This is a genomic window from Nocardia sp. bgisy134 (genome assembly GCF_965341865.1).
In the GTDB taxonomy this organism is placed as follows: domain Bacteria; phylum Actinomycetota; class Actinomycetes; order Mycobacteriales; family Mycobacteriaceae; genus Nocardia.
Window position 1 is genome coordinate 1 of sequence record NZ_CBDQZP010000002.1, and the last position, 57,007, is coordinate 57,007.

49 protein-coding genes, 1 tRNA gene and 1 pseudogene (1 of these 51 cut by a window edge) are annotated in these 57,007 nt (G+C 69.0%); 31 read left to right on the forward strand and 20 right to left on the reverse strand.

What is annotated here, in order from left to right:
• Positions 1 to 254: 254 nt before the first annotated feature.
• Both ACRWNM_RS04015 and ACRWNM_RS04020 read right to left on the reverse strand, forming a co-directional pair.
• A complete protein-coding gene (locus ACRWNM_RS04015) occupies positions 255 to 1,760 on the reverse strand; it encodes an alpha,alpha-trehalose-phosphate synthase (UDP-forming) (protein ID WP_431964505.1) in 1,506 nt (501 codons plus the stop codon).
• A gap of 251 nt (positions 1,761 to 2,011) precedes the next feature.
• Positions 2,012 to 2,203 (reverse strand): hypothetical protein, encoded by a 192-nt coding sequence (locus tag ACRWNM_RS04020; protein ID WP_431964552.1) that lies wholly within the window; start codon positions 2,201 to 2,203, stop codon positions 2,012 to 2,014.
• 183 nt (positions 2,204 to 2,386) lie between these two features.
• Here ACRWNM_RS04020 and ACRWNM_RS04025 point away from each other — a divergent pair, with 183 nt between their 5' ends.
• The 3 genes from ACRWNM_RS04025 to ACRWNM_RS04035 all read left to right on the forward strand — a co-directional run bounded on the left by ACRWNM_RS04025 (position 2,387) and on the right by ACRWNM_RS04035 (position 3,795).
• The gene (locus ACRWNM_RS04025; protein WP_431963621.1) at positions 2,387 to 3,220 is read left to right on the forward strand and encodes an alpha/beta fold hydrolase; all 834 of its coding nucleotides are present in this window, start codon (positions 2,387 to 2,389) and stop codon (positions 3,218 to 3,220) included.
• A gap of 150 nt (positions 3,221 to 3,370) precedes the next feature.
• On the forward strand, positions 3,371 to 3,613 hold the full coding sequence (locus ACRWNM_RS04030) for an MbtH family protein (RefSeq protein ID WP_011207082.1): 243 nt from the start codon (positions 3,371 to 3,373) through the stop codon (positions 3,611 to 3,613).
• 110 nt (positions 3,614 to 3,723) lie between these two features.
• Positions 3,724 to 3,795, forward strand: a tRNA-Thr gene (locus ACRWNM_RS04035).
• Between the two features lie 145 nt (positions 3,796 to 3,940).
• Here ACRWNM_RS04035 and ACRWNM_RS04040 read toward each other — a convergent pair.
• The 3 genes from ACRWNM_RS04040 to ACRWNM_RS04050 form a co-directional block, all read right to left on the reverse strand.
• Complete coding sequence (locus tag ACRWNM_RS04040) at positions 3,941 to 5,692, reverse strand: glycoside hydrolase domain-containing protein (RefSeq protein WP_431963623.1); 1,752 nt, start codon at positions 5,690 to 5,692, stop codon at positions 3,941 to 3,943.
• A gap of 639 nt (positions 5,693 to 6,331) precedes the next feature.
• Positions 6,332 to 6,757 (reverse strand): HIT family protein, encoded by a 426-nt coding sequence (locus tag ACRWNM_RS04045; protein WP_431963625.1) that lies wholly within the window; start codon positions 6,755 to 6,757, stop codon positions 6,332 to 6,334.
• A 31-nt stretch (positions 6,758 to 6,788) separates the two neighbouring features.
• Positions 6,789 to 7,166 (reverse strand): PH domain-containing protein, encoded by a 378-nt coding sequence (locus ACRWNM_RS04050; protein ID WP_068055805.1) that lies wholly within the window; start codon positions 7,164 to 7,166, stop codon positions 6,789 to 6,791.
• Positions 7,167 to 7,390: 224 nt separating this feature from the next.
• Here ACRWNM_RS04050 and purD point away from each other — a divergent pair, with 224 nt between their 5' ends.
• A complete protein-coding gene (gene purD / locus ACRWNM_RS04055; protein ID WP_431963628.1) occupies positions 7,391 to 8,668 on the forward strand; it encodes a phosphoribosylamine--glycine ligase in 1,278 nt (425 codons plus the stop codon).
• Positions 8,669 to 8,720: 52 nt separating this feature from the next.
• On the opposite strand, the gene ACRWNM_RS04060 is transcribed toward purD, so the two are convergent.
• Positions 8,721 to 9,674, reverse strand: coding sequence for a M23 family metallopeptidase (locus ACRWNM_RS04060; protein WP_431963630.1), 954 nt, complete (start codon positions 9,672 to 9,674; stop codon positions 8,721 to 8,723).
• A 128-nt stretch (positions 9,675 to 9,802) separates the two neighbouring features.
• Between ACRWNM_RS04060 and ACRWNM_RS04065 the strand changes: the two genes are divergently transcribed.
• The 5 genes from ACRWNM_RS04065 to ACRWNM_RS04085 all read left to right on the forward strand — a co-directional run bounded on the left by ACRWNM_RS04065 (position 9,803) and on the right by ACRWNM_RS04085 (position 14,771).
• Entirely contained in the window at positions 9,803 to 10,972 is a 1,170-nt protein-coding gene (locus ACRWNM_RS04065; protein ID WP_431963632.1) for a pyridoxal phosphate-dependent aminotransferase, read from the forward strand.
• Positions 10,973 to 11,101: 129 nt separating this feature from the next.
• The gene (locus ACRWNM_RS04070) at positions 11,102 to 11,740 is read left to right on the forward strand and encodes a TetR/AcrR family transcriptional regulator (RefSeq protein ID WP_431963634.1); all 639 of its coding nucleotides are present in this window, start codon (positions 11,102 to 11,104) and stop codon (positions 11,738 to 11,740) included.
• Between the two features lie 6 nt (positions 11,741 to 11,746).
• Positions 11,747 to 13,168, forward strand: a complete 1,422-nt coding sequence (gene purB, locus ACRWNM_RS04075; protein WP_431963636.1) for an adenylosuccinate lyase — start codon at positions 11,747 to 11,749, stop codon at positions 13,166 to 13,168.
• Positions 13,169 to 13,231: 63 nt separating this feature from the next.
• Positions 13,232 to 13,675 carry an HIT family protein gene (locus tag ACRWNM_RS04080; RefSeq protein WP_431963638.1) on the forward strand — a complete coding sequence of 148 codons (444 nt, stop codon included), beginning with the start codon at positions 13,232 to 13,234 and terminating at the stop codon, positions 13,673 to 13,675.
• A gap of 136 nt (positions 13,676 to 13,811) precedes the next feature.
• Positions 13,812 to 14,771 (forward strand): alpha/beta hydrolase, encoded by a 960-nt coding sequence (locus tag ACRWNM_RS04085; RefSeq protein ID WP_431963640.1) that lies wholly within the window; start codon positions 13,812 to 13,814, stop codon positions 14,769 to 14,771.
• Between the two features lie 47 nt (positions 14,772 to 14,818).
• Here ACRWNM_RS04085 and ACRWNM_RS04090 read toward each other — a convergent pair whose 3' ends face one another.
• On the reverse strand, positions 14,819 to 15,907 hold the full coding sequence (locus ACRWNM_RS04090; protein WP_431963642.1) for an alkene reductase: 1,089 nt from the start codon (positions 15,905 to 15,907) through the stop codon (positions 14,819 to 14,821).
• A 63-nt stretch (positions 15,908 to 15,970) separates the two neighbouring features.
• Here ACRWNM_RS04090 and ACRWNM_RS04095 point away from each other — a divergent pair, with 63 nt between their 5' ends.
• From ACRWNM_RS04095 to ACRWNM_RS04105, 3 genes are all read left to right on the forward strand, one after another.
• The gene (locus ACRWNM_RS04095; protein WP_431963644.1) at positions 15,971 to 16,378 is read left to right on the forward strand and encodes a MerR family transcriptional regulator; all 408 of its coding nucleotides are present in this window, start codon (positions 15,971 to 15,973) and stop codon (positions 16,376 to 16,378) included.
• A 10-nt stretch (positions 16,379 to 16,388) separates the two neighbouring features.
• Positions 16,389 to 18,533: a S9 family peptidase gene (locus ACRWNM_RS04100; protein ID WP_431963646.1), complete on the forward strand. Its 2,145-nt coding sequence runs from the start codon at positions 16,389 to 16,391 to the stop codon at positions 18,531 to 18,533.
• Positions 18,534 to 18,650: 117 nt separating this feature from the next.
• Positions 18,651 to 19,352, forward strand: coding sequence for a DUF2334 domain-containing protein (locus ACRWNM_RS04105; RefSeq protein WP_431963648.1), 702 nt, complete (start codon positions 18,651 to 18,653; stop codon positions 19,350 to 19,352).
• A 73-nt stretch (positions 19,353 to 19,425) separates the two neighbouring features.
• Here ACRWNM_RS04105 and ACRWNM_RS04110 read toward each other — a convergent pair whose 3' ends face one another.
• Positions 19,426 to 20,847, reverse strand: a complete 1,422-nt coding sequence (locus ACRWNM_RS04110) for a glutamate decarboxylase (RefSeq protein WP_431963650.1) — start codon at positions 20,845 to 20,847, stop codon at positions 19,426 to 19,428.
• Between the two features lie 565 nt (positions 20,848 to 21,412).
• Here ACRWNM_RS04110 and ACRWNM_RS04115 point away from each other — a divergent pair.
• Positions 21,413 to 22,771: a dipeptidase gene (locus tag ACRWNM_RS04115; protein ID WP_431963652.1), complete on the forward strand. Its 1,359-nt coding sequence runs from the start codon at positions 21,413 to 21,415 to the stop codon at positions 22,769 to 22,771.
• A gap of 14 nt (positions 22,772 to 22,785) precedes the next feature.
• On the opposite strand, the gene ACRWNM_RS04120 is transcribed toward ACRWNM_RS04115, so the two are convergent.
• Entirely contained in the window at positions 22,786 to 23,430 is a 645-nt protein-coding gene (locus ACRWNM_RS04120) for an MBL fold metallo-hydrolase (protein ID WP_431963654.1), read from the reverse strand.
• A gap of 114 nt (positions 23,431 to 23,544) precedes the next feature.
• On the opposite strand from ACRWNM_RS04120, the gene purS reads away from it, so the two are divergent.
• Complete coding sequence (purS, locus tag ACRWNM_RS04125; RefSeq protein ID WP_067841963.1) at positions 23,545 to 23,781, forward strand: phosphoribosylformylglycinamidine synthase subunit PurS; 237 nt, start codon at positions 23,545 to 23,547, stop codon at positions 23,779 to 23,781.
• Positions 23,778 to 24,455, forward strand: a complete 678-nt coding sequence (gene purQ / locus ACRWNM_RS04130) for a phosphoribosylformylglycinamidine synthase subunit PurQ (protein ID WP_431963656.1) — start codon at positions 23,778 to 23,780, stop codon at positions 24,453 to 24,455. Before purS ends, purQ begins: the two co-directional genes overlap by 4 nt.
• A gap of 60 nt (positions 24,456 to 24,515) precedes the next feature.
• On the opposite strand, the gene ACRWNM_RS04135 is transcribed toward purQ, so the two are convergent.
• Positions 24,516 to 25,535 carry a substrate-binding domain-containing protein gene (locus ACRWNM_RS04135; protein ID WP_431963658.1) on the reverse strand — a complete coding sequence of 340 codons (1,020 nt, stop codon included), beginning with the start codon at positions 25,533 to 25,535 and terminating at the stop codon, positions 24,516 to 24,518.
• Between ACRWNM_RS04135 and ACRWNM_RS04140 the strand changes: the two genes are divergently transcribed.
• Complete coding sequence (locus ACRWNM_RS04140; protein WP_431963659.1) at positions 25,534 to 26,070, forward strand: MarR family winged helix-turn-helix transcriptional regulator; 537 nt, start codon at positions 25,534 to 25,536, stop codon at positions 26,068 to 26,070. The two genes, ACRWNM_RS04135 and ACRWNM_RS04140, sit on opposite strands and share 2 nt — an antisense overlap.
• Here ACRWNM_RS04140 and ACRWNM_RS04145 read toward each other — a convergent pair.
• Entirely contained in the window at positions 26,067 to 27,140 is a 1,074-nt protein-coding gene (locus tag ACRWNM_RS04145; protein ID WP_431963661.1) for an ABC transporter substrate-binding protein, read from the reverse strand. The two genes, ACRWNM_RS04140 and ACRWNM_RS04145, sit on opposite strands and share 4 nt — an antisense overlap.
• Positions 27,141 to 27,390: 250 nt before the next feature.
• Between ACRWNM_RS04145 and ACRWNM_RS04150 the strand changes: the two genes are divergently transcribed.
• Positions 27,391 to 28,677 (forward strand): M18 family aminopeptidase, encoded by a 1,287-nt coding sequence (locus ACRWNM_RS04150; RefSeq protein ID WP_431963663.1) that lies wholly within the window; start codon positions 27,391 to 27,393, stop codon positions 28,675 to 28,677.
• A gap of 172 nt (positions 28,678 to 28,849) precedes the next feature.
• Here ACRWNM_RS04150 and ACRWNM_RS04155 read toward each other — a convergent pair whose 3' ends face one another.
• Together ACRWNM_RS04155 and ACRWNM_RS04160 are read right to left on the reverse strand one after the other, a co-directional pair.
• A complete protein-coding gene (locus tag ACRWNM_RS04155) occupies positions 28,850 to 31,516 on the reverse strand; it encodes a toll/interleukin-1 receptor domain-containing protein (RefSeq protein ID WP_431963665.1) in 2,667 nt (888 codons plus the stop codon).
• 424 nt (positions 31,517 to 31,940) lie between these two features.
• On the reverse strand, positions 31,941 to 33,272 hold the full coding sequence (locus ACRWNM_RS04160) for a glycosyltransferase 87 family protein (RefSeq protein ID WP_431963667.1): 1,332 nt from the start codon (positions 33,270 to 33,272) through the stop codon (positions 31,941 to 31,943).
• Between the two features lie 387 nt (positions 33,273 to 33,659).
• Between ACRWNM_RS04160 and purL the strand changes: the two genes are divergently transcribed.
• Both purL and ACRWNM_RS04170 read left to right on the forward strand, forming a co-directional pair.
• Complete coding sequence (purL, locus tag ACRWNM_RS04165; protein ID WP_431963669.1) at positions 33,660 to 35,954, forward strand: phosphoribosylformylglycinamidine synthase subunit PurL; 2,295 nt, start codon at positions 33,660 to 33,662, stop codon at positions 35,952 to 35,954.
• A 27-nt stretch (positions 35,955 to 35,981) separates the two neighbouring features.
• Positions 35,982 to 36,230 (forward strand): alpha/beta-hydrolase family protein, encoded by a 249-nt coding sequence (locus tag ACRWNM_RS04170; RefSeq protein WP_431964507.1) that lies wholly within the window; start codon positions 35,982 to 35,984, stop codon positions 36,228 to 36,230.
• Between the two features lie 73 nt (positions 36,231 to 36,303).
• Here the strand turns inward: ACRWNM_RS04170 and ACRWNM_RS04175 are convergent, their stop codons facing one another.
• Entirely contained in the window at positions 36,304 to 36,591 is a 288-nt protein-coding gene (locus ACRWNM_RS04175) for a YiaA/YiaB family inner membrane protein (RefSeq protein ID WP_431963671.1), read from the reverse strand.
• A 127-nt stretch (positions 36,592 to 36,718) separates the two neighbouring features.
• On the opposite strand from ACRWNM_RS04175, the gene ACRWNM_RS04180 reads away from it, so the two are divergent.
• From ACRWNM_RS04180 to ACRWNM_RS04195, 4 genes are all read left to right on the forward strand, one after another.
• Positions 36,719 to 38,452: an alpha/beta hydrolase gene (locus ACRWNM_RS04180; protein WP_431963673.1), complete on the forward strand. Its 1,734-nt coding sequence runs from the start codon at positions 36,719 to 36,721 to the stop codon at positions 38,450 to 38,452.
• Between the two features lie 11 nt (positions 38,453 to 38,463).
• Positions 38,464 to 39,084 carry a CPBP family intramembrane glutamic endopeptidase gene (locus tag ACRWNM_RS04185; RefSeq protein WP_431963675.1) on the forward strand — a complete coding sequence of 207 codons (621 nt, stop codon included), beginning with the start codon at positions 38,464 to 38,466 and terminating at the stop codon, positions 39,082 to 39,084.
• Positions 39,085 to 39,156: 72 nt separating this feature from the next.
• Positions 39,157 to 39,573 carry a PPOX class F420-dependent oxidoreductase gene (locus ACRWNM_RS04190; protein ID WP_431963677.1) on the forward strand — a complete coding sequence of 139 codons (417 nt, stop codon included), beginning with the start codon at positions 39,157 to 39,159 and terminating at the stop codon, positions 39,571 to 39,573.
• A 132-nt stretch (positions 39,574 to 39,705) separates the two neighbouring features.
• Positions 39,706 to 40,098, forward strand: coding sequence for a sterol carrier family protein (locus ACRWNM_RS04195; protein WP_431963679.1), 393 nt, complete (start codon positions 39,706 to 39,708; stop codon positions 40,096 to 40,098).
• Positions 40,099 to 40,175: 77 nt separating this feature from the next.
• Here the strand turns inward: ACRWNM_RS04195 and ACRWNM_RS04200 are convergent, their stop codons facing one another.
• Positions 40,176 to 41,447 carry a YhgE/Pip domain-containing protein gene (locus tag ACRWNM_RS04200; RefSeq protein ID WP_431963681.1) on the reverse strand — a complete coding sequence of 424 codons (1,272 nt, stop codon included), beginning with the start codon at positions 41,445 to 41,447 and terminating at the stop codon, positions 40,176 to 40,178.
• A gap of 214 nt (positions 41,448 to 41,661) precedes the next feature.
• Here ACRWNM_RS04200 and purF point away from each other — a divergent pair, with 214 nt between their 5' ends.
• Complete coding sequence (purF, locus tag ACRWNM_RS04205; protein WP_431963683.1) at positions 41,662 to 43,242, forward strand: amidophosphoribosyltransferase; 1,581 nt, start codon at positions 41,662 to 41,664, stop codon at positions 43,240 to 43,242.
• A gap of 7 nt (positions 43,243 to 43,249) precedes the next feature.
• Here purF and ACRWNM_RS04210 read toward each other — a convergent pair whose 3' ends face one another.
• Entirely contained in the window at positions 43,250 to 43,648 is a 399-nt protein-coding gene (locus ACRWNM_RS04210; protein ID WP_431963685.1) for a hypothetical protein, read from the reverse strand.
• Between the two features lie 340 nt (positions 43,649 to 43,988).
• On the opposite strand from ACRWNM_RS04210, the gene ACRWNM_RS04215 reads away from it, so the two are divergent.
• The 5 genes and pseudogenes from ACRWNM_RS04215 (at position 43,989) to purM (ending at position 51,139) form a co-directional block, all read left to right on the forward strand.
• Positions 43,989 to 45,605 carry an ABC transporter substrate-binding protein gene (locus ACRWNM_RS04215; protein ID WP_431964509.1) on the forward strand — a complete coding sequence of 539 codons (1,617 nt, stop codon included), beginning with the start codon at positions 43,989 to 43,991 and terminating at the stop codon, positions 45,603 to 45,605.
• Between the two features lie 95 nt (positions 45,606 to 45,700).
• Positions 45,701 to 46,711 (forward strand): ABC transporter permease, encoded by a 1,011-nt coding sequence (locus tag ACRWNM_RS04220; RefSeq protein ID WP_431964511.1) that lies wholly within the window; start codon positions 45,701 to 45,703, stop codon positions 46,709 to 46,711.
• A pseudogene (locus ACRWNM_RS04225) lies at positions 46,711 to 47,655 on the forward strand (ABC transporter permease); the annotation flags it as partial. The gene ACRWNM_RS04220 and the pseudogene ACRWNM_RS04225, both read left to right, overlap by 1 nt.
• Positions 47,656 to 47,893: 238 nt before the next feature.
• Positions 47,894 to 49,651 carry an ABC transporter ATP-binding protein gene (locus ACRWNM_RS04230; RefSeq protein ID WP_431963687.1) on the forward strand — a complete coding sequence of 586 codons (1,758 nt, stop codon included), beginning with the start codon at positions 47,894 to 47,896 and terminating at the stop codon, positions 49,649 to 49,651.
• A gap of 411 nt (positions 49,652 to 50,062) precedes the next feature.
• Positions 50,063 to 51,139: a phosphoribosylformylglycinamidine cyclo-ligase gene (purM, locus tag ACRWNM_RS04235; RefSeq protein WP_431963689.1), complete on the forward strand. Its 1,077-nt coding sequence runs from the start codon at positions 50,063 to 50,065 to the stop codon at positions 51,137 to 51,139.
• Positions 51,140 to 51,387: 248 nt separating this feature from the next.
• Here the strand turns inward: purM and ACRWNM_RS04240 are convergent, their stop codons facing one another.
• The 4 genes from ACRWNM_RS04240 to ACRWNM_RS04255 form a co-directional block, all read right to left on the reverse strand.
• The gene (locus ACRWNM_RS04240; protein WP_431963691.1) at positions 51,388 to 51,603 is read right to left on the reverse strand and encodes a DUF3073 domain-containing protein; all 216 of its coding nucleotides are present in this window, start codon (positions 51,601 to 51,603) and stop codon (positions 51,388 to 51,390) included.
• A gap of 175 nt (positions 51,604 to 51,778) precedes the next feature.
• Entirely contained in the window at positions 51,779 to 52,729 is a 951-nt protein-coding gene (locus tag ACRWNM_RS04245) for an asparaginase (protein WP_431963693.1), read from the reverse strand.
• 150 nt (positions 52,730 to 52,879) lie between these two features.
• On the reverse strand, positions 52,880 to 53,578 hold the full coding sequence (locus ACRWNM_RS04250; RefSeq protein WP_431963695.1) for an MOSC domain-containing protein: 699 nt from the start codon (positions 53,576 to 53,578) through the stop codon (positions 52,880 to 52,882).
• 66 nt (positions 53,579 to 53,644) lie between these two features.
• Positions 53,645 to 54,760: a YgfZ/GcvT domain-containing protein gene (locus tag ACRWNM_RS04255; protein ID WP_431963697.1), complete on the reverse strand. Its 1,116-nt coding sequence runs from the start codon at positions 54,758 to 54,760 to the stop codon at positions 53,645 to 53,647.
• A gap of 173 nt (positions 54,761 to 54,933) precedes the next feature.
• Here ACRWNM_RS04255 and ACRWNM_RS04260 point away from each other — a divergent pair, with 173 nt between their 5' ends.
• Positions 54,934 to 55,854 (forward strand): aminodeoxychorismate lyase, encoded by a 921-nt coding sequence (locus ACRWNM_RS04260; protein ID WP_431963699.1) that lies wholly within the window; start codon positions 54,934 to 54,936, stop codon positions 55,852 to 55,854.
• A 130-nt stretch (positions 55,855 to 55,984) separates the two neighbouring features.
• Positions 55,985 to 57,007 carry the 5' portion of a cytochrome ubiquinol oxidase subunit I gene (locus tag ACRWNM_RS04265; RefSeq protein ID WP_431963701.1) on the forward strand. It continues 468 nt past the right edge of the window, so the window shows 1,023 of its 1,491 coding nt (coding positions 1-1,023); it begins with the start codon at positions 55,985 to 55,987; its stop codon lies off the right edge, out of view.

Genomic DNA, 57,007 nt, shown 5'->3' on the forward strand with positions numbered 1-57,007 from the left:
GTAAGACTCGCCCTAGGGGTGGTTGGGAGGGTGGGGATGGTGCGTTCGGTTGTTTGGAGGTTCCGGGTGGGCGGGTCTTGCGGCTGCGGGGCGGGTGGTGAGTGAGTGGATCCTTGTGGCTGTGGCGGGGGTGATCGGAGGCGAGACGGGACGGGGCACGAACGGGCTCCTAAGACTCGCCCCCGGGTGGTTGCAGGTGGGGACGGTGCGTTTGCGCTGGGGTTTGCCGTGCCCGGGGGCAAACGCGCTCGGAGTCAGCGGCTGGGGGCTTCCGATTCCGGGTAGACATCTTCGTCGGTGAGCAGGGCGCTGCCCGCGACTTGGTCTTGGGCCAGAGCTTCCAGGAAGGCGCGGGCCCAGCGGTCCACGTCGTGGGCGAGGACCTGGCGGCGCAGGGAGCGCATGCGGCGGCGTTTGGTGTCGCGGTTGTCTTCCAGGGCGGAGACGATAGCGTCCTTCACGCTGTCCAGGTCGTGCGGGTTGCACAGGTATGCCTGGCGGAGCTCGGCGGCGGCGCCGGTGAACTCGCTGAGCACCAGGGCTCCGTTGAGGCCGCTGTGACAGGCGACGTACTCCTTGGCCACCAGGTTCATGCCGTCGCGCAGCGGGGTCACCAGCATGACGTCGGCGGCGACGAAGAAGGCGATCAGCTCGTCGCGCGGGATGGGGCGGTGCAGGTAGTGCACCACCGGGTGGCCGACCTGGGCGAACTCGCCGTTGATCCGGCCGACCTGGCGCTCGATGTCGCCGCGCATCTGGATGTAGCTCTCGACGCGCTCGCGGCTCGGGGTGGCCAGCTGCACCATGACGGTCTCGGAAGGGTCGACGCGGCCGTCGATCAGCAGCTCCTCCAGCGCGTTGAGCCGGATGTCGATGCCCTTGGTGTAGTCGAGCCGGTCGACGCCGAGCAGGATGTTCTTCGGGTTGCCCAGCTCGGCGCGGATCTTGGCCGCCCGCTCCCGGATCGAGCGACGCCGCGAGTGCTCGTCCAGCTCGGCCGAGGCGATCGAGATCGGGAACGCGCCGGCCCGCACGGTGCGGAAACCCACCTGCACCACGCCGAGCTTGGAACGCACGCCCACGGTGCCGCGCGAGGTCGGCTGTCCGGCCAGTCGCCGCGCCAGGTACAGGAAGTTCTGCGCGCCGCCGGGCAGGTGGAAACCGATCAGATCGGCGCCGAGCAAGCCCTCGATGATCTCGGTCCGCCACGGCATCTGCATGAACAGCTCGACCGGCGGGAACGGGATGTGCAGGAAGAAGCCGATGGTCAGATCCGGCCGCAGCATGCGCAGCATCTTGGGCACCAGCTGCAGCTGATAGTCCTGCACCCACACCGTCGCGCCCTCGGCGGCCACCTTCGCGGTCTCCTCGGCGAACCGGCGGTTCACGTTGACGTAGGCGGACCACCACCTGCGGTCGTAGATCGGCCGGACGATCACGTCGTGATACAGCGGCCACAGCGTGCCGTTGGAGAAGCCCTCGTAGTAATCGATGACCTCCTGCGCCGACAACGGGACCGGATGCAGCTCGAGGCCGTCCTCGATGATCGGATCGACGTCGACGTCGGGCACGCCCGCCCAGCCGACCCACGCGCCCTTGTTGCTGCGCAACACCGGCTCCAAAGCGGTCACCAGGCCGCCGGGGCTGCGCTTCCAGCGGGTGCTGCCGTCGGGGAGTTTCTCCAGGTCGACAGGCAGTCGGTTGGCCACAACGACGAAACCCGAACCCGCGCCTTCCGGAGCGATCGATCCGGCGCGCAAGGCGCCGGGCTCCGGTGGATCGGATTCGGGTAGTTCGGACCGGGCGTGCTGGGAGTCCTCGGACGGCTGTTCGGTCATCTGGTCCACTCACGCATCCTTATTTGGTTGGCGGCGCTCGCGGTGTCCTTCGCGGTCACGCGGGGTTGCTGTCGCCTGGCCCGTCGCTCGCCTCGGTCACGCGTCGCTGATTCGGCGTTGGAGTTTGTCTGTCGAGTCGACGGCGCCGTTGTCGTCGAGCGAGTGGTCGGGTGTTACTCGCCGCGGTTGTTCGGGCCGATGCCGAGCATCGACAGCAGCATCCGGCACTCGTCGGCGTCCTCGGCGTAGGCCGCGACGACCCGCTGCGCCTGACGCGCGGTCTCGTCGGCAAGTGGTTCCAGTTCGTCGTCCGCGATATCGTTCGCGCTGCCCTTCGCGGCCATCTTCTCGTCCTCCCGGCTCATACGCTCGTGCGTGTGAATAGTCAATGTTAAGCGACGCCCTTGCCCCCAAGGCCTCGGAGCCAGTTCACGGTATCGAATCGGCGCCGCCGCACCAGTATCCCGCGAATCCAGAGTGCCTGGTGCACCCGCACTCCGGTGCCTATACCGTGGTGGCGCAGCATCAACTCCACGAAAGGGTCGACAATGCCGCTGGCGACGGTGAACGGAATCTCCCTCAATTACCAGGTCAAGGGCGACCGGTCGAAGGGCACCGACGTCAAGGGCGGCGGGCCGCTCGTCGTGATGATCATGGGCACCGGGAGCCCCGGCCGGGTATGGGAGCTGCACCAGGTGCCTGCGCTGCTCGCCGCCGGATACCGGGTCTGCACCTTCGACAACCGCGGCATCGCGCCCTCCTTCGAGGCGCCCTCCGGCATGACCATCGATGACCTGGTCGCCGACACCGCCGGGCTCATCGAACTGCTCGACGAGGGACCCGCGCTGGTGGTCGGCACCTCGATGGGCGCGCGTGTGGCCCAGGAGCTAGCGCTGGCCAGGCCCGACCTGGTGCGCAAGGCCGTGTTCATGGCCGGGCACGGCCGGCTCGACCAGTTCCAGAAGACGCTTTCGCTCGGCGAGCACGAACTGGACGCGAGCGGGGTCAAGCTACCGCCGAAGTACGAGGCCGCGGTGACCGCGGTGATGAACCTGTCGCCCGCCACCATGGCCGAAACCAACGCCGCGCGCGACTGGCTCGACCTGTTCGAATTCACCGGCGGTCCGGTCACCCCCGGCATCCGCGCGCAGCGCAAGATGGACCACGATTTCGACCGTGTTCAGGCCTACCGTGCGATCTCGGTGCCCTGCCTCGCCGTCGGATTCGCCGATGACCGGATGATCCCCCCGCACCTCACCAGGGAGGTGGCCGAGGCCATCCCCGGCGCCGGCTACCAGGAGATCCCCGACGCCGGACATTTCGGCTACCTGGAGCGCCCGGAGGCGGTCAACAAGTTCCTCCTGGATTTCTTCGCCGCCTGAGGTAACCGCCTACGCGTAACGTCTCCCTTGCTAGGGTCGACACAACGCTCGGGAGTCTTCCGGCGGACGGCCCGTGATTCGCACGGGCGCCGCGCCGGACAGACCCTGCAGCCGATCCCGTACATAGCGCCAGTATCCAGTGAGGTGAAATTGAGCACCAACCCCTTCGATGACGAAGACGGCCGCTTCTTCGTCCTGGTCAACGACGAGGAACAGCATTCCCTGTGGCCCGCCTTCGCCGAGGTTCCGGCCGGTTGGCGCGTCGTCTTCGGTGAGGACAGCCGCGCTGCCTGCGTCGAGTACGTCGAGAAGAACTGGACCGACATGCGTCCGAAGAGTCTGCGTGACGCGATGGCCGCCGACGACGCGGCCCGACAGGGCGCCCAGTCCTGAACCGCGGTATTCGATACTGCGCCGGGGACTCTCGCTGAGCCGCCACCGCGTGGCACCGTAAAGCCGGTGTCACGCGGCGGGCAGGCCCGGCTATGATTGGTCCGCTTCTCGCCTCCTTAGCTCAGTGGTAGAGCACTCGCCTTGTAAGCGAAAGGTCGTCAGTTCAATCCTGACAGGGGGCTCGTTCGTGAGAGGGCGCTCGGTTCTTGGAGCCGGGCGCCCTTTTGCAGCCGCTTCGCGGCTGAGCTCAGTGGTAGAGGCTCTGCCGTTTTTGTAAGCGAAAGGTCGTCAGTTCAATCCTGACAGGGGGCTCGTTCGCTCTGCCACTCAGTCGCGGTCCGCGATGGGCGTATCGGGACCATCGTTGTGGAGCAGCGCGAGCGTGCTCCTGCGCCCGGGCCAGTAGATGGTCCCGTGCTCGAAGCGTTGATACGCGCCGCCGTCGAATTCCTGCTCGTCGGCGACGGGCCAGCCGAGATCGCCGTTCTCGAAACCGGATCGATTCCACCGATCGCGGATCGCGCCGTGCACCCACACCGGCGGACGGCCCGCTCCGTAGCGCAGGTACAGCGCGCCGCCCTGGAAACCCTGCACCTCGCCGAGACGCACGCCGTCCGCGGCGGTCAGCACGGTCCGGTCGGTGATCGGCCAGCCGAGCGGGCCTCCCTCCCAGCCGAGTTCGGCGAACTTGACGTACAGCTCCGTGGAAATGGCGTGCGCGCCGGTGTCCGGATGCCAGTACACCTGACCGTTCTCGAACTCTGCCCGGCGGCCGACGCCGTCCGGAGTCGCGATCTCGCCCACGGTGATCCTGCGGCCGAGCCACGGCGCGGCCGCGGCGGCGTCGTCGATGGCGTTGCCCTGCCCGGGCGGCGGCCCGCCGCCCGCGTACTCGTTGACGAACGTCTCCAGCCGATCCCAGATGAAGTTGTAGCCGACATCGGTGTGCGTGCCGATCCCCAGCTCCTCGGTGACGTACTTGTGGTCCGAGATGCCCTCCCCGCGCCAGTACGGCGGCGGGATGACGACCGGCTCGAAGCCGTACTTGCGCGCGTCCTGGACCGCGAGCCAGGCCGCGATCCGGACATCGTCCTCGCGCTCCAGCCACTGCGCGCGGCTCCATCCGGCGCGGGACCCGGCGAAGCACAGATTGATGGTGAAGGGGTTGGCGTCGAGGACGCTCCAGCTGGCGTAGTCGGTATCGACCACGTCGCAGATGATCCCGTCGCGCAGCGTGTAGTGGTAGGAGACGCTGTTCGCGGGATTGTTCAGATAGTTCGCCAGCGACTCGGCGGTGCCGTTGCCCTCCTGCGTGTGCAGCAGGAAGTTGGTGACGCGCGCGCCGTGGCGGCTGCTGCGTGAATTGCCCATGCGGTCGAGCTCGATGTACTCGGGTTGGGTCACGGGCCGCGGCGCGCGGTCGAGCGACCACTGCCCGTAGTCCGCGGCGTAGACGTCGTTCACGTCGACGGACGAGCCGTCGATGATCGGGCCGGGGTTCGTCGGGGTGTCGACGATGCGCTGATACAGCGAAATGCCTTCGGCGATATCGCCTTCCGACCACGCCTTGGTCTGCCAGGCCCAGTGCCGGCCCGGCGTGGTCGACCGGCCGACGACGCCGTCGCGGATGGCCCACAGGCACACCTCGTCGTGGCCGTAGACGCCGGTCCACTCCTGGCCGATCGCGTTGTTCACGCCGCGGAAGAAATGCACGGCCTTGGTGTTCCAGGTGTCCTCGTCGATGTCCTCGTCGACGGCGAAGTAGATCGGGCAGTAGCCGGGCCCGCCCGCCGCGAAATGGCGTTGCTTCGCCTCCTGTCCCATCCGGGCGCCGCCCTCGTAGCCGAGGGTGTAATCCGAAGGAGCGCTCGCGTTGCCGGTTTTGCCGTACTGCCAGATCGAGACGATGTCCAGACCGGCGGCGCGAATGCGGTCGGCGTATTCGCGCGTGAGCGGCTTGGCCCCGAAGTTCGAGCCAGGCCGCGACGTCGAGACGTAGGCGAGCACCGCGATGTGCCCGGCGTCCCGGATGGCTCGCGGATCGATCTGCCGCCCCGCGTAATCCACTGCTGTGACCATCGTTGCCCCTTCGTTTTCGTTGGTGCCGATTCCCCCGGCCGTTACTCACGGCCGAGCTCGGGCCGACGACGCCGAAGAGCCTGAGGGTCGGCCACATCGAGATATCGCGGCCGAAATTCCGCAGGAAGGTGACGGCGTCGCCGTCGAGAACTTCGAACGGCGCGGTATGCCTGAGTGCCACCGGCGTTCACGTCGATCCGGTCGACATGCGGTCCGCCGGGCCGAGCACCGTCAGGCAGTGCGCGCTTCGCCGACGGCGGGTAGTCGGTCGGCGGCGAGGCAATCCGGATGATCGGGGAGCAGAGGTCTCCGCAGCGGCGCTGGGTCCTTCGGCAACGGCGCTGAGTCCTTCGACGACGGCGCTCGGTTCTTCGATACTGTTGCCGGAGAAGGGAACTGAACGTGGCTATCAACCATGACACCACTCGTTTCGTGCGGAGCTGCAACGTCTGAAAGCCGTCTTCGTGCAACGGCACCGCTAACTGATAAAAGTGTAGAGCAGCGCGCGCGCTGGACAAGAGCGTTCATCGAACAGTCATGAAAGCCGGTGCGATCCAGGTCGGGTCGGCCGAACGGAAAAGGGCGCTCGGTTCGCCACCGAGCGCCCTTCGGCTTTGGGGAACGCGTCGCGCGACTCGCTCAGTCCGGCACGTTGGCGCCGTGGCCGAGATCCCGCAGCGCCTGCTTGATCTTGGCCTGCGCCTCGTCCAGCGACTCGGGCGAGGGGTTCGGGTCGGCGCCGGAGATGTCGAAGTTTCCGAGGCTGTAGGCAGGGAAGACGTGCACGTGCAGGTGCGGCACCTCGAGCCCGGCGATGAGCAGACCGGCGCGCGGCGCGTCGAACGCGGCCCGCACGGCCCTGCCGATCTGCTGCGCGACGCCGTTGAGGCGCGCGAAGGTGTCGGCATCGATGTCCTGCCACTGGTCGATTTCCTTGCGCGGCACCACGAGCGTGTGCCCCTGGGTGACCGGCGCGATGGTCAGGAAGGCGACGAATTCGTCGTCCTCCCAGACGAATCGACCAGGGATCTGACCGGCGATGATCGCACTGAAGACGGAAGCCATATCCGCAGCGTAGTCCGCGGACGGCCGCGCGCTACACCGCCACGAAGTGCGAGAGCAGGCCCTGTACCTCGTAGATGTCGACCTGCCGGTTGAACCGCTTCTGCAGCGGCTCGTGCGTGCCCGCGATCCAGATGACGAGCTCGGCGTCCAGATCGAAGGTGCCCGCCGTCTCCACCGCGAAATGCGTGATCGAGCGGTAGGGGATGCTGTGATAACTCACCTTCCTGCCGGACAGGCCCTGCTTGTCCACCAGGATCAGGCGGCGGTTGGTGAAGAGGATGGCGTCGCGCACCAGGAGGTAGGCGGAATAGATCTGCTCGCCGTTGCCGAGCAGCTTCGCGTACTCCTGCTGCGCCTGGCCGGGATCGATGCGCCCGGCGTTGCCCATCAGTCCGTCGATCAGACCCATGATCTGCACGTCCTTCGCGGTGGCGGGAGACGGTCCGGCGGATCGTCCGAACCCTCCCCACCATGATCCACGGGCCGCGGCCGCGACGGATGAAAGGCGGCAATCGAATTCGCGATCGGTCGGCTATCGGTGGTCGAACGGTGGGCGAACGGCCGCCGAACGCGGGACGTCCAGAAGGCCGATGCCCGGCGAGGCCGATAGTCGCTTCACCTAAGCTGTTGCCCGTGCGCGTACTCGTCATCGGTTCCGGAGCCCGTGAACATGCCCTCGTCCTCAGCCTGCGCCGCGACCCCGCGGTGACCGCGCTCTACGCCGCGCCGGGCAACGCGGGCATCGCGCAGCACGCGCAGGTGCGTCCGGTGGACCCGTCCTCGGCCGAGGCCGTCGTCGCGCTGGCCACCGAACTGTCCGCTGACCTGGTGATCATCGGGCCCGAGGTGCCGCTGGTGCTCGGCGTCGCCGACGCGGTGCGCGCCGCGGGTATCGCCTGTTTCGGCCCGTCGGGCGCGGCCGCCAGGATCGAGGGCTCGAAGGCTTTCGCCAAGGACGTGATGGCGGCGGCCGGGGTGCGCACCGCGCACAGCGAGGTCGTCGACAACCCCGCCGAGCTGGACGCCGCGCTCGATCGTTTCGGCCCCACCTGGGTCGTGAAGGACGACGGCCTCGCCGCGGGCAAGGGCGTCGTGGTCACTGCCGACCGCCTCGCGGCCCGCGATCACGGGGCCGAACTGCTCGAGCAGGGCCACCCGGTGCTGCTGGAGTCGTTCCTCGACGGCCCGGAGGTCTCGCTGTTCTGCCTGGTCGACGGCGAGACGGTGGTGCCGCTGCTGCCCGCGCAGGATCACAAGCGCGTCGGCGACGGCGACACCGGCCCCAACACCGGCGGCATGGGCGCGTACACGCCGCTGCCGTGGCTGCCGGAGGAAACTCTCACCGCGATCGTCGAGGACGTGGTGAAGCCGGTCGCCGCCGAGATGGTGCGCCGCGGCTGCCCGTTCTCCGGCCTCCTCTACGCCGGGCTCGCGATCGGCGCCGCCGGGCCCGCGGTGGTCGAATTCAATTGCCGCTTCGGCGATCCCGAGACCCAGGCGGTGCTCGCCCTGCTGGAGAGCCCGCTCGGCGAACTGCTGAACGCCACCGCGACCGGCACTCTCGCCGAGGTCGCGGCGCCGCGCTGGCGAGACGGCTCGGCCGTCACCGTCGTGATCGCCGCCGAGAACTACCCGGGCCGTCCGCGTCTCGGCGACGTGATCACCGGCACCGGCGAGGCCGCGCAGGACGACGCCGCCGTGCTGCACGCGGGCACCGCGCTGCGTGAAGACGGCGCGCTGGTCTCCGCGGGCGGCCGGGTGCTGAGCGTCGTCGGCGTCGGCGGCGACCTCTCCGAGGCCCGCACCAAGGCCTACGACCGCATCGCCTCGATCAAACTCCCCGGCAGCCACTACCGCACCGACATCGGCCTCGCCGCCGTCGAGAACCGCATCGCCCTCCCCACCCGGTAGCCCCCTTTCCGCACAAAGACCGTGACGCTGTGCGGCGACATGGTCTGTGGGGTCAGAAGCTGAGCCCGTGCAGGGCCAGCCAGGCGCGCGGGTCGACGTGCTGTCCGCCGACGATCACCTCGAAGTGCAGGTGCGGGCCGGTGGAATCGCCGCGGTTGCCCATGCGGGCGATCTGCATGCCCGCGGGCACGCGCTCGCCGACGGAGACGAAGAAGTCGTACATGTGCCCGTAGACGGTGATGGATCCGTCGTCGTGGCGGATGCGCACCCACAGGCCGAAGCCCTGGGCGGGGCCCGCGTCGATCACGGTGCCGTTGGCGACCGCGTAGATCGGGGTGCCGATGGGGGCCGCGATATCGATGCCGTTGTGGAAAGTGCCCCAGCGAGAACCGAATCCGGAGGTGAACGTGCCCCGGGTCGGCAGCACGAAGCCGCCGATTCCGGGCAGGATCGAGCCGGGCGGCAGCGGCGCGGTGCCGCCCATCCACGGCTGCCATTCGCCCGCGGCGGCCGCGGCGGCCTCGGCCTTCGCGCGTTCCAGTGTCGCCCGCGCCGCCGCCGCGACCACGGCCTGCTCGCGGCGGCGCTCACCGTTGGCGATGGCGTTGAGGTAGCGGCGCACCGAGGGCGGGGTCGACTGCATCTCCTGCGGGTGGGCGAAGAAGACGCGCATCGCCTCGTTCGGGCCGGGGGTGCGTTCACTGACGCCCCAGTCGAAAGGCGTGTCGGCGCCCGCAAGGAGCAGGGTCGCGATCAGCCCGGCGATCAGCACCCGGTGCTTGCGCAACAGGGCTCGATAGTCCTGCCGTTTCTGCTCGGTCCAGAGTTCGCGCAGATCGGGGCGGGGACGGCGGCGTAGTCCGTCGAACTCGGTGCGGGCACGCCGCAGCAGCTCACGTGGGCCGGACCGCTCCCGCTTTTCGGCACGCCAATCGGGCGGAATGACGCCGATGCCACCCACTCCGCGTACCCGATCGAGCCCCGCGCGGCGAGCCTTTTCAAGCATTACGCCGACCTTAGTGGTGCGCGCGGAACGAACGGGCGGATGCGGGTAGATGTCGGCCGGGAAAGCTCTCCGGCGAAAGCCGAGCGTTGCCGACATGGCGTCGTGTGCGAGGGTCTACCGTCTGTCGGGTGTCTGGAGAATCTCGCCGGTCGACCATTCCACCTTTCTACGTGATGGATGTCTGGAAAGCCGCCGCGGAGCGCGCCCGAACCCACGGCGACGTGCTGGTGCTCGCGGCCGGCCAGCCGTCGACGCCCGCCCCTGCTCCGGTGCTGCGCGCGACCAAAGCCGCGATCGACGCCGAATTGCTCGGCTACACAGAGACTTTCGGCATCCTTCAGCTGCGCGAGGCGATCGCCGAGCACCACAGGGACACCTACGGCTACCACGTCGACCCCGACGAGGTAGTGGTGACGACCGGCTCGTCCGGCGCGTTCACCCTCATCTTCCTGGCCGCCTTCGACGCGGGGGACACCGTGGTGGTGGCGCGGCCCGGCTATCCGGCCTACCGCAACACCCTCACCGCGCTCGGCTGCCGGGTGGTCGAACTGGACTGCGGCCCCGAAACTCGGTTCCAGCCGACCGTGGCCATGCTCGACGCGTTGCCCGAACCGCCCGCGGGACTCGTGGTCGCCAGCCCGGCCAATCCGACCGGAACCATGATCGCCCCGGCCGAACTCGCCGCGCTGGCCCGGTGGTGCGACGCGCACGGGACACTGCTGATCTCCGACGAGATCTACCACGGCATCACCTACGAGAGCACAGGCTCGGACGCACAGACCTCCTCCGCGTGGGAGACCTCCCGCGAATCCGTGGTTATCGGCTCGGTTTCCAAGTACTTCTCCATGACCGGCTGGCGGCTCGGCTGGATGCTCGCGCCGAGCAGGCTGCGACCCGCGCTGCAACGGCTGGCCTCCAATATGACGGTGTGCCCGCCCGCGGTCTCCCAGTACGCGGCGCTGCACGCCTTCGGGGCCGAGGCCAAGACGGAGCTCGACGGACACGTCCGGCGTTACGCGGTCAACCGGCGGCTGCTGCTCGACGGGCTGCCGAAACTCGGGATCACCGATCTCGCGCCCGCGGACGGCGCCTTCTACGCTTACGCCGACATCGGCCATCTCACCGACGATTCGCGCGTGTGGTGTGCCGAGGTGCTCGAGCACACCGGGGTCGCGCTGGCGCCCGGCATCGACTTCGATACCGTGGCCGGGCGCCGCACCGTTCGCTTCTCGTTCGCGGGTGCTACCGCGGACATCGAGGCGGCGCTGCTCCGGCTCGGGTACTATCTGCGCGCCTGATCCTTATGTCCGACAACAAGTTTCCACAGTTCGGCACCGGAAACGCCCAGATGAGGTAAAACAACGTTGGCTGGGTTTCGACAATCGATTTCGCACGGATGAACTGATGACGACTGGCACGATGGCACGGTGATAACCGCGACGACCCCGAAAGGCGAACGGCGTCGCCAGGCCCTGGTAGCGGCCGCCGCCGAGTTGTTACTCGAAGGCGGATTCGATGCAGTGCGGCATCGCTCGGTTGCCACGCGCGCGGACCTACCGCTCGCGTCGACCACGTACTACTTCGAATCCCTGGAGGACCTGATCGCCCGCGCGGTCGAGTTCAGCGGGAACGCGGAGCTGGACGCGATGCGCCGCAGGGTCGGCGAGGTGAGTCACCGCCGCCGCGGAGCCGAGGCGACCGTCGACTTGGTGCTCGACCTACTGGTCGGCGCCGACGGGCAGGACGAGGGAGCGCGCGGCCAGCTGATCGCCCGCTACGAGCGTTCGGTGGCCTCGGCGCGGCATCCCGAGCTACGTGAGGTCCAGCTACGGCTACGGGCCCAGCTCGACGAGCTGCTCTCCGACGTACTGCGGCGTTCGGACCGGTTGGTGCGGCACGAACAGCTGCGCAGGCTGATCGCGGTGGTCGACGGCGCGGTGGTCGCGGCACTCAGCGAAAGCAACCCGGAACCCCGGCGAATGGCGCGCGGCGCGCTGCTCGAGGTGATCGATATCGTCGCCCCGGCGACGCCGCAGCAAGTGGACAGGTTCCGAGCACTAGACTGACCAGACGTGAGTCTCGTCCCGAATGTCCTCGCCACCCGTTACGCCAGCCCCGAACTGGTGCACCTGTGGTCGCCCGAGCACAAGATCGTGCTGGAACGGCGGCTGTGGCTGGAGGTGCTGCGGGCACAGTCGGAGCTCGGCATCGACATCCCGGCCGGCGTGATCGCCGACTACGAGCGAGTGATCGACCGCGTCGACCTCGCGTCTATCGCCGAGCGCGAGCGGGTCACCCGGCACGACGTGAAGGCGCGTATCGAGGAGTTCAACGCGCTGGCCGGGCACGAACACGTGCACAAGGGCATGACCAGCCGCGACCTCACCGAAAACGTCGAGCAGCTGCAGATCCGGCTCTCGCTCGAGCACGTGCACGCGCACGGCGTGGCGATCGCGGCGCGGCTGGCCGAGCGCGCGGCCGAGTACCAAACCGTGGTCATGGCGGGCCGCTCGCACAACGTGGCGGCGCAGGCCACCACCCTCGGCAAGCGCTTCGCCTCGGCCGCCGACGAACTGCTGATCGCGCTGACCCGGCTGCGCGAGCTCATCGACCGTTATCCGCTGCGCGGTATCAAGGGCCCGATGGGCACCGCGCAGGACATGCTCGACCTGCTCGACGGCGACCCGGCCAAGCTGGCCACGCTGGAGCAGCAGGTGGCGAGGCACCTCGGATTCGCGACCGTGTTCACCAGCGTGGGCCAGGTCTACCCGCGCTCGCTCGACCACGACGTGCTCTCCGCGCTGGTGCAGGTGGGTGCGGGCCCGTCGTCGTTCGCGCACACCATCCGGCTGATGGCGGGCCACGAGCTGGTCACCGAGGGCTTCCAGCCCGGGCAGGTGGGCAGCTCGGCCATGCCGCACAAGATGAACACGCGCTCGTGCGAGCGGGTCAACGGCCTGCAGGTGGTGCTGCGCGGCTATGCCTCGATGGCCGCCGAACTCGCGGGCGCGCAGTGGAACGAGGGCGACGTGTTCTGTTCCGTGGTGCGCCGCGTCGCGCTGCCGGACGCGTTCTTCGCCATCGACGGCATGATGGAGACCTTCCTCACCGTGCTCGCCGAGTTCGGCGCCTACCCGGCCGTGATCGCCCGCGAGCTCGACCGCTACCTGCCGTTCCTCGCCACCACCCGCATCCTGATGGCCGCGGTCCGCGCGGGCGTCGGACGGGAGACCGCGCACGAGGTCATCAAGGAGCACGCCGTCGCCGTCGCCCTCGCCATGCGCGAACAGGGCCGCGAGCCCGACCTGCTGGACCGCCTCGCCGCCGACCACCGCCTCCCCCTCGACCGCCCGGCCCTCGACGCCGCCCTCGCCGACAAGTCCGCCTTCATCGGCGCCGCAGGCGCCCAGGCCGCCGACGTGGTCGCCCAGGTCCAAAAACTGGTCGACGCCTACCCCGAAGCCGCCCGCTACACCCCATCCCCGATCCTCTAGCCGCACACGCGAAACCCGGCTGCCACCGTCCCTTCGCTTCGGCTGTGGCGGTTAGGGTGCGGTGTGGATCCGTACACGATTTTCGCTGACATCATTGCCGGGCGGGCGCCTGCTTCCAAGGTGTACGAGGACGACGACGTGGTCGCGTTCATGGATATTCGGCCGATGACGCCGGGGCATTTGTTGGTGGTGCCGCGGGTGGCGGCGCGGAGTCTCGCGGAGTTGGATCCGGTGGTCGGCGGGAAGCTGTTTCAGGTGGGGCAGCGGCTGGCGGGGGCTTTGCGGGAGAGTGAAGTGGGGTGTGACGGGGTCAACTTCTTTCTCGCGGACGGCGTGACGGCGGGGCAGGAGGTGTTCCACGTGCACCTGCACGTCATCCCGCGCATCCCGGGCGACGGCTTCGGATTGCGCGGGCGGCCGACCAGTCCGCACCGCGCTGACCTGGACTATCTGGCCGGATCCATTCGCGGGGCGCTGGCGCGGACGGAGCCCGCAGGGGGCCGGTGAACGCTCGAGCGGGACGTGAAAGCCCTTACGTACTGGGCAGTTTGCTGCGATAGCGCCAAGATCTCGAATCCCTCCCGCAACTCCATGGAGTGGGTTACGTTGGATGCCATTGTCGTGCAGTGTTGGAGGGCGGGACATGCGGCGTACCAAAGTTGCTGTTGCAGTGCTCTCCTGCGCGATCGCGATGCTCGGGCCATGGGCGGTCGAACCCGCGTCCGCCTCGGCCGCTCGGATCGTGCGAATCTCCGAGCTGGGCCCGACCCGCTCCTCGGTGTTCATCGATTCCCCCGCGATGGGCCGAACGGTCCAGGTCGACGTGCTGCACCCGGCGGACGGCGGCTCCAGGCCCGCCTACTACCTGCTGGACGGCCTCGACCCCGGCGTCGGCCAGAGCACCTGGACCAACGCGACCGACGCCGAGGCGTTCTTCCGCGGCAAGAACGTCAACGTGGTGCTGCCCGTCGGCGGCCAGGCCAGCTACTACACGGACTGGCAGCGGGACGACCCGCGCTTCGGCCGCTACAAGTGGGAGACCTTCCTCACCCAGGAACTGCCGCCGTTGATCGAGGAGACCTTCGACGGCAACGGCGTGAACGCGATCGGCGGCCTCTCGATGGGCGGCAGCGCGGCCTTCATCCTGGCCGCCCGCCACCCGCACCTGTATCGCGCGATCGCGGGCTACAGCGCCTGCCCCGACACCGGACTCGCCACCGGCGGAGTGATGTTCTCCATCGCCAACCGCGGCGGCAACCCGGTCAACATGTGGGGCGCGCCGGGCAGCCCGGCCTGGGCCGAGCACGATCCCTCGCTGATGGCGGATCGCTTGCGCGGCAAGACGATCTACCTGTCCACGGGCACCGGCGTGCCTGGCCCGCACGAGGCCGAGTTCAAGCCGCAGCTGGCCGAGAACATCTTCCTCGGCGGTCCGGTCGAGGTCGGCATCAACACCTGCGTGATCACCTTCGAGCGGCGGCTGCGCGGCATGGCCATTCCGGCGCGCATCGACTACAGCCCGGTCGGCACCCACTCCTGGTCCTACTGGCAGGACACGCTGCACGCCTCCTGGCCCACCCTGGCCTCGGCCATCGGCGCCTGATCCGGCAACCGCCCGGCGCGAATCCGATCGCGCCGGGCGTCGCGCGATCACAGCCGGGACAGTTCGCTCTCCGACCACGCGGGATAGTCGGTGTAGCCCTTCGCATCTCGCCCGTACAACCCTTCCTCGCGAACCGAAGCCAGCGGCAGGCCGCGCGTGATCCGTTCCACCAGATCGGGATTGGCGATGAAAGCCCGCCCGAAGGAGACGAGATCGGCGACGCCGTCCCGCAGCACCGCTTCCGCGCCTTCGGCGGCGGTCGGCTCGCGGTTCTCGCCGATGTTCGCGATCAGCGTGCCACGCCAGCGCGGTCGCAGATCGGCGAGCGCGGGATAGTCGTCGTTGTCGATGAGATGCAGGTAGGCCAGCTCGCGAGAATCCAACTCGTCCACCAGCTTTCGGTACAGGGACGCCGGATCGTCTTCGCGCATGTCGAATTGCGGGTTGCCGGGCGAGAGCCGGATCGCGGTGCGGCGCGATCCGATCGCCTCGGCCACCGCGTCCACGATGGCCAGCGGCGCCCGCATCCGGTTGACGTTCGAACCGCCGTATTCGTCCGTGCGCAGGTTGGTGTTGTCGGCGAGGAACTGGTGCACCAGATAGCTGTTGGCGCCGTGGATTTCGACGCCGTCGAAGCCCGCGGCCACGGCATTGCGGGCGGACGCGGCGTACTGGCCGATGATCGCGGTGATGTCGTCCCGGCTCAAGACACCCGGCGTGATCGGATCGGCCTTGCCGCCCTCGATCAGGTGCACGCGATCCGGATCGATCACCGCGGAGGGGCCCGCGGGCCATGATCCGTCGATGCGGCCGCGCGGATGGTTCTTGCGGCCGCCGTGCATCAGCTGGGCGAAGATCCGTCCGCCGTTGGCGTGCACGGCGGCGGTGACCCGGCGCCAGGCGTCGACGTGGGCTTCGGTCTCCAAGCCGGGCGCCCACGCCTCGCTCTGGCCGGTCGAATGCGGCCAGATTCCCTCGGTGACGATCAATCCGGCGGCGGCGCGCTGCGCGTAGTAGTCGACGACATCGGAGGTGGGGGAGCCGTCCGGCAGCGAGCGCAACCGGGTCATCGGTGACATGACGATCCGGTTCGGCAGGGCCAGTTCGTGGTTGCGGTAGGGCGTCAGAAGCTGCATGACGCGTACGCTAGGACCTGACATCAATGTCAGGTCAAGAGCAGTTGGTGCGAGGAGTCGAGGATGCGCATCGGGGAACTGGCCGAGCGGACCGGCGTCAGCGTCCGGTCGCTGCGGTACTACGAGGACAAGGGCATGCTCGCCGCGGCGCGCAGCTCCGGCGGGCAGCGCGAATACCCGGAGGCCGCCGTGGACCGGGTCAACCGGATTCAGGAGATGTTCGCGGCCGGGCTGACCAGCGACACCATCGCCGAACTGCTCCCGTGCATCCACGACACGGACGGCACGCCGAGCGCCGCGGCCACCCCGTTCCTGGTGCAGAAGCTGACCGAGGAGCGAGCCAGGATCGACCGGGCGCTGCGGGACCTGCACAGCACCTGCGAGGTGCTCGACGGCGTCCTCCGGGCCGCGGGTGGTGAGGCGCCGCCGCCGGAGTTCCATCGCGCCGAGGATTCGACGACCCGCAAGTAGGGTGGATCCCATGTCTGTCGAAAGTGTGGTGGCGGCGCCGATCGCCAAGACGGTGCCTGCCGAGCGGGTGCATCACGGCGACGTCTTCGTCGACGAGTACGAGTGGCTGCGGGACAAGGAGGATCCCGAGGTCATCTCCCACCTCCAGGCGGAGAACGCCTACACCGAGGCGCAGACCGCCCACCTGCAGGGCCTGCGCGAGAAGATCTTCGAGGAGATCAAATCGCGCACCCAGGAGACCGACCTCTCGGTGCCGACCAGGATGGGCGAGTTCTGGTACTACTCGCGCAGCTACGAGGGCAAACAGTACGGCGTACACTGCCGCTGCCCGATCGACGAGCAGGCCGAGGGCATCGACGCCTGGACCCCGCCGCGGCTCGAGGCCGACAGCGAGATCCCCGGCGAACAGGTGCTGCTGGACAGCAACGAGCTGGCCGCGGGCCACGCCTACTTCGCCCTCGGCGCGTTCTCGGTGAGCCACGACGGTCACCTGCTCGCCTATTCGGTCGACACTGTCGGCGACGAGCGCTACACCCTGCGATTCCAGGACCTGCGCAGCGGTGAGTCGCTGGCCGACGAGATCGTGGGCACCGCGCCGGGCGCGACCTGGTCGCTGGACGGCAGCCACGTCTTCTATCAGACGGTGGACGAGTCCTGGCGGCCCGACACCGTGTGGCGGCACCGGCTCGGCGCGGCGACCGATACCGACGTGAAGGTCTTCCACGAGCCCGACGAGCGCTACTGGGTGAGCATCGGCTCGACCCGCTCGGAGAAGTACCTGATGATCTGGGTCGGCTCCAAGATCACCACCGAGGGTTGGGTGCTCGAATCCGACAACCCCGAGGGCGAATTCCGGATCGTCATGCCGCGGCGCGAGGGCGTCGAGTACTCGGCCGAGCACGTCGTGATCGGCGGCGAGGACCGCTTCCTGATCCTGCACAACGACGTCGTGGACGGCGTCAAGGCGGAGAACTTCGTGCTCGCCGAGGCGCCGGTCGACGACCCGTCGAACCTGACGCTGCTCATCGGCCACCGCGACGACGTGCGGCTCGAGGACGTCGACGCTTTCGCCGATCACCTGGTGCTGAGCTACCGGCGCGAGGCCCTGACCAGGGTGGCGGTATGGCCGCTCACCGCGTCCGGCTACGGCGAGCGGCGCGAACTCGAATTCGATCTGGAGCTCTTCGCGGTCGGCGCGGGCGCCAACCCGGAATGGGCCCAGCCGACCCTGCGCATCGGTCTGACCTCGTTCATCACCCCGATGCAGGTGTTCGACTACGTGCCTGCCACCGGCGCGTTGCTGCTGCGCAAGGAGCAGCCGGTGCTCGGCGGCTACGACGCGAACGACTACGAGCAGCGCCGGGATTGGGCGGTCGCCGCGGACGGCACCCGGGTCCCGATCTCGCTGGTGTGGAAGAAGGGCGCGGTGGCCGAGGGCGAGCCGAAGCCGCTGCTGCTCTACGGCTACGGGTCCTACGAGGCGAGCATGGATCCGTCCTTCTCGGTGGCGCGGTTGTCGCTGCTCGACCGCGGCATGGTGTTCGCGGTCGCGCACGTGCGCGGCGGCGGCGAGATGGGCAGGCTCTGGTACGAGAACGGCAAGACGCTCACCAAGAAGAACACCTTCACCGACTTCGTGGCCTGCGCTCGGCAGCTGATCGACACCGGGGTGACCACCGCCGATCGGATGGTCGCCGACGGTGGCAGCGCGGGTGGGCTGCTGGTAGGCGCCGTGGCGAACCTGGCGCCGGAGCTGTTCCGTGGTGTTCTCGCGAACGTGCCCTTCGTCGACCCGCTGACCTCGATCCTCGATCCCTCGCTGCCGCTCACCGTCATCGAGTGGGACGAGTGGGGTAATCCGTTGGCGGACAAGGACGTCTACGAGTACATGAAGTCCTACTCGCCGTACGAGAACGTCGAGGCCAAGGACTACCCGGCGATCCTGGCCGTCACGAGCCTGAACGACACCAGGGTGCTCTATGTCGAGCCCGCCAAGTGGGTGGCCAAGCTGCGCGCGACCAAGACCGGTGACGCGCCGCTGCTGCTCAAGACCGAGATGAGCGCAGGCCACGGCGGCGTCAGCGGCCGCTACGAGAAGTGGAAGGAAGTGGCCTTCGAGCACGCCTGGGTGCTCGACACGGTCGGGCTGGCATAGGACCGTTCCGGCGGCCTCCCGATCTCGGCTGGCCGCCGGCCGCGAATGCGGTGAGTGTTCGTTCTGCGGTCACGCTCGCTGCACGTCGATGACACTTGCGTCCGGCATCGTAGGTTCATGAACGCTGAGCTGATCGTGTCCGTGTCGGGGATTCGGGACACCACTCGAGACGCCGCGATCGAATTCGCCGCCGAGATGGATCATCGCGACGTGCGGTTGTCACTGCTGGTGGCGCCGCGGTTGAAGGGCAAGTACCGGCTGGTCGACGACCCGGCCACGCAGGCGTGGCTGCGCGGCAGGCGGGCCCGTGGCGACGCCATCGTGCTGCACGGCTACGACCAGGCGGCGACCAAGCGGCGCAGGGCCGAGTTCGCCACGTTGCCCAAGCACGAGGCGAAGCTGCGGCTCACCGCGGCGGATCGGGTGCTGGAGCAGGTGGAGCTGCGCACCAGGCTCTTCGCCGCGCCGCGCTGGGACGCCTCGGCCGGCGCCATCGCCGCGCTGCCGGAGACGGGTTTCCGGGTGGCGCTGGGTCTGACCTCGATCCTCGACCTGGAGCGCAACGCAGCGCAGAAGGCGCGCGTCTATGGCATCGGCGAGGGTTTCCGTGCCGAGCCGTGGTGGTGCCGGGCCCTGGTCATGGGCGCTGCGCGTACCGCGCGGCGTGGCGGCGTGCTGCGCTTGGCCGTTTCCGCGGCGCAGTTGCAGCGCTCGGGTCCGCGCCAGGCGATGCTGGACGCGGTGGATCTGGCGCTGTTCCACGGCGCGGTCAGCGAGGTGTACCGCTGGGAGCCGGTCGACCTGGTGCGCGCGGCCTGACGGCCGCGGGCCTCGGTACGCCCGCCGCCGGGTCTGGCGATCGAAGGCGGCGGGCGTACCTTCGCTCGGATGCCTAACCGGTGGGTTCCGTATGCGGGGTTGTCGCGGCGGGCGTCGTGCCGGGCACCTTGGCTTTCGCGTTGTGCGTGAAGCCGCCCGCCTCGGCCCTGGTCAGCGAGACCTTCAGCGGATGGCTGGCCAGCTGTCGCACGCAGCGGTCGACGTCGGCGAGCAGCAGATCGACCATGTCGTGGGTGAAGCCGTGCCGGATGACAGCGCGCATGACCGTCTCCGAACCGCGGTCGGGCGGCAGCGGATACGCGGCGATCAGCCAGCCGCGGGTGCGCAGCCGGTCGGACAGGTCGTAGAGATTGAAGCCCGGCGTGCCGGTGAGCCGCCAGCACACCGCGGCGATGCCGCGATTCGGGTCGCCGTCGTGGATCAGCTCGAATCCGTCGAACGCGGTCAGGCCGTCCGCCAGATGCCGGGCGACCCGGTAGATCGCCTCCTGCAATCGGGTGTAGCCCAGTCTGCCGAGCCGGATGAAGTCGTAGTACTGCGTGATCACCTGGCCGCCCGGCCGGGAGAAGTTCAGATTGAAGGTGGCCATGCTGCCGCCGAGATAGTCGACGTCGAAGATCAGCTCCTGGGGTAGATCGTCGGCCGTGCGCCAGATCGCCCAGCCCGCGCCCAGCGGGGCGAGCCCGGTCTTGTGGCCGGAGGAGTTGATCGATTTCACCCGTTCCAGGCGGAAATCCCACACCAGGTCGGGTGCGGTGAACGGGGCGAGGAAGCCGCCGCTCGCCGCGTCGACGTGCAGCGGAATGTCCAGGCCGCTCGTGGCTTGCAGGTCGTCGAGCGCTTGCGCGATGCCCGCGACGTCCTCGAACAATCCCGTGTAGGTCTGTCCGAAGTTGGCGACCACCATGATGGTGTTCGCGTCGCAGTGCGCGGCCACGTCGTCGGGGTGCATGGTGAGCCGGTCGCCGCGCAGCGGCACCTGACGGATCTCGACGTCGAAGTAGCGGGCGAACTTCTCCCAGCAGACCTGCACGGGACCGCAGACGAAGTTCGGCGTGCCCGAGCCACCGCGCTTGCGCCAGCGGAACTTGGCGGCGAGCCCGCCCAGCATCGCGGCCTCGCTGGACCCGGTGGTGGAGGTGCCGAGCGTGGTCGCGGGATCGGGGGCGTGCCAGAGGTCGGCGAGCATGCACGCGCAGCGGCGCTCCAGCTCCGCGGTCTGCGGGTACTCATCCTTGTCGACGATGTTCTTGTCCAGCGACTCGTTCATCAGCCTGCGCGCCTGGTCGTCGACCCAGGTGGTGCAGAAGGTGGCGAGGTTCATCCGCGAGACGCCGTCGAGCAGCAGCTCGTCGTGCACGATCTGGTAGGCGGCGTCCGGAATCGTCTCCTTCGCCGGGAATCGCTCCTTGGGTGCGGGGTGGTCGATAGCAGGCAGCGCGAACAGATCGTCGAAGTCCGGTTCAGCGGGCATCAGGGGCCTCCCAGCAAGGCTGCTCATCGATTGCCACGGATCGGTTGATGACCTCATTCTGCAATGAATGGCCTGTACAAGTGGCCAATTCGAGCTGACGCGGCGAATGCTGAGCGGCTGCTGGCGTGCGACACTCCGGTGCTGTGTATGTCTGTCGCGCGGTCCGGCGTTCCGTCGATGGCGGTATGCCCACCGCGTTCGCACGTATCCTGACCTCGCAGGGGACGGAATCTCGAGCTGATCTGCCACTGTCTTTTCAGCAGTCGAATCGCTGCGGTCGAGTGGGGGTCTCCCTACTGCGACCATAGCAGCGGGTGGGCGCGAACGGTGCTTCGGCTGCGGCGGATCTGAGCCGACGCGGCGGTGGTTGGGCGCGAACGCGCCGTTCTCGCGGCCGGATCGGATGGCATCGCGAACGGCACGCCCGGCCCCGGCAACCGGTCGGTGCGGGGCGGGCGCGATACGGTGATCGCCGTCGAATCGGCCAGCGCCGTGCGGACCGGCTCGGCACCCACCTCCACGAGGTGTGCATCCGAGCTGGACGACACGACGAAGTGAGCTGCCCATGACTTCCGACGATCCGCATACCGCCGACCTGCGCTCGCGCGTCGCGGGACTGATGGCGCAGGCCGAACGCGATCTGGCCCAACTGGTTTCGTTCAAGTCGGTGGCCGACCCTCGGCAGTTCCCGGCGGAGGAGTGCGAGCGTGCCGCGCAGTGGGTGGCCGACGCGTTCGCCGCGGTCGGGCTGACCAGGGTGGGGTTGCACGAGACGGCGGACGGCAGCAAGGCCGTCATCGCCTCGCGTCCCGCGCCGCCCGGTGCGCCGACGGTGCTGCTCTACTGCCACTATGACGTGCAGCCGCCGCTGGACGAGGCGGCGTGGCGCACGCCGGTCTGGGAGCTCACCGAGAAGGAAGGCCGCTGGTACGGGCGCGGCGCGGCGGACTGCAAGGGCAACATCGTCATGCACCTGACGGCCTTGCGCGCCATCGGATCCGAGCTACCCGTCGGGGTCACGCTGGTCGCCGAAGGCTCCGAGGAGCAGGGCACCGGCGGACTGGAGAAATTCGTCGTCGACAACCCGGATCTGCTGCGCGCCGACGCCATCGTGATCGGCGACTGCGGCAACTTCGCGGTCGGCGTGCCGACCTTCACCGAGACGTTGCGCGGCAACGTGAACGTGGTGGTCACCGTGGAAACCCTTGCCGGACCGCTGCATTCGGGCATGTTCGGCGGAGCGGCGCCGGACGCGCTCGCCACGCTGATCCACGTGCTCGCCACGCTGCGCGACGCAGAGGGCAACACCACCGTGGCCGGGCTGGACAACCGGCAGCCCTGGGACGGCGTGCAGTACGATCCCGACCGCTTCCGCATCGACGCCGGTGTGCTCGGCGGCGTGGATCTGGCGGGCGATGGCACGGTCGCCGAAATGCTCTGGGCCCGGCCGACTCTCACCGTGCTCGGCATCGACGCGCCGCGGGTGGTCGGCTCCTCCGCGGCGATCCAGCCCACGGCCCGCGCCCGGCTGAACCTGCGCATTCCGCCGGGCATCGTGCCGGAGGACGCGCACCGGGCGCTGGTCGCTCACTTGGCGGCCAACACTCCGCTGCACGCCAAGCTGACCATCGAGCTGGAGAGCGTGGGAGCGCCGTTTCGCTCCGCCAGCGGCGGCCCCGCCCGCGCCGCCATGGACGCGGCCCTCGCCGCCTCCTACGGCAAGCCGACCACCACCCAGGGGCAGGGCGGTTCTATCCCGCTGTGCAACGTCTTCGCCGACACCTATCCCGACGCGGAGATCATGCTCATCGGCGTCGAGGAGCCGAAGTGCCTGATCCACGCCCCCAACGAGAGCGTGGACCCCTCCGAAATCGAGCACATGGCTTTGGCGGAAGCGCTCTTCCTCACCACCTACGGCCGCTGACCGGAACCGAAGGGTCAGAATTCGCGCTGGTTCTCCGGTTCGAGCACGGTGAATTCCGTTCCCTTCGGGCCCATTTCGGCGAGCCTGCCGAAGTAGATGCCACGCGCCTCGGGCTGGATGATGCCGAAGTGGATGGGCAGGGCGGTGCGCGGGGCGACCGCGCGGAGGTAGTCGACCGCCTCGCTGATCCGCATCCACGGCGCCGCGGCCGGGATGGCCAGCACGCCGACCTGCACCGGCGGGACCCAGAGCGAGTCGCCGGGGTGCACGAGCTGGGCGGGGTCCTCGGCGGTGCCGAGCTGGAAGACGGTGTTGTCGATGACCGGGATGTCCGGATGGATGACCGCGTGCCTGCCGCCACCGCCGGTGATCTGCAGATCACCGAGTCGCAGCACGTTGCCCGCGTGCACGGCTTCCCAGCGGTCGCCGCGCTGGGCCGCGGTCTGCGGATCCGACAGCAGGCGGGCGTTCGGGTTGGCCTCGATCAAGGCGTCGATGCGGTTCGGGTCGATGTGGTCGGGGTGCTGGTGGGTGATCGCGATGGCGTCCAGGCCGGTGATGCCCTCGAAACCGTGCGAAAAGGTGCCCGGATCGAAGAGCACCTTCGTGCCGTGCAGTTCGACGAGGATGCAGGAGTGGCCGAAATGGGCTATGCGCATGCCGCCATGCTATTGGCATGGTGTCGATTTTCACCCGACCCCGCAGGTAACTCGCGCGACCTGAGCAACTACGCTGCTCAGGTAACCCCCGCATACCCATCTGAGGAGCAACGCGTGGCACGAGTCGTGGTCGAGGTGATGCCGAAGGCCGAAATCCTGGATCCGCAGGGGCAGGCCATTGTCGGCGCGCTCCCGCGCCTGGGATTCGCCGGGATCGCTGATGTGCGGCAGGGCAAGCGATTCGAGCTCGACGTGGACGACAGCGTCAGCGACGCCGAGCTCGAGCAGATCGCCGAAGGCCTGCTCGCCAACACCGTGATCGAGGAGTGGAAGGTGGTTCGCCTCCCATGACGGCGCGCATCGGGGTCATCACGTTTCCCGGCACGCTCGACGACGTCGACGCGGCGCGCGCGGTGCGTCTCGCCGGCGCCGAGGCGGTCAGCCTGTGGCACGCCGACGCCGACCTGAAGGAGGTCGACGCGGTGGTCGTGCCCGGCGGCTTCTCCTACGGCGACTACCTGCGTGCGGGCGCCATCGCCCGGTTCGCGCCGGTGATGGGCAAGGTCGTGCAGGCCGCGGGCAAGGGCATGCCGGTGCTCGGCATCTGCAACGGCTTCCAGGTGCTGTGCGAGGCCGGGCTGCTGCCGGGCGCGCTGACCCGCAACGAGGGTCTGCACTTCGTCTGCCGCGACGAATGGCTCACCGTCGAGTCGGTGTCCACCGCGTGGACCTCCCGCTACGAGCCAGGCGCGCAGATCCTGGTCCCGCTCAAGTCCGGTGAGGGCCGCTACCAGGCCTCGGCCGCCGTGCTCGACGAGCTGGAGGGCGAGGGCCGGGTGGTCTTCCGCTACTCGGGCGACAACCCGAACGGCTCGCAGCGCGGCATCGCGGGCATCGCCTCGGCCAACGGCCGGGTGGTCGGCCTGATGCCGCACCCCGAGCACGCCACCGAGCCGCTGACCGGTCCGAGCGACGACGGTCTCGGACTGTTCCTCTCGGTGCTCGACACCCTGGTCTCGGCCTGACGTAATACTTCGGCCCGAGCCGACCCGAAGCGGGTCGGCTCGGGCCGTTTCGCATTCTGTTCACCAGATGCGGTCGATGAGCTCGAATTCGACGCCTTCGGCCCGCGCCAGATAGCCGGGCTGGATCGCCTGGTTGCCGAGGAAACCGCGTGGGCCGCCAGGGGTTTGAAAGTGCACGCCGTCGGCCAGCGCGCCCTGCAAGCTCGGCACGTCCAGCGAGCCGACGGACTCGGCCAGCCCGCGCAGGGCGTGGATGGCCTCGTAGGTGGCGTTGCTGAAGGTGGTGAGCGCGGGCGCGAAACTGCCGTGCATTCGCCGGTAGCGGGTCTTGCGGTCCAAGCCGTCGGCGAGCTTGTCGTTCAGGAAGAAGCTGGACGGCACATAGAGATTGTGGTTCGCCTTGGCGCCGCCCGTGAGCAGCACGTTCTCGTCGGCGGCCGGGCTGACTCGCACCTGATCGGCGGCCCGGCCCGTGGCGTAGAACTGACGGTTGAAGCGCGAGACGTCCGCGCCGACCATCAGGATGATGACGCCATCGGCCCGGTCCAGATCGGGATGGGTGAGGAAGTCGAGGAAACTGGGTGTGCCGAGCGGGACGTACCGCTCCAGCACGACGGCGCCGGGATCGATCAGGCTGCGCCGCACCGCTTTCGCCGTCTCGCGCGGCCAGATGTAGTCGTTGCCGATGATGGCCCAGCGGCGCACGCCGAGTTCCCTGCCGAGCCACCGCACCGCGGCCACGGTGTGGCCCGCCGGATGCTCGCCGACCAGCAGCACACCGGGCAACTCGTCGGACAGGCCCTCGTGGCTGACCGCGAACAGATAGGGGACGCGCCCGTCGTTCGTCTTGGCCACAGCCCGCCGCACCGCCGAGGTGTGCCAGCCGGTGATGGCGTGCACCATACCGGTGGCCAGCAGCGCGGACACCTCGGTGGCGACCTCGTCCGGCGGTCGGCCGCCATCGATATTCGTGGTACGAATTTCGCGTCCCAGAATTCCGGCGCCACGGTTGATTTCGGATACGGCGAGCGAAATGGCAGCGTCGCAGGACGGCGCGAAGATCCCGCCAGGTCCTTGCATGGGAACGATGTTCAGTATCTCTATTGTGCCGTCTGGGCTCTCGCCGACCGCTGACATTCGGTACTCTTCTTCTGGTTCGAGCGAAATTCAAAAGCAGGCGGGGAAATCAATGTCGACCATTCTAAACGGATATGCCACGCTGCATGGGGCGCTGCGTGCCGCCGAACGCCGTTGGCTACGGCATCTCGACGCGGCGCTGTGCGCCAGGCAGCTTTCGCCGGATCAGTGGTCGATGCTGTGCAACCTGTCGAGCGAAACCGGTATCACCATGAGCGAATTGGCCAACCGTTCGCAGTTGGCGCCGTCGTCGGCCACCCGGCACGCCGACGGTCTCGCCGAGCGCGGCCTCATCTTCCGTGTCGCCGCGGAGGAGGATCGGCGGCGCATCCTGATCGGGCTGAGCAGGCTGGGAACCGAGCTGGTCGCGTCGGTGCGCGCCGAGGAGGAACTCGCCGAGCGGCAGCTCCAGGCGAAGATCGGCGCGCGGCGCTACGCCGAGCTGAAGCGGCTGCTGGAGCTGGTGGCCGAGGCCTAGGTCACGGTGAGCGTCTCGAAGTCGACGCCCGCCGCGCGCGCCACGAAGGTCGGTCGCACGACCTGATCGCCGCGAAAGGTGAACGCGCCCGAGGGACCTTCGAGCACCGCGCGGTCCGCGAGCGCGCCGTGGATGCGCGCCGTCTCGAACGAGCCCGCGGCGTCGACCACGGTGCGCAGTGCGTGCAGGGAGCGGTAGGCGCCGTTGGCGAATCGGCTGAAGGTGGGGGCGAATCCGTGGTGCAGCCGCAGGTATCGGTCGAGCAGATCGCGATCGTCGGCGCTGCGCCGGTCGGGAATCACGCCCGAGGGCACGTAGATATTGCGGTTCGCGTCGAGTCCGCCTGCCAGCAGCACGTTTTCGTCGATCGTCGGGCCGGTACGGAACTGCCGGTCGGCGCGTCCCGCCGCGGTGAATGCCCGGTTGAATCGGGCGGCGTCGGCGCCGACCAGCAGCAGGATCACTCCGTCGGCCGCGTCGAGCCGGGGATCGTCGAGCACCGCGCCGAAATCCTCGGCGCCCAACGGCACGAAGTGCTCGGCGACCACCGTGTGCCGCGGCGCGAGGATCTCGCGCAGCGTCGGCGCGATACGGCGGGACCAGAGGTAGTCGCTGGCCACCACCGCCCAGCGCCGGGCGCCGAACTCCCGATAGAGCCAATCCACCGCGACCATGGTCTGGATGCCGGGGTGCTCGCCGATCATGAAGACGCCCGGCTCTTCGGCGGCGAGCCCGTCGTGGCCGACGCCGAACAGGCAGGGCGCCCGACCGGCCGCGGCGCGCATGATCGCGCAGCGATTCTCCGGCATCGGAATTCCGGTGACGGCGTGCACCATGCCGGTCGCCAGCAGAGCCGACACCTCGTCGTGCACGCGCTGCGGCGGGCCGCCGCCGTCGATCGTGGTGACGCAGACCTCCCGGCCGAGAATGCCAGTCCCGCTGTTGATTTCGGCCATGGCCAGGTTCGCGGCCGCGACACAGGACGGTCCGATGAGGGCGCCCGCGCCGCGCAGGGGTGCGATGTTGACGATCTCGACGACATCGTGGTGCCGCCCGCTCGACAATGTCATGCGAACCCCCGTTCTGCGCGCGAGATTTGCTGGATGTTCTCGTTCGCCGCGTCGCGAGCCAGTCTAGCGGCGTTTTCGCGCTTTTTCGTTTCGGCGCGGCGGCGGGATTACCGCAGGGCTACCGCGGTATTACCGTTGCCGTTAATTGCCCGATACGTCCGATATCGGAACAAGTTGCCGCGGGGCTCGCCCCGGTGCGAGAAATCGCGGCATCACGACCGGCGCGGCGGCGGCTCTCTAGGATCGGTCCATGCCCGTTTCCACCACCGCCGCCACGGCCGAAGGTCTGTGCGCGTTCATCGATGACTCGCCCTCGCCGTTCCACGTGGTCCGCACGGTCGCGCAGGAGCTGGACGCACACGGCTTCACCCGCCTCGCGGAAACGGCGGCATGGCCCGCCGAGTCGACCGGCCGCCGCTATGTGGTGCGCGGCGGTTCGCTGGTCGCCTGGGCCGGGACCGGCGACGCCGCGGCCCCGTTTCGCGTCGTCGGCGCGCACACCGACAGCCCGAACCTGCGGGTGAAGCAGCACCCGGATCTGGCGTCCGCGGGGTGGCAGCTGGTCGGGCTCGAACCGTACGGCGGCGCGTGGCTGAACTCGTGGCTGGACCGCGAGCTCGGCATTTCCGGCAGGCTGACGGTGCGCGACGGAAACGCGTTGCGCGAGGAGCTCATTCGCATCGAGGAGCCGATCCTGCGGGTGCCGCAGCTGGCCATCCACCTCTCCGAGGACCGGCGCGGCGTCACGCTGGACCCGCAGCGGCACGTGAACGCGGTGTGGGGCGTCGGTGACCTGCCGCGCTCGTTCCTCGCCTTCGTCGCCGAAAGCATCGAGGTGGATCCGGCCGCGGTGCTCGGCTGGGAGCTGATGACGCACGTGCTGGCCCCGAGCGGCCTGGTGGGCCGGGACAACGACCTGGTCAGCGCGCCCCGGCTGGACAACCAGGGCACCTGCTACGCCGGGTTGCGCGCGTTCCTGGCCGCCGTCGAGGATCCGGGTGCGGCGGTGCCGGTGCTGGCCATGTTCGATCACGAGGAGGTCGGCAGCCAGTCCGACCGTGGCGCCCAGTCCGATCTGCTGCCCGCCGTGCTGGAGCGGATCGTGCTGGCGCGCGGCGGTGGTCGCGCCGAATACCTGGCGGCGCTGGCCGGTTCGATCTGCGCGTCCGGCGACATGGCGCACGCGACCCACCCGAACTACCCGGAGCGGCACGAGCCCGCGCACCGCATCGAGATCAACGGCGGGCCGGTGCTCAAGGTCAACCAGAACCTGCGCTACGCCACCGACGCCACCGGCGCGGGCGCGTTCGCCCTGGCGTGCGACCAAGCGGCCGTCCCGTTGCAGCGCTACGTGCATCGCGCCGACCTGCCCTGCGGCTCGACCATCGGCCCGATGACGGCGGCCCGCACCGGCATGCCCACGGTCGACGTCGGCGCACCCCAGCTGGCGATGCACTCGGCCCGAGAGTTGATGGGGGCGAACGACGTTCCGGCTTATGCGGCGGCGCTCGCGGCGTTTCTCACGCCCGCCGAGTAGGGCACTGTCGGATTCGTTCGTGAGCGTGCCGAGCATACCGAGTGCGCGATACCTTGCACTGGTGTGAGAGTGCCCGCCCCGATGTCAGTGTGCTGAGCTGCGGGTTTCCCATCGGAGGGTCATGCTGTCGACCTTTCCTCGAACACCCGGACGCGGTTCGCGGCAACCTGGATCACTGCGCGTATCGACACTTCGGTGCCATGCCTGAGGGCATGTACTCCTGCACTTGGGCTCGGGTCACGTATCGGGCGGCGAGTTCACATGCCTCGTCCACGTCCCAGGGGCTGTCCCACAGCCGCACAGTGCCGTCCCGTCCAGCGGAGGCCAGTCGGCTGCCGTCCGGGCTGAATGCCACCGCAATCACCATTTGAGTGTGGCCGGTGAGTGGTTCGCCGACCTGCTCACCGGTGGCGGGATCCCACAGCCGCAGGGTGTCATCGCCGCCGCCGGTGGCCAGTCGGGTGCCGTCCGGGCTGAACGCCACCGCGGCCACCGGGCCGGTGTGACCGGTGAGTGGTTCGCCGACCTGTTTGCCGGTGGCGGGGTCCCACAGTCGCACAGCGTGATCGGCGCCGGCGGTGGCGAGTCGGGTGCCGTCCGGGCTGAACTTCACCGCAAACACCATTTCGGTGTGGCCGGTAAGTGGTTCGCCGACCTGCTTTCCGGTGGCGGGGTCCCACAGGCGCACTGTCCCGTCCATGCCGGTGGAGGCCAGTCGGGTGCCATTCGGGCTGAACGTCGCCGCGTACCACTCGTCGGTGTGGCCGGTGAGTGGTTCGCCGACCTGTTTGCCGGTGGCGCGGTCCCACAGTCGCACGGCGTGATCGGCGCCGGCGGTGGCCAGTAGGGTGCCGTCCGGGCTGAATGCCACCGCGGCCACCGGGCCGGTGTGGCCGGTGAGTGGTTCGCCGACCTGTTTGCCGGTGGCGGGGTCCCACAGGCGCACAGTGTGATCGGCGCCGGCGGTGGCCAGTAGGGTGCCGTCCGGACTGAATGCCACCGCGTACACCTCGTCGGTGTGGCCGGTGAGCGTCGCGCCTATCGGTCGGCCGGGGGTCAGATCCCACAGCCGCACCGTTTTGTCTGCGCTGGCGGTGGCCAGCTGAGTGCCGGCCCGGTTGAACGCCACCGCGTTCACCTCGCTGGTGTGGCCGGTGAGCAGGGAAGCGATCTGTCGGCTTCTGGCCGGGTCCCACAACCGCAGGGTGTGGTCGATGCCGGAAGAAGCCAGCCGGGTACCGTCCGGGCTGAACGCCACCGCGGTCACCGCACCGATATGGCCGGTGAGTGGTTCGCCGACCTGCCGCCTGGTGGCGGGGTCCCACAGCCGCACGGTGCGATCGGCGCCAGCTGAGGCGAGCCGGGTGCCGTCCGGGCTGAACGCCACCCCGGTCACCCAGTAGGTGTGGCCGGTGAGCGGTTCGCCGACCTGCTCACCGGTGGCGGGGTCCCACAGCCGCAGGGTGTGGTCTTTGCCGCCGGAAGCCAGTCGGGTGCCGTCCGGGCTGAACTTCACCGCCAGCACTGCGCCGTCGTGGCCGCGGAGCGGTTCGCCGACCCTCCGTCCCGTGGTGGGGTCCCACAGCCGCAGGGTGCCGTCTCCGCCTGCGGAGGCCAGCCGGGTGCCGTCGGGGCTGAACGCCACGTCGTTCACTATGTCGGTGTGGTCGGTGAGCGGTTCGCCGACCTGCTTGCCGGTGGCGGGGTCCCACAGCCGCACGGTGCGATCGGCGCCGGCCGAGGCGAGCCGGGTGCCGTCCGGGCTGAACGCCACCGCGGTCACCGGGCCGGTGTGGCCGGTGAGTGGTTCGCCGACCTGCTTGCCGGTGGCGGGGTCCCACAGCCGCAGGGTGCCGTCTTTGCCTGCGGAAGCCAGTCGGGTGCCATCGGGGCTGAACGCCACGTCGTTCACTATGTCGGTGTGACCTGCGAGCGGGTCGCGAACCTGCTGAGCGACGCGCTGACCGAAGCCGACGCGGGCGTTGACCACTGCATTGGTGGCCTGCCGCAGCGGGGTCGGTGTCGTCCGGCTGCTCTCGGCGGCGAGGGCGAGAGCCAGAGCGGAATTGCTGGTGGCGGTGTCGCGGGAGGTTGCAGCCAGGGCGAGAGCCACCGCCTCACGCCGTTGGATGGCTTCCTGTTGCCATTTGACGGCCGCGATCGCGGCACAGGCCACCGCGAGAACGGTCAGCAGGACCAGGGCCGTGATCGCGGCGCGTCGTAGCCGTCGGAAGCGACGTTGCTCGTGCAAGTCCTCGCTGGCCAGTTCGTATTTGGGTTTGCCGTGGATCGGTGCAGCCAGGTCGGTGACCTTCTCCCGGAACATCGGTGCGCGAGGATCCCATGGTGCATCCGCGCTGACGTCGACATGGAACGGCTCGGTGGGGAGGACTCCCGGCTCGGTGAGTACCGGCAAAGCCACATCCGACCGCTCAGGATCGAACCGCCCGGTGTCTTCGTCCCAGGTCAGGGACCCACCGGCCACAACGAAGAGCAACCGGTCCGGGCCGCGGCGCCGCAGCCAGTGGGCGACTTCTTTGTTGACCCATTTCGAGGCGACCGCGTCGGGGGACAGCACCACGATGAAAAAGCGGGCGTGGTTGATCGCGTCGGTGACCTTGCCCCACAGATCGGGGCTCGCGGTGAGGTCGGTGGCGTCACGGAACACTCGCACGGCATGTAAGTGGCCCATGCGTCGGCCGATGCGGTGCAAGGCCTTCTGGATCCCCGCGGCGACCTGCCGATCATCGTGGGTATAGGAGATGAACGCGTCGTAATCGAGCGACTCGTCGTTCCCGAGAGTCGGCTGCTCTAGGTTCCCCGGAGCCTGAGCACACATGGACTATCACCACGCCTCCAGATCGAGACATGAACTAGACCGTTTGAGCGTGACCCGGGCGGCACCGGATATCGCGGGTAGTCCACTACCTGTCTTCGCGGCACGGTTGCCGGCACGCCTGCGATCGAGCCCTCCATTGACCGACTGACCGGCTGATGTCATCAGCGCTTGTGGTGGACGTTGCCGGCGGAGACACCGATGAACGACAGGAAAACTGCTGAAGTGACAGTTATGGTGCTTCGCCCAACGGCCGGGAGTCGTGTCGGTGGTCCGTGTGGTCACGCCGGGCAGTACCCGCGGCTGCCGAACGAACGTCTCTATCTGGAACCGTGAGAAGGGGCGTTGCGCAAGCGTTCGGACCGGTCGGGAATCGACTGGCGGCGGGCTGTTGCACCTCGGCCGACTCCGCGCCGCGTGAGGTGGGTCAGGCTGTGACCGGAGCGGGTTCGGGCGAGGGTTTCGTGACGGGGCGGTAGGTGGCGACCGCGACGACGAACACCGCGAACGTCGCGAGGACGTAGCTGCTTCCGATGATCTGCTGCCACCAGTCCCAGTCGAGTTCCCGGTCCTTCGAATGCGGCAGCAGCCAGTGCGGGCCGATCAGGAACAGCACGGTGAAGCCGACGACCGTCGCGACGAACAACCGTCCGCGCGGAGTTCGCGCGCGGCCCTCGCGAACTCGCACGATGGCGTCGGCGGCCACGACGAGCGCGGGCGCCACCCAGACCCAGTGGTGCGACCACGAGACCGGTGAGACCAGCAGCACCGCAGCAGCATTCACCAGCAGCGCCGCCACGGTGGCCCCCGCCTCGATGAGCCGGTGCATCCAGATCGCGGCCAGCGCGATCGTCACCAGCGAGAGCGTGATCCAGATCAGCGTGGCCGCCGAATCGGAGACGCCGAGCCGGAAGGCCATGCCCTTGAGCGACTGGTTGCCCGCGAAGTAGGGCGGGCCGATGCGGCCGGTGTCGGCCAGCGTGTTGAACCAGTACTCCACGGAATCGCGCGGGAACAGCAGGAATCCGAGGCCGACCGCGCCGATCGCCGACACCACCAGCGTGCCCGCCGCTTTCCAATCCTTGCGCAGCAGGAAGTACAACAGATAGCCCGCGGGAATCAGCTTGACCGACACCGCGATTCCGATGAGCATGCCGCGCGGCCAGAATGGCTTGCGCACCAGGCAGTCCAGCGCGATGGCGGCCATCAGCACCAGATTGATCTGGCCGAAGCCGTAGGTCTGACGCACCGGCTCGAGGAAGCCCACCGCCGCGACGGCGGCGATCACCAAGGGCAGCACGGCCAACCGGTCGAGTTCCGGCCGGATCCTGGCCAGTACCAGCCACAGCGTGATGCCGAGGGCGGCGATCGAGGTGGCGAGCACCAGCACCTCGGCCAGCACCAACGGCATCAGCGCCAGCGGCGCGAAGAACAGCGCGGCCAGCGGGGGATAGGTGAACGGAAGGCCGATGCCGAACACCGGCGGCATCGGGCCGTACAGCTCGCCACCGTCCAGCCACACCCGCGCGCCGTTGCGATAGACCTGGAGATCGATGTACCCGTTCCACCAGTGGACGAGCAGCGAGACCACCGCCGAGATCAGGAACAGTCCGAACGCGGCGGCCAGCCAGCGCATCTGCGTGGACGACATCGGCGACCGCGGCGACGACTCGGTCGCGACATTCGCGACGCCGGGGCGCACATCCTCCGTGGCAGCCTGCTGCTCGGCCGAATTCGCGACCCCCGATCGTTCACTCACTCCGACAGAGTATCCGGGGGGTGGGGCGGTCTCCGGGTCGCCCCGGACGCCGCAACCCGCGAGGACCGCCCGCCGATCTCGCCCGCTGACAGGGGAATCGGCGGCTCGGATCGAGACGCGACGGTCTCGGGCAACGACCCAGCGACCATGATCGAGACCACACTCGGATCGGAGCGCTGCACGGCGTCACCGTCGGCAATCCGCGCCGTCACCGCGGCCGCGCCCCTCACCTGCGTGACCGCGCCACCCGCCCTCTAGACTGAGTGCCAGGCATCTCGCCGCAACCAGTGACAACGCTCGTCGCTGCCGACGCCCGTGCTCACCCACCCCGCCGGCTCCGCCGGCTCGCCGACCCCCAAGGCCCGGCCGAAAGGACCCTGGTACTCCGTGACTCCGCAGGTCGACACCGTCAGTGCAGCCGCAGCAACCCCCGATGTGGCGCAACCGTACAAAGAGCTTGGTCTCAAGGACGACGAGTACGCCCGCATCAAGGAGATCCTCGGCCGTCGGCCCACCGACGCCGAGCTGGCGATGTACTCGGTGATGTGGAGCGAGCACTGCTCCTACAAATCGTCCAAGGTGCACCTGCGCTACTTCGGCCAGACCACCACCGACCAGATGCGCGAGTCCATGCTCGCGGGCATCGGCGAGAACGCGGGCGTCGTCGACGTGGGCGACGGCTGGGCGGTCACCTTCAAGGTGGAGAGCCACAACCACCCCTCCTACGTCGAGCCGTACCAGGGCGCGGCCACCGGCGTCGGCGGCATCGTGCGCGACATCATGGCGATGGGCGCGCGCCCGATCGCGGTGATGGACCAGCTGCGGTTCGGCGCGGCGGACGCGGCGGACACCCGGCGCGTGGTGGACGGCGTGGTGCGCGGCGTCGGCGGCTACGGCAACTCGCTCGGTCTGCCCAATGTCGGCGGCGAGACCGTCTTCGACGCCTCCTACCAGGGCAACCCACTGGTCAACGCGCTGTGCGCCGGCGTGATGCGGGTCGAGGACCTGCACCTGGCCTTCGCCTCCGGCACCGGCAACAAGATCATCCTCTTCGGCGCGCGCACCGGCCTGGACGGCATCGGCGGCGTGTCCGTGCTGGCCTCCGACACCTTCTCCGGTGACGAGTCCGGCGCGGGTCGCAAGAAGCTGCCCAGCGTGCAGGTGGGCGACCCGTTCACCGAGAAGGTGCTCATCGAGTGCTGTCTCGAGCTGTACGCGGCCAAGCTGGTCGTCGGCATCCAGGACCTCGGCGGCGCCGGGCTGTCCTGCGCCACCTCCGAACTCGCGGCCGCGGGCGACGGCGGCATGCACATCGACCTGACCAAGGTGCCGCTGCGTGCGGCCAACATGACGCCTGCGGAGATCCTCTCCAGCGAATCCCAGGAGCGCATGTGCGCCGTGGTCACCCCCGAGAACGTGGAAGCGTTCATGGCGGTGTGCCACAAGTGGGACGTGCTCGCCACCGTCATCGGTGAGGTCACCGACGGCGACCGCCTCGTGGTCACCTGGCACGGCGAGACCGTGGTCGACGTGCCGCCGCGCACGGTCGCGCACGAGGGCCCGGTGTACGAGCGCCCGGTGCAGCGCCCGGACTACCAGGACGCGCTGATCGCCGACACCCCGGACAAGCTGTCGCGTCCCAAGACCGCGGAGGAATTGCGCGCGACCCTGCTGCAGATGATCTCCAGCCCGCAGCTGTGCAGCCGCAAGTGGATCACCGAGCAGTACGACCGCTACGTACGCGGTAACACCGTGCTCGCCGAGCACGCCGACGCGGGCGTCATCCGGATCGACGAGGAGACCGGCCGCGGCATCGCGCTGGCCACCGATGCCTCCGGCCGCTACACCAAGCTGGACCCGTACACCGGCGCGCAGCTCGCGCTGGCCGAGGCCTTCCGCAACGTCGCCACCACCGGCGCGACCCCGAAGGCCGTCACCAACTGCCTCAACTTCGGCTCGCCGGAGGACCCTGGCGTGATGTGGCAGTTCCAGCAGGCCGTGCGCGGTCTCGCGGACGGCTGTGTGGCGCTTGGCATTCCGGTCACCGGCGGCAACGTCAGCTTCTACAACCAGACCGGCCAGGACGCCATCCTGCCGACGCCGGTGGTCGGCGTGCTCGGCGTCATCGACGACGTGCACCGGCGCATTCCGACCGGCCTCGGCCTCGAGCCGGGCGAGACGCTGATCCTGCTCGGCGAGACCCGCGACGAGTTCGGCGGTTCCATCTGGTCGCAGGTCGCCCACGATCACCTCGGCGGCGAGCCGCCCAAGGTCGACTTCGCCCGCGAGCAGCTGCTCGCCGAGGTGCTGACCTCCGGCTCGCGCGATGGCATGATCAGCGCCGCGCACGACCTGTCCGAGGGCGGTCTCGCGCAGGCCGTGGTGGAGGCCGCGCTGGCGGGCGAAACCGGTTGCCGCATCCTGCTTCCCGAGGGCGCGGACCCGTTCGTCACGCTGTTCTCCGAATCGGCGGGCCGGGTGCTCGTCGCGGTGCCGCGCTCCGAGGAGACCCGGTTCACCAAGATGTGCGACGCGCGCGAGCTGCCGTGGGTGCGCATCGGTGTCGTGGACCAGGGCTCGGATTCCGTCGAGGTTCAGGGCCAATTCTCGGTTACCATGGCGGAACTGCGCGAAGCCTACGAGGGCACGCTGCCGAAACTGTTCGGAGCCAGCGCGATCTGACCCCACCGGAGGCTCGGATAGTTACCTCTGAGCTACACGACGGGGCCGGCCGAGTGGTCGGCCTCGGGCTGGTATCCGATCGTCACGTTCTGGCAGGTCGCCGCCGACCTGCCGAACGGGCAGCGGGTCAGCGACGGTCATGGGCATCGCTACGGCACGCTGGTGCTCGACGCCTGGGTCGCCATCGCCCAACCGCCGGACTGGACGGCGGAACTCTCCGACCGGATCCGCCGGTACCTGGAGGAATCCGCCGACCGCGAGCGCGAGCTGAAGTAGACCGACGAACGCCCACCCGGGCGAGCCCGGACCCCTCGTTGCCGGGCTCGCCCAGGTGGGCGTCTGTCGTCGGTCAGATGGCCTTGAACGGATCGTGTTCGGCCATCAGCTTTTCCATCCGCGCCGCGTCGATGCGGTTGGTGGTGGAGTTGGCCTCGTGCTGGTCGCGGACCACCTTGGCCAGGGTGAAGGTGCTGGTCACCAGGAACAGCACGGTCATTCCGAGGAAGCCGCGCTGCCAGATGTCCAGCGGAAGGTAGAAGATGCCGACGCCCGCCCCGAACAAACTGATGCCGAACGCGATCGCGGCCTGCGCGACGTAGGCCGAACTGGCTTTCGGCGCTGCGTTTGGTGTGCTCATGGATATCGAGTCTGCTCGGAGGACGGCCGGCGCGACCGCGTACAACTACTCGAGCGCGGTGGGTAATTGTCGCGCGGTGACCTGGGCAACGCGCACCGCCGTCGGTGCCGACAGCCATACTGTTCGAGTGCTCGAGAAGGCCGACACCCTGACGAAGCTGCGTGCCCGCGGCGTCGTCGTGGTGCAGCGCGCCGAGGACATCATCGACCTCAACTACGTCGGCCTGATCGTCGCCACCGTCTTCTTCGCACTGTCGGTGACGCCCTCGCTGGTACCGAGGGACTGGCTGTTCCAGGGCCTGATCTCGGGCGTCAACGCGGCGCTCGGCTACGGCCTCGGCTGCCTGCTCGAGTGGCTGTTCCGGCTCTGGGTGCGGCCGCGGCTGAAGATTCCGGGGCCGCCCATCTGGGTGCGCTACGCGCTGAAGACCGCGGTGCTGTTCTCCTCCGCGGTGGCGGCCGCCCTGATGCTGGTGCAGTCGGCCCGCTGGCAGCGCGAGATCACCGCGCTGATGGGCATGGAGGGCACCACGACCCCGGCCTACCTGCGCACCGGACTGCTGAGCGTGGCGGTGGGCGTCGCGGTGGTCGCCGTCTATCGGACCGTGCGCGAGATCATCCTGTTCCTGGCCAGGCAGCTCAACCGGTGGGTCCGGGTGCCGCGCGAACTGGCACCGGCCGCGGGGGCGCTGGTGCTCGTGGTGCTCGTGGTGACGCTGTTCAACGGTGTCGCCACCGAGGCATTCTTCGCGGTCGCCAACTCGGCCTTCAGCGTGCGCAACGACCACACCTCGGCCAATGCGGTGCAGCCGCAGCAATCCGAGCGCTCGGGAAGTCCGGCATCGCTGGCGAAATGGGAGACGCTCGGCTTCGAGGGACGCTGGTTCGTCTCGCACGGGCCGACGCAGAGCCGCATCGCGGCCGTTACCGGGCAGCCCGCCCGCGAGCCGATCCGGGTCTACGTCGGGCTGGAGTCGACCGACGGCGAGGCGGACCAGGACGCGCTCGCGGTGCAGGAACTGGAGCGCACCGGGGCCTTCGACCGGAAGGCGCTCGTGGTGGTCACCACCACGGGCACCGGCTGGGTCAATTCGATGGCGGTGGGGGCGATCGAGTACATGTACGGCGGCGACACCGCCATTGTCGCGACCCAGTACTCGTATCTGCCCAGCCCGCTGTCGTTCCTCGCGGACCGCGGCAAGGCGGCCGCGGCGGGCAAGGGGCTCTTCGACGCGGTGTACGAGCACTGGTCGGCGCGTCCGCCGCAGTCGCGGCCCAAGCTGCTCGTGTACGGCGAGAGCCTCGGTTCACAGGGGTCGGAGGCCGCGTTCGACGGACTCGCCGATCTGCGCGCCAAGGTGGACGGCGCGCTGTGGGTCGGTCCGCCGAATTCGAACCGCCTGTGGCAGCAGCTCGTGCAGCGGCGCGACCCGGGGTCGAGGGAGGTGGAGCCAGTGTACGCCGACGGGCTGGTGGTCCGATTCGCCGACGACGCCGCCGATCTGGGGCGTCCAGACACCGAATGGCGGGCGCCGCGCATCGCCTACCTCATGCACCCCTCGGACCCCATCGTCTGGTGGTCGCCGGATCTGATCTTCTCCCAACCGGATTGGCTCTCCGAGCCGCGCGGCGCCGACGTGTCCTCGCAGATGCGCTGGGCGCCGTTCGTCACCTTCTGGCAGGTCGCCGCGGATCTCACCAACGCCCAAGGCGTTTCGGACGGGCACGGGCATCGCTACGGCAGTCTGGTGCTGGACGGCTGGGCCGCCGTCGCGGCACCGCCGGGTTGGAATGATCAGCTGGCAGAACGGATTCGGTTCCAGCTGGAGGCGGCGGAGGAATTCGAGCGGGAGACCAAGTGAGTCTCGGACCGGTGTCGAAGGCGATTGTCGGCACCGGATTTGCGCTGTTGTGGAGTAATCGGGTGCTGCCAGGGCTCGGGCTCGATCAGCGCGGGCGCACCGCGGCCAACGCGTGCTTCGCGACCGGGTACGGGCTCGCGTTCGGCGGGCGATCCCACTGGTGGTCGGGCCGGGGGCTGGCGGTCGGCGCGTCCGCCGGAGCACTGGTTCTCGCCGGTTACGGTGCGGCCGTGGCGATTCCGGCGCTGCGCGAGGTGCTGCGCGACGTCGCTCCGGTAGGGCAGGAGGTGTCGGACCTCGAGTGGGTCGCCGTGCACATCCCGGTCGGCACGGTCTACAGCGAGGAGCTGATCTTCCGTTCCACTCTGGAACCGCTGCTGGACAACACTTTCGGTGCGCGCCTCGGCCACGTGCTCGGCGCCGCCGCCTTCGGCCTGTGGCACATCCACCCGGCCCGCGCGGGCGGGCAGCCCATCGCCCCCACGGTTTTGGCCACCGCCGGGGGCGGCGCGATTCTCGGCCTGCTGCGCCGAAAGACCGGCAGCACCACGGCCCCGGCACTGCTGCACTGGGCGATGAACGCGGGCGGGGTGCTCGCGACCCGCCTAGCGCTCCCCGAGCCTATTCCGTAAGTCCCCGAATCGGCCGCGCGTCCACACGGCGAAAACGGGAATGAACGAGGCGAATTGGTGTTGGATCGACACGTGAAACTCGATGACGCCGCGCGCGCACTGATCGGATCCGGTGCCGACGCCACGCTGGTCACGCTCAATCCCGACGGCAGCCCGCAGGTCAGCCTGGTCTGGGTCGCCCTGCAATCGACTCCCGAGGGCGACGAGCTCGTCACCGCACACCTCGGCGAGTACAAGAAAGTCCGCAACGTGCGTCGTGACGGCCGTGTCGCGCTCACCATCGTCTCCAGGGAACGCGGCGAAGTCATGACGCCGTACCTGACCGTCACCGGCACGGCTCGCATCGTCGAGGGCGGTGCGCCGGAACTGCTGAAGGAACTCGCGCAGACGATGGCGCCCGGAGTCCCCTTCCCGCCCGAGGGCGCACCGGACGGGGTCCTCACCCGCATCCGCATCGAGAAGGTCGGCGGCATCGGACCTTGGGCCTGATCCGAACCGGTCGCGGCGCGCGGCAGCCCGGGACTCGCGGTCGGACGCGGATCAGTGACTCATGGTCTGTCTGTCCTCGACGAGGGTTCCTGAAGCGCGAGCCTGTCGGCGCCGATCGGTAATCTCGGCGCTGTGGGACGACGAACGGCGGTGGACCCGGCGGAGACTCGGTCGGCGGTGGCCGCGGTGAGCGCTTGGCTGCGCGACGAGACGGCCGCCGCGCCCGCGCGCCCCGAGCTGGCGGCGGCCGTGCGGACCACGGTGCGCACGCTGGCCGCCAACGCGCCGGGCCATTCCGTCGAGGTGCGGGTCCCGCCGTTCGTCGCGGTGCAGTGCATCGAGGGCCCCCGCCACACCCGCGGCACTCCGCCCAATGTCGTGGAGGCCGACCCGCGCACCTGGCTGCTGCTCGCCACCGGCCTGCTCGACTTCGAGACCGCGCGGCATTCCGGCGCACTCACGGCCTCCGGGAGCAGAGCGCCCGAGGTGGCGCACTGGCTGCCCATCCTGCGACCAGACGAGTGAGAACAGTCGTTCAGGCGGCCGGGCGCGCCTTCGACCGGACGATTGCCGCCGGACCGATTGATCACCTGCCGGACCGATTACTGGGCGACCGCCGCTGAACTGCCGCGATGTAGGCCCTTGTAGTCGTAGTAGCGGGTGATGACCGCCCCGAGAACGAGCCCGACTATCAGGCCGATCAGCGTCATCCAGACGCCACGCCCCAGCCCTGTCGCCCAGTTGGCGTCGAAGTACAGGATCGATCGGACGGCGAGGAACACCTGGTGCATCGGCTCGAAATGGGCCAGCCAGCCGAAGTACTTGGGCGTCGCCTCGATCGGGACCGTGCCGCCCGAGGACGGCAGGCCGAGCACGATGAACAGGATCAGGTTCACCAGCAGTCCCGCCGAGCCGATGGCCGCGAGGATCGACAGGCCGGTGATGCCTACCGCAATGATTGCGAACGCGCCGTAGAGGAACAGCGGTAGCGGATCGTCGATCGGCATGCCGAGCCCCTTGGCCACCAGCAGATAGATCAGCGAGACGACGTTCGCCATGAGGACCATCACGCCCCACTTGATCAGCAGGGTCTTGAATCGCGAGATCGGGGTGGGCGGGAAGTGGACGTACCACGGGCCGTACTCGGTGGGCACGAAACCGAGGGCGGCGTCGACCATGGTGTGGATGGTCATGGAACCGATCACGCCCGCGAGCAGCAGCAACAGCGCGTAGAAGAACGCGGTCAGTCCCTGTCCGGTGTTGCCGGGTAGCGGGTGGTACTGCTCGCTGATCAGCTGGAGCGGACTGGCCAGCGCGATGCGGGTCGCTCCGCTGAGCGCCGGCGCCTGCCCGCCCTCCGGCGGCGTGAGCTGGGACTGCACCTGCCGGGTCAGCTGCTCGCCGACCTGCTTGTTCACCTGCGGGAACGCCTGGTCGCCGACGCGGACGACGATCGAGGAGGCGTACGCGCCCATGCGCGGGTTGGTCTGCAACGTGATGATGGGTTGTTCGATGTCGCCGGGCACCACGCTGCCGACGCCGAGAATGCCGAGTCGCTTGCTGAAGTCGCTCGGAATGATGATCGCGCCGTAGACCTTGCCGGACTGCATCTGCCGCTCGGCCTCGGTGATCCCGAGGACCCGCAGATCGATCTGGTCTGCGGGCACGGACTCGCGCAGCCCGTCGGCCACCTGCTCGCCGAAATTCACCTGTCGTTGCTGCCCCGGTGTGCCCATCGTCTCGCCGACGTCCTGGTTGACCAGCGCGATGGGGAAGTCGTGCAGGTTGTCCACGGGATCGATGACGTAGTCCAGGTACATGATCCCGAGCAGGGTGGTCAGCAGAGTGAGTACCACCACAGGCGAGGCAACCATGCGCAGTACTGAACGACGGTCGAGCCGCCGAGCGTTCGGATCCGTCCCGCTGGTGCTGTCCGTGGTCGCCACGAATGGACGGTACCGCCGTCACCCTGGGATTTCGGGTGATCGACACGGGAATTGCTGCCGGGGTGCGGTGGCCGTGATCGCCCTCCAACTTTCACCCGTAGAATGACTGGTGCCCCCAGCCCGCCCGAACAGGGAGCAAACGGTGACCAACGCCGAAGTATCGGTCGACAACCTCGCAGCCACCCCCGATGAGGACGAGAACGAGCCGCGCGAGGAGTGTGGTGTCTTCGGTGTCTGGGCGCCGAGCGAGGACGTGGCGAAGCTCACGTATTACGGACTTTATGCCCTGCAACACCGTGGCCAGGAGGCGGCGGGCATCGCGGTCTCGGACGGTCAGCAGATCTTGGTCTTCAAGGACCTCGGGCTGGTGTCGCAGGTGTTCGACGAGCAGACGCTGGCCGCCATGCCGGGCCACATCGCCGTCGGCCACTGTCGCTACTCCACCACCGGCGGTGTGACCTGGGAGAACGCGCAGCCGATCTTCCGCACCACCGCGGTCGGTTCCGGACTCGCGCTGGGACACAACGGCAATCTGGTCAACACCGCCGAACTGGCAAGCCGCGCACGGGAACTCGGGCTGATCGGCAACCCGGTCTCCGGTGGCCGCCCGCAGCCGGTCGGCGCGACCTCCGACTCCGACGTGATGACCGCGCTGCTGGCGCACGCCGCCGCGGACTCCAGCATCGAGCAGGCGGCCATGAAGCTGCTGCCCACGCTGAAGGGCGCCTTCTGCCTGACCTTCATGGACGAGCACACCCTCTACGCCGCCCGCGACCCGCACGGCGTGCGTCCGCTCTGCCTCGGCAGGCTCGAGCGTGGCTGGGTCGTTGCCAGCGAGACGGCGGCGCTGGACATCGTCGGCGCGGCCTTCGTCCGTGAGATCGAACCGGGCGAACTGCTGGCGATCGACGCCGACGGCGTGCGTTCGATGCGCTTCGCCAACCCCGAGCCCAAGGGCTGCGTTTTCGAGTACGTGTACCTGGCCAGGCCCGACTCCACCATCGCGGGCCGTTCGGTGCACGCGACCCGTGTCGAGATCGGCCGCAGGCTGGCCAAGGAGCATCCGGTCGAGGCCGACCTGGTGATCCCGGTGCCGGAATCGGGCACCCCGGCCGCTGTCGGTTACGCACAGGGTTCGGGCGTGCCTTACGGGCAGGGTCTGATGAAGAACGCCTACGTGGGCCGTACCTTCATCCAGCCGAGCCAGACCATTCGTCAGCTCGGCATCCGGCTCAAGCTGAACCCGCTGCGTGAGGTGATCCGCGGCAAGCGGCTGATCGTGGTGGACGACTCGATCGTGCGCGGCAACACCCAGCGCGCCCTGGTGCGGATGCTGCGCGAGGCGGGCGCGGTGGAGATCCACGTGCGGATCGCCTCGCCGCCGGTGAAGTGGCCCTGCTTCTACGGCATCGACTTCGCCTCGCGCGCGGAGCTGATCGCCAACGGCGCGGGCTCCGACGACAGCTACGACGACATGGTCGAGAACGTGCGCCGCTCGATCGGCGCCGACAGCCTCGGCTACATCTCCACCGAGGGCATGATCGCCGCGACCGAGCAGCCGCGCACCCGTCTGTGCAGCGCGTGCTTCGACGGCAACTACCCGATCCCGCTGCCGCAGGAGGCCTCGATCGGCAAGAACCTGCTCGAGGGCATGCTGACCGGTCAGCCGGAGTCGGTGCTGCTCGGCGAGAACGCGAACGCGAGCGCGCTGAGCAGGCCCTGAGGCCGGTTCAGCGCGGGAGGTGGTCGGCGAGCCACCGCGCGAAGGCGGCGTCCAGCTCCGTGCCGGTGGGGACGGCGGTGAAGACCGGTGCGCGGTCCACCGTCGGGATGTCCATCCGTGCCAGGTGGTCGTAGACGTAGCGAACGAACTGCCAGGCGCCGTTCTTGCGCACCTTCAGCACGGCGGGCATCGAGCTCACGAGCGGCAGCTCGACCAGCCAGTACCGATCGAGGAGGGTGCCCTCGGCGGCGATCCGGAGTTCCGCGACGGCTGCGATGAAGTCCGGGATGCGAGCGTCGATCAGCGCGGTGACGGCGGCGAGGTTCTCCGCGAGCCCGCGCTGCCTGCCCGCCGCCCGCTCGGCCTCGGCGCGACGTAGTTCCCGTGCGTCGTCCGCCATCCCCATGCCGGGGAGCATAGCGGCGGACGTCCGATGCGCCCGCCGGTTTGGCGAACATCCGAAATGGGTAGCGGCACAATGCTGTCCGTGCTCGTGTCGTGGCCTCCTCGAGACGCTGTGACCTCGGTTTCCCCGCTTTTCTGGACATTTGACCGGTCGTTACCGGTGTCGCCGTGCACGACTCGCAACGCGCGATGGCAGCCCGGTGATTTTTCTTTGAAAACGCAATGTGCCGGAAATGGTTCGTGGGTACGGTCGCCAGCTATATCGGAAGTTCACCGCGTCCGGACCGGGCCTGTGATCCAGGTATCGCGGTGCGGCGCGCTCGAAGAAGTGGGGCCGGATGATGAGGGTTTCGAGGACGCCGGGCGGGCGGAGACGAGCGAAAGGCGTTGCGGCGGTCGGGCTCGCGGCGCTGGTGGCGTCGCTGCTGGCGGGCTGCGGGTCCGGACGGACGGGAGAGGGAGGCGACGGCGCCGGGCTGATCGTCGGCACCACGGACAAGATCTTCTCGCTCGATCCGGCCGCCGCCTACGACAACGGATCGCTGGTCGCGGAGACGCAGATCTACCAGTACCTGCTGAATTTCGCGCCGGGCGATCCCACCCCGAGACCGGACGCGGCCGAGAAGTGCGAGTTCACCACGCCGACGGTGTACACCTGCACGTTGCAGGCCGGGCTGAAGTTCGCCAGCGGAAACCCGTTGACCGCCAAGAGCGTCAAGTTCTCCTTCGACCGCATGCTCGGCATCAACGACCCGAACGGCCCCGCCTCGTTGCTGGGCAACCTGGAGAAGACGGACGTGGTCGACGACCGCACCGTCGCTTTCACGCTGAAGGTCCCCAACGACCAGACCTTCCCGGCCATTCTGCCCACCCAGGCGGGGCCGATCGTGGACGAGCAGGTCTTCCCGGCCGACAAGGTGATGGCCGACGAGGACGTGGTGCGCGCCAAGGGCTACTCCGGCCCGTTCACGATCACCAGCTACGACAAGAACAAACTGGTGGAATACCAGGCGAATCCGGATTACCGCGGCATCCTCGGCACCCCGAAGACCCCGCGCATCTCGGCGAAGTACTACGCCACCACCGACAACCTGAAGCTGGACCTGCAGAGCGGCGCGATCGACGCGGGGTACCGCTCGCTGACGCCCACCGACATCGAGGGCTTGCGTGCCTCGGACAAGGTCAAGGTGCTGGACGGTCCCGGCGGCGAGTTGCGCTACATCGTCTTCAACATGAACACCATGCCCGGCGGTACGCCGGAGCAGAAGCTGGCGGTGCGTAAGGCCGTCGCGTCGTCGGTCGACCGGGCCGCGCTGGCGCGCGACGTCTACAAGGACACCTATCTCCCGGCGTATTCGTCCGTACCGCAGGGCATTCCGGGCGCGGCCGAACCGTTCAAGGAGATCTACGGCGCGGGCCCGAACAAGGACGCGGCCGCGAAGTTGCTCGCCGACGCGGGCGTGGCGACACCGGTGGAGCTCAACCTCCAGTACAACCCCGACCACTACGGCTCCAGCAGCACCGAGGAATACAAAGCGATCAAGGCGCAACTGGAGGGCACCGGCCTGTTCCGGGTGAACCTCCAGTCCACGGAATGGGTCAGCTACCAACGGGAACGGGCGCGCGACGCGTATCCGCTGTTCCAGTTCGGCTGGTTCCCCGACTTCCCGGACCCGGACAACTACCTCTCGCCGTTCTTCGGGCCCAACAACTTCCTGCAATCGCATTTCGAGAATCCCGGCATCACCGCGCAACTGGTCGGTGAGGCGACCCAGCCGGACCGGGATCGCAGGCTCCAGCAGATTCAGCAGGTGCAGCGCGATCTGGCGCAGAACTTCTTGCCGATCGTTCCGCTGTTGTCCGGCAAGCAGATCGGCGTGGCGGCCAGCGGCGTGCAGGGGATGGAGCAGACGCTGGATCTGTCGTTCAAGTTCCGCTACACGGTGCTCAGCAAGTGACTTCGGAGGGGACCGGGCCCGCGGCGATCGCGCCGCGGGCCCGGCGGTTCGCGCTGCCGCGCCGGGCGGCGGGCGGGGATTCCCGCGGGCTCGCCCTGGCCAGGTACCTGGGAGTGCGGTTGCTGCTGATCCCGGTGACGGCCTGGATCCTGGTGACCGCGGTGTTCTTCCTGATGCGGGTGATCGGCGATCCCATCGAGGCATCGCTGGGCGGGCGGCTCCCGCCGGACCAGATCGAGCAGCGGCGGGCGGCGGCGGGCCTGAACCGGCCGATCCTGGTGCAGTACTGGGAGTATCTGTCCGGCCTGGCTCGCGGTGATTTCGGGCAGACCCAGGACCACCGGATGGTCGCCGACATCATCGCCACCCGCGGCGCGGCGACACTCGAGCTGGTCTGCTGGGCGCTGCTCGTCGCCTTCGCGATCGGCGTCCCGCTCGGTAGATACGCCGCGACACACCGGGATTCGGCGCGCGACGCCACCCTGCGGCTGTTCGCGATCCTGGCCTACGCGGCGCCGGTGTTCTTCGTCGGGCTGCTGCTCAAGCTGTTGTTCGCGGTACGGCTCGGCTGGCTGCCGGTCTCCGGACGGGCCAGCGCCGACGTGGAATTGCGGCTGCAGCACGTCTCGCCGAAGACCAACATCATGGTGGTCGACGCGATCCTCTACGGCGACAACGCCTATCTGATCGACGTGCTGAAACACGCCGTGCTGCCCGCCATCGCGCTCGGCTTGCTGACCGCGGGCGTGTTCCTGCGGCTGGTGCGGATCAACTTGATCCAGACCCTGCGCAGCGACTACGTGGACGCGGCACGGGCCCGCGGCCTGTCCGCCCGGGTGGTCACCGGCCGGCATGCCGTGCGCAACGCCATGATCCCGATCGTCACGGTGATGGGCATGTACATCGCCATGATGCTCGGCGGCGCGGTGCTCACCGAGATGACCTTCGAATGGAAGGGACTCGGCTTCGAGCTCGCCGAGTACCTCAAGGCTCGCGACTTCATGGCGGTGCAGGGCATCGTCGCGTTCATCGCGCTGGTCGTCGCCGTGATGAGCTTCGTGGTGGATGCCCTTGTCGCGCTGATCGATCCGAGGGTGAGGTTCTGATGACCGCTCCGGAACTGGTGACCGAACCGGTCGCCGCGCTCCCGCCGGGGCGGCGGGGTCTGCCCGGCCTTCGATTGTTCTCGATGACCGCGGGCATGCAGCGCGTCACGCTGATCATGGGCCTGGTGTCGATCGCGGGATTCCTCTTCGTCGCGGTCTTCGCGCCGCTGCTCGCGCCATACGGGTTGGCGCAGACCGCCCAGGACGGCGTGAGTTTCGGCCAGTACCAGCCGCCTTCGGCGCAGCACTGGTTCGGTACCACCGTCGCGCAGGAGGACGTGTACTCCAGGGTGCTCTACGGCGCGCGGACGGCGCTGTGGGTGATCGTGGTGTCGCTCGTGCTCTCGCTGTTCGTCGGTGTGCCGCTGGGCCTGGTGTCCGGGTACGTGGGGCGCTGGGTGGACCGGGTGCTGGTGACCGTCATGGACGCGCTGTACGCGTTCCCGACGCTGCTGCTGGCGATCGTGGTGTCCATCGTGGTGTCGGGCGGGGAGTCCAGCGGGTTCGGCGGCGTGCTCTCCGCGGCCGTGGCGATCACGACCATCTTCGTGCCGCAGTACTTCCGGGTGGTGCGCAACGCGACCGTGGCGGTGAAGCAGGAGCCTTATGTGGACGCCGCGCGGGTCACCGGCGCGTCGACGGCGCGGATTCTGTTCCGGCACATCCTCGCCAACGTCACCCAGTCGCTGCCGGTGATCGTCACCCTCAACGGGGCCGAGGCCATCCTGACGCTGGCCGGGCTCGGCTTCCTCGGCTTCGGCATCGAGTCCACCCAGGCCGCGGAGTGGGGATTCGACCTGAACAAGTCGCTGGCCGCGGTGTCCAACGGGATCTGGTGGACGGCGGTGTTTCCCGGCACCGCCATCGTGCTGGTCGTGCTCGGGATGACGCTCGTCGGCGAGAGCCTCAACGAGGTGCTCAACCCACTGTTGCGCACCCGGCGTACCGCCGTGCCGGTGGCGGTGGGCAGCGACGTGGTGATCGGCGCGACCGGAGAACCGGAGATGCCGGTCGAGGAGGACGGCGCCGGTGCCGAGCGGTCGACCGGTGCAGGCGGTCGGACGAAGCCGGACGGTGGAGGCGAACCCGCGGCGGACGATGACGGTCCGGCTGCGGCGATCTCGGACGGCGGCGCGGAATCCGTTGCTGTGATAGATGATTCGAACAGACGGGAGGGCGGCCATGCCTGACGTGACCGAGGAGCGGCGACCCGCGCTGTCCATCGAGGCGCTGTCGGTCACCTTCGCCACCGACGCGGGTCCGGTGCACGCGGTGACCGACGTGTCCTACGAAGTGTTCCCCGGCGAGGTGCTCGCCATCGTGGGGGAGTCGGGGTCGGGCAAGTCGGTGAGCTCGCGCACCGCCATGGGACTGCTGCCGTCGACCGCGCACGTGCGCGGACTGGTGACCCTCGGCGCGCAGCAGGTCACCGCGATGTCCGAACGCCAGCTCACCGCGCTGCGCGGCGGGGCGATCGCCATGGTGTTCCAGGAGCCGGGGTTGGCGCTGGACCCGCTGTTCACGGTGGGCTTCCAGATCGCCGAGGCGCTGCGGGCGCACACCGAGCTGTCGCGGAAGGCGGCCAAGGCGCGGGCCGTGGAGTTGCTGCGGCTGGTCGGTCTGCCCGATCCCGAGCACCGCGTCGACTACTACCCGCACCAACTCTCCGGCGGGCAGAAGCAGCGCGTGGTGATCGCCATCGCCATCGCCTGCGAGCCCAAGGTGATCATCGCCGACGAGCCGACCACGGCGCTCGACGTCACCGTGCAGGCCGAGATCCTGAACCTGCTGCGCGATCTGCGCGACCGCATCGGCAGCGCGATCGTCCTCATCACGCACAACATGGGCGTGGTGGCGGATCTCGCGGACCGGGTGGTGGTGATGCGCGAGGGACGGGTCGTGGAACAGGCTTCGGTGCACGAACTGTTCGCCGAGCCGAAGGCGGACTACACCCGCGCGTTGCTCGCGGCGGTGCCGCATTTGGGCGCGCGGCGGGTGAAAAGTACCGATACGCAGGTCGGTACGGAACGGCATTCGTCGGAAGCGGTCGCGGACGCAGGGCACGGCGCGGGTGCCGGGGCCGGGGCAACCAGCGCCGGTGCAAACCTGCCGGTGCTCGAGGTCTCCGATCTGGTGGTGGAGTTCCCAGGCCCCTTCGGTCGTCCGCGATTCCGGGCGGTGGACGGGGTGAATCTGTCCATCGCCGCCGGGGAGACGTTGGGCCTGGTGGGGGAGTCGGGTTCCGGTAAGTCCACCATCGGCCGGTGCGTCGCGGCATTGCAGCGGCCCACGTCGGGAGTGGTGCGGGTGCGGGGCCAGGACATCGCCGGCCTCTCGCAGCGGCGGCTGCGCCCGATTCGGCGGCGGTTCGGTTTCGTGTTCCAGGATCCGGCCAGTTCGCTGAATCCCCGGATGACCGTGGGCGATTGCGTCGCCGAACCGATGATCGTGCACAAGATCGGCACCTCGGCGGTGATCCGCGCCAGAGTGCGCACGCTGCTCGACGACGTGCGCCTGCCCGCGGGCGTGGAACGGCGCTACCCGCACGAACTGTCCGGCGGCCAGCGTCAGCGGGCCAGCCTGGCGCGTGCGCTGGCGCTCGACCCCGACCTGCTCGTCGCCGACGAACCGACGAGCGCGCTGGACGTCTCGGTGCAGGCCGCGGTGCTGGAGCTCTTCGCCCAGCTCCAGCGCGAGTGCGGGTGGGCATGCCTGTTCATCAGTCACGATCTGGCCGTGGTCGACCAGCTCGCCGACCGCATCGTGGTGCTGCGCGACGGTGCGGTGGTCGAACAGGGCGACCGGGACGCGATCCTGCGATCCCCGCGGCAGGAGTACACCCGGCGGTTGGTCGCCGCCGTTCCGGTGCCCGATCCGGTCGAGCAACGCCGACGCAGGGCCGAGACCGCCGCGCTGTTCGCCCAGGGGCCGCCGGACTGAACCGCGCCACCCCGATGGCGCGCCCGTCGGACTCTCAGGACGCGCCCCCGACAGGCTGCTCGCCCCGACCCGATGGGACGGACTGCCCGTCATCGGACCTATCTCGGACGCACGGTTCGCCGCGGGCCCTGTCGAGTCGGCCACCTGACGCCGATCCGTGCCCAACACACCCCCCTTTTTCCCGAAGACCGGGCACAATGATCAGCGGTGAACAGCAACGAAAACGCGACAACTGATCTCGCAAGGATCCGGGTAACTCCTCGGGCACGCCCAGAACTCGGCCACTCGACCAACCGTCGGCCCGGCGTCACAGTCTCGCGGCACTTACGACCGGCAAGAAACGCGGAGAGGCGGATGAGCTAGCGTGAGCAGGCATCTATCCGCCGATTCGGTTTGGAGCTTTCCCCGAAAATGACTGAACAGACCCCCACTGGTGGTGCCTCGTACGCCGCGGCAGGCGTGGACATCGAGGCCGGTGACCGCGCAGTCGAGTTGTTCGGGCCATTGGCGAAGAAGGCCACCCGACCCGAGGTCCAGGGTGGGCTCGGCGGCTTCGCCGGGTTGTTCGCGCTCAAGGGCGGCTACCGCGAGCCCCTGCTCGCTGCCTCCACCGACGGCGTCGGCACCAAGATCGCGGTCGCGCAGGCGTTGGACAAGCACGACACCGTCGGCCTCGACCTGGTCGCGATGGTCGTCGACGACCTCGTCGTCTGCGGCGCGGAGCCGCTGTTCCTCCAGGACTACATCGCCATCGGCAAGGTCGTCCCGGAGAAGGTCGCCGAGCTGGTGTCCGGCATCGCCGAGGGCTGCGTGCGGGCGGGCTGCGCGCTGCTCGGCGGCGAGACCGCGGAACACCCCGGCCTGATGGATCCCGACGACTACGACCTGTCCGCGACCGGTGTCGGCGTGGTCGAGGCCGACGCGGTGCTCGGCCCCGACCGGGTGCGTCCCGGCGACGTGGTGATCGCGATGGGTTCCTCGGGTCTGCACTCCAACGGCTACAGCCTGGCGCGCAAGGTGCTGCTCGACATCGACCGGATGTCGCTGACCGGGCACGTCGAGGAGTTCGGCCGGACCCTCGGCGAGGAACTGCTCGAGCCGACCCGCATCTACGCCAAGGATTGCCTCGCGCTGATCGCCGAGACCGATGTGCGCACCTTCTCGCACGTCACCGGCGGCGGACTGGCGGCCAACCTGGCCCGCGTCATCCCGGCGGGCATGGTGGCCGAGCTGGACCGAGGCACCTGGAATCCGGCGCCGGTGTTCAAGATGATCGCCCAGCGCGGCCGGGTGGAGCGGGCCGAGATGGAGAAGACGTTCAACATGGGCGTCGGCATGGTCGCCGTGGTCGCTCCGGAAGACGTCGATCGCGCCCTCGCGGTGCTCACCGCCCGGCACATCGAATGCTGGACCCTCGGCACCGTGAAGAAGGCCAAGGAGTCCGACGCCGCCCGCGCCGTGCTGCTCGGCGAGCACCCGCGCTTCTGACTGTAGCCGCCGGCTGTCGCGAGAACGCGCGTCTCTCCGTGGCTTCGGCAGCCGGCTCGGGTCGCTGGCGCCGTCCTCGGGTCGGCGGTCGGTAGTACCCGCTCACACGACATCAGCGTCCCGCATCATCGGATGCGGGACGCTGATCTCGTTGTATGGCAAGCCTCTAAGGCGATGTCCCTGCCCCGGTGTCAACGTTCGAAGGGGGAGGCCCGGATGGCCTCCCCCTTCGTCATGTTTTATCCGAGTCAGCGGCGCCAGTCGTCGTAGTCGTCGTCCTCGTCCCAGCGGGATGAGGACGCGTCCGCGTCATGCTCATCGGACAGCACACCGCCACTGCGTTGTTGGGTGGTGGGGCTTCCCGAGAGCTCGCGCTGAAGGCTCGCGAAGTCGGTCGGCGCTGAGCTGTACTTCAGCTCGCGTGCGACCTTGGTCTGCTTTGCCTTAGCCCGGCCACGGCCCATGGCTGACCCCCTCGCGTCACTGCGGGGCGGCCTGGGGTTTGTTGGCGGCCCCGTTCGAATTAATACTCTTCCTGACAGACACTTTAGCGTGTGTCCGGCGGTCGCGCTTCCAGGAGTGGGGGAAGAACTCCCGAACGGAGCCCGTTTGCCCGGTTGTCGCCGTGTGTCCTGGCTCTTAGAGTACGCCGGGAATTGTCCGGATCACCCCGACTCGGGTGCCGCCGCCGAGCACCGGCTGGGCCGCGAGGTCGGTATGCGCCTCGGTCCACTCGACGCCCATCCGTTGCAGAATCGCCAGCGTCAGGGGCATCCGCGCGCGGTCGTGCCCGTCGTCGATCTTGTACGCGAAAGCCCTCCCGTCGGGCAACGCACCCGCGTGCACACCGTCGGCGCCGATCTTGCACACCAGGCCGGGAGCCGCGGCCATGGCCAGCAAATCGGGTGCGTTCGTGCCCGAAATCACTCGCGGGTTCGCGCGAATCGCGTCGGCGACCCGGCGCGGCGGGGTACCGGGCTCGCCGGTGGCCATGGTCGCGAAGGCGCGGGCCAGGTTCATCAGCGAGACAGGAACAATGGGCAGGCCGCAGCCGTCGATGCCCAGGTCGGTCTCCGGTTCGCCGGTGAACTCGGTGACGTTCGTGACCACCGCCCGCTGCAAAGGGTGCGCCTCGTCGAGGTAGCCCTCGGTCGGCCAGCCGTTGATCGCGCAGGTCGCCAGCATGGCGGCGTGCTTGCCGGAGCAATTCATGTAGATCCGGCGCGGTTCGTCACCGGTCAGCGCGGCGGCGCGAGCCCGCTCCTCGAAGGGCAGATCGGGCGGGCACTCCAGCGCCTTTTCGGGGAAACCGAACCGCGCGAGCAGCCGCTCGACCAGAGCGACGTGGTCGGGTTCGCCGAAGTGCGAGGCGGTTGCGATGGCCAGCTCGGCGTCGTCGACCGGCTCGAAACCGTTGCGCAACAGCGTGATCGCCTGCAGGGGTTTGTTGGTCGAACGCGGGAAGATCGGCACGTGTACTTCGCCGAGCTGATGTGTCGGCTCGCCGTCGGCGCCGAGGATCACCAGGGAACCGCGGTGCACGCATTCGCGGAATCCGGAGCGGACGACCTCGACCAGTTCGACACTCATGCCCGCGCCTCGCTGACGCTCGGCTCCGGCATGCGCGATGCACGCTGGCACATGATTCGCTCGCTCCGCTCACTCATGCCTGCACCTCGCTGACGCTCGGCTCCGGCATGCGCGATGCACGCTGGCACATGATTCGCTCGCTCCGCTCACTCATCGCGCGGCTCCCGCCGGGAGATCCCCGCGGCGTTCGGCTGCGCGGGCGGCGTTGGCGGACCGGCGGGCGTGCCGGTCGATCTGCATCCGGATGTCGTCGGAGATGGTCGACTCGTGCTCGAGCAGGGTGGCCAGGCGATCCGCGTCGGCGCCGGTGAACACATCGCGCACGGTGACGCCGTGGTCAGGGACGTGCACCACCTCGACGGCATCGCCGGCGCCGATCGTTCCCTCGGTGAGGACGCGCAGGTAGGCGCCGGTATTGCTGCGCAGTGTGAAGCGCTTGACCCACTGCGCCTCGCCGGACCAGTGCTGGAAGGTCACGCACGGCACCCGCGGCGCGCTCACCTCGAGCAGGGTGTCGCCGATCGCCCAGCGGGCGCCGACCACGGCGTCGCTCACCTCGAGGCCGCTGATGCGCAGGTTCTCGCCGAACCAGCCCGCGGGCAGCTCCCTGCCGAGTTCGTCGGCCCAGTGCTGCGCGTCGTGCTCGGCGTAGGCGTAGACCGCTTGGTGCACGCCGCCGTGGTGCTTGGTGTCGCAGACGTGGTCGCCGTCGAGTCCGAGGGCGCGCACGCCGACTCGACCCGCGACAGGTCGCTTGTCGATGGCGGTGCGGCCGACCCTGGTCGGCACTTCCAGATCGGCGTGCACCACGCAGACCGCAAGCACGCGGGCGGTGTCATCGCTGCGCATCGGCGCCGCTCCCTTCGTCGAGTGGGTGGGAATCGCGAGACTCGGCGTCGAGCGAGGTCGGGTGGATCACCGTCCGCGCAGCCGGTCGACGGCGAGACGGCCTGCTTGCGGCTCGTCGTCGGCGGGGACCGAGTCGGGATCGATGGCGGCGGCGCACGGTCCGGCGACGAGCGCGGTGTCGGCCGGAATCGTGCGCTTGATCAGGGCAAGCGCGATCGGGCCGAGCTCGTAGTGGTCGATGACGGTGCCGAGCCTGCCCACGGTGCGACCGCCCGCGGTGACGTCCTCGCCCGGTGTGGGGCGCTCGTCGGCGGAACCGTCCAAGTGCAGGAGGACCAGGTGGCGCGGTGGCTTGCCCAGGTTGTGCACCCTGGCCACGGTCTCCTGGCCGCGATAGCAGCCCTTGTCCAGGTGCACGGCGCCGTGTTCGTCGACGCCGCCGATCCAGCGGGCCTCGTGCGGGATGGTGCGTTCGTCGGTGTCGAGGCCGATGCGCGGGCGCAGCGCGGCCACCCGCAGCGCCTCGAAAGCCCACATGCCCGCGGGTTCGGCGCCCGCTTCGGTGATCTTGGACCACCACTCGGACAGCCGCTCGCGGGGTATCACCAGGTCGAAGGAGTCGGCGGTCGGCCATGGCATGCGGCGCAGGAAGCCGCCGCCGGGCAGCGGCACGGCCGCGTAGATGTCGGGCAGATCGGCCACGCCGAGCACGGCGGTCAGTTCGCGCACCCGAGGTCCGAGCAGGCTCAGCACCGCGTGGTCGGTGGCCTCACGTGGTTGGGCGTCGGCCCAGAACACCATCTTGCGCAGGAAATCGAGCAGGGCCGGACCATGGTCGGCCTCGGTGTCGGCCCAGACCGTGCCGTCCAGGTCGGTGAGCACGAAGTGGTGCTGCACGCGGCCGTTGAGATCGAGATCCAGATTCTCCGCGGACCGCCCGTCGGCGAGGTCGGCCACGTGCTGGCTGGAGATGGTGTGCAGCCAGCTCAGCCGCTCGGCTCCGGTGATGCTCAGGACGAAGCGGTGCGAGCGATCGATGACCGCGACGCGTTCCGCCGCGGCGCGTTGCTCGCCGAAGGGATTGCCGTAATGCCACGCCACGGTGGCGTCCGGAGCGCCGGGCGGACCCGCGACGGCGCCCGGAACGGAAAGCAGGGGGCTGGGTGCATCGACCACGGACACGTCTTCCACTGTAGTGGCAGTGCCGGACACGGTCCGCCGAGAGCCCGCTCGCGGCCGCCGCGGCGACGCCGGAACGACGCGGCGCGCGGGCAAGCCGCCGATGACTCGCGGACGCGTGCGGGGCGGCGTGGCAAACATAGGCAAGGGCAGTGCATACCGCCTACGCTCGACGCATGGTAGATCGGGTTCTTGTCACACTCGACGGCGTCGTCCAGGATGCGGACGCGCCGTTGTTGTTCGCCGACGACATCGGGGTGCTGCGCGGCGACGGCGTCTTCGAAACGGTGCTGGTGCGCGGTGGGACCGCGGCCGCCCTCGAATTCCACCTCGGCAGGCTACGGCGCTCGGCGCAGGCGCTCGAACTACCGGAGCCCGAGCTGGGCCGCTGGCGCGAGGCCGTCGAGACCGCCGCGAAGGAGTGGGGCAGCGAGCGCGAGGGCATGATGCGCCTGGTGCTGACCCGCGGCCGGGACTCCGAACTATCCGGCGCGCGATCCAGTGTCACCTCGGGCGATCTGGCCGCGGCGGTGCCGGTGCCGACCTGCTACGTGCTGGTGGTGCCGGTGCCCGATCGGGTGGCCAAGGCGCGCACCGAGGGCATCTCGGTGGTGACGCTGCCGCGCGGCATCTCGATCGATCTGGCCCAGGCCGCGCCGTGGCAGCTGCTCGGCGCCAAGACGCTCTCCTACGCGACGAACATGGCCGCACTGCGTTTCGCGCACCGGATGGGCGCCGACGACGTGATCTTCACCAGCACCGAGAACCGGGTGCTGGAGGGTCCGCGCTCCACGGTGGTGATCGCGCGCGACAAGAAGCTGATCACGCCGCCCGCGAAGAACGGTGTGCTGCCCGGCGTCACCCAGCGCGCGCTGTTCAGCGAGGCGCAGAAGGCCGGGTGGACGTGCAGCTACGAACTGCTCTTCACCGCGGATTTGCTGACGTGCGACAGCATCTGGCTGGTCTCCAGCATCAGCCTTGCCGCGCGGGTGAATTCGCTGGACGGTTTGCGTATGTCCGCGCCGGACAACGCGCAGGAGATCATCGAACTGGTAGACCGCGGTATCGATCGGGCAGGCGCCATCGGCGATTGGTGAGGTGACGTCCGCCTCTTCGGGGCGGACACCCGCCGGTTCCCCATGCGTGTCGTGTCCTAACGCACGTTGATTGCCAGACCTTGCCGCGTAGCATTTACTACGACACGTCGTAGTAAGGCTGGAGGGTCGGATGAGTGTTCTGGACATCTCACGTTGGCAGTTCGGCATCACGACCGTCTACCACTTCGTATTCGTCCCGCTCACCATCGGTCTCGCCCCGCTCGTAGCGGGGATGCAGACCGCGTGGGTGATCACCGGCAAGGACCATTGGTACCGGCTGACGAAGTTCTTCGGCAAATTGTTCCTGATCAATTTCGCCCTCGGCGTCGCCACCGGCATCGTGCAGGAATTCCAGTTCGGCATGAACTGGAGCGAGTACTCCCGCTTCGTCGGCGACGTGTTCGGCGCGCCGCTGGCGCTGGAGGCGCTGGTCGCCTTCTTCCTCGAGTCGACCTTCATCGGCCTGTGGATCTTCGGCTGGACGCGATTGCCGAAACTGCTTCACCTGGGCGCGATCTGGATGGTCGCGATCGGCGTGAACGCCTCCGCCTACTTCATCGTCGCCGCCAATTCGTTCATGCAGCACCCGGTCGGTGCGAGGTACAACCCGGAGCGCGGGCGCGCCGAGCTCACCAGCATCTGGGAGGTGCTGACCAACAACACGACGCTGGCGGCGTTCCCCCACGTGGTCGCGGGCGCGTTCCTCACCGCGGGCACCTTCGTGGCGGGCATCGCGGGCTGGTGGATGGTGCGCAACGCGCGCAGCGGGGATCCGGCCAAGGTCGCCGAGGCGCGCACCATGTGGCGCTCCGGCGGACGCGCGGGCATGTGGGTGATCGTGGTCTCCGGCATCGCGCTGGTGCTCACCGGCGACGTCCAGGGCAAGCTGATGTTCGAGCAGCAGCCGATGAAGATGGCCTCGGCCGAATCGCTCTGCCACACCGCGACCGATCCGCATTTCTCGGTGCTCACCGTCGGCACGCACAACAACTGCGACAGCGTCACCCATGTGATCGAGGTGCCGTACGTGCTGCCGTACCTGGCCGAGGGCGAGTTCACCGACGTCACCCTCGACGGCGTGCAAGATCTGCAGAAGGCCTACATCGAGAAGTTCGGCCCCGGCGACTACCGGCCCAACCTCTTCGTCACCTAC

Coding starts and splice junctions, on each gene's coding strand:
- ACRWNM_RS04020 (WP_431964552.1), bottom strand. CDS start 2,203: ATGAGCCGGGAGGACGAGAAGATGGCCGCGAAGGGCAGCGCGAACGAT.
- ACRWNM_RS04025 (WP_431963621.1), top strand. CDS start 2,387: ATGCCGCTGGCGACGGTGAACGGAATCTCCCTCAATTACCAGGTCAAG.
- ACRWNM_RS04040 (WP_431963623.1), bottom strand. CDS start 5,692: ATGGTCACAGCAGTGGATTACGCGGGGCGGCAGATCGATCCGCGAGCC.
- ACRWNM_RS04045 (WP_431963625.1), bottom strand. CDS start 6,757: ATGGCTTCCGTCTTCAGTGCGATCATCGCCGGTCAGATCCCTGGTCGA.
- ACRWNM_RS04050 (WP_068055805.1), bottom strand. CDS start 7,166: ATGGGTCTGATCGACGGACTGATGGGCAACGCCGGGCGCATCGATCCC.
- ACRWNM_RS04060 (WP_431963630.1), bottom strand. CDS start 9,674: ATGCTTGAAAAGGCTCGCCGCGCGGGGCTCGATCGGGTACGCGGAGTG.
- ACRWNM_RS04085 (WP_431963640.1), top strand. CDS start 13,812: ATGCGGCGTACCAAAGTTGCTGTTGCAGTGCTCTCCTGCGCGATCGCG.
- ACRWNM_RS04090 (WP_431963642.1), bottom strand. CDS start 15,907: ATGCAGCTTCTGACGCCCTACCGCAACCACGAACTGGCCCTGCCGAAC.
- ACRWNM_RS04095 (WP_431963644.1), top strand. CDS start 15,971: ATGCGCATCGGGGAACTGGCCGAGCGGACCGGCGTCAGCGTCCGGTCG.
- ACRWNM_RS04100 (WP_431963646.1), top strand. CDS start 16,389: ATGTCTGTCGAAAGTGTGGTGGCGGCGCCGATCGCCAAGACGGTGCCT.
- ACRWNM_RS04105 (WP_431963648.1), top strand. CDS start 18,651: ATGAACGCTGAGCTGATCGTGTCCGTGTCGGGGATTCGGGACACCACT.
- ACRWNM_RS04110 (WP_431963650.1), bottom strand. CDS start 20,847: ATGCCCGCTGAACCGGACTTCGACGATCTGTTCGCGCTGCCTGCTATC.
- ACRWNM_RS04115 (WP_431963652.1), top strand. CDS start 21,413: ATGACTTCCGACGATCCGCATACCGCCGACCTGCGCTCGCGCGTCGCG.
- ACRWNM_RS04120 (WP_431963654.1), bottom strand. CDS start 23,430: ATGCGCATAGCCCATTTCGGCCACTCCTGCATCCTCGTCGAACTGCAC.
- purQ (WP_431963656.1), top strand. CDS start 23,778: ATGACGGCGCGCATCGGGGTCATCACGTTTCCCGGCACGCTCGACGAC.
- ACRWNM_RS04140 (WP_431963659.1), top strand. CDS start 25,534: ATGGGAACGATGTTCAGTATCTCTATTGTGCCGTCTGGGCTCTCGCCG.
- ACRWNM_RS04135 (WP_431963658.1), bottom strand. CDS start 25,535: ATGCAAGGACCTGGCGGGATCTTCGCGCCGTCCTGCGACGCTGCCATT.
- ACRWNM_RS04145 (WP_431963661.1), bottom strand. CDS start 27,140: ATGACATTGTCGAGCGGGCGGCACCACGATGTCGTCGAGATCGTCAAC.
- ACRWNM_RS04150 (WP_431963663.1), top strand. CDS start 27,391: ATGCCCGTTTCCACCACCGCCGCCACGGCCGAAGGTCTGTGCGCGTTC.
- ACRWNM_RS04155 (WP_431963665.1), bottom strand. CDS start 31,516: ATGTGTGCTCAGGCTCCGGGGAACCTAGAGCAGCCGACTCTCGGGAAC.
- ACRWNM_RS04175 (WP_431963671.1), bottom strand. CDS start 36,591: ATGAGCACACCAAACGCAGCGCCGAAAGCCAGTTCGGCCTACGTCGCG.
- ACRWNM_RS04200 (WP_431963681.1), bottom strand. CDS start 41,447: ATGGTTGCCTCGCCTGTGGTGGTACTCACTCTGCTGACCACCCTGCTC.
- ACRWNM_RS04210 (WP_431963685.1), bottom strand. CDS start 43,648: ATGGGGATGGCGGACGACGCACGGGAACTACGTCGCGCCGAGGCCGAG.
- ACRWNM_RS04215 (WP_431964509.1), top strand. CDS start 43,989: ATGAGGGTTTCGAGGACGCCGGGCGGGCGGAGACGAGCGAAAGGCGTT.
- ACRWNM_RS04230 (WP_431963687.1), top strand. CDS start 47,894: ATGCCTGACGTGACCGAGGAGCGGCGACCCGCGCTGTCCATCGAGGCG.
- purM (WP_431963689.1), top strand. CDS start 50,063: ATGACTGAACAGACCCCCACTGGTGGTGCCTCGTACGCCGCGGCAGGC.
- ACRWNM_RS04240 (WP_431963691.1), bottom strand. CDS start 51,603: ATGGGCCGTGGCCGGGCTAAGGCAAAGCAGACCAAGGTCGCACGCGAG.
- ACRWNM_RS04245 (WP_431963693.1), bottom strand. CDS start 52,729: ATGAGTGTCGAACTGGTCGAGGTCGTCCGCTCCGGATTCCGCGAATGC.
- ACRWNM_RS04250 (WP_431963695.1), bottom strand. CDS start 53,578: ATGCGCAGCGATGACACCGCCCGCGTGCTTGCGGTCTGCGTGGTGCAC.
- ACRWNM_RS04260 (WP_431963699.1), top strand. CDS start 54,934: ATGGTAGATCGGGTTCTTGTCACACTCGACGGCGTCGTCCAGGATGCG.